This window comes from Isoptericola sp. NPDC056573 (assembly GCF_042793335.1).
Classification (GTDB): Bacteria; Actinomycetota; Actinomycetes; order Actinomycetales; family Cellulomonadaceae; genus Isoptericola.
The window spans coordinates 186,172-242,238 of record NZ_JBHTUY010000007.1; the positions used below are offsets into that span (position 1 = coordinate 186,172).

Consider the following 56,067-nt stretch of genomic DNA (forward strand, 5'->3'; position numbering starts at 1 on the left):
GGCCCCCCCCACCGATTGTTCTACTTCGGGGGTCTGCACACGCCCGCCGACGGCGGGTGGTCGAAGTCCCGGTTCTGCGGGACCCCGGGGGGCGACGACGAGGCGGCCCTCGTCGTCGCCCGCGGGGCGGAGTGCTACGCGGTGCTGAACCTGTACCCGTACAACTCGGGGCACCTCATGGTGCTGCCCTACCGGCACGTGTCCGGATACGTCGACCTCACGGCGTCCGAGACCGCCGAGCTGGCCACGATGACCCAGACGGCGATCCGCACCCTCGGCGCGGTCTACGGACCGGCCGGCTACAACATCGGGATGAACCAGGGCGAGGTCGCGGGCGCCGGCATCGCGGCGCACCTGCACCAGCACGTGGTGCCGCGCTGGCTCGGCGACGCGAACTTCCTGCCCGTCGTCGGGCAGACCAAGGCGCTGCCGGAGCTGCTGGCCGACACACGGGCCCGGCTCGCCGCGGCCTGGCCCGGCGCGGGCACCGCCACCGAGCCCGACGGGGCGCGCTGATGCTCGGCGGCCTGCGGGCGACGATGCAGCGGCTGTTCACCCCGCCCGCGCGGCTGCTCCTGAGGCTCGGGGTGTCGCCGGACGCCGTGACGATCGCGGGCACGGTCGTCGTCGTCGTCCTCGCCCTCACGCTGCTGCCCACCGGGCACGTCCTGCTCGGCGGCGTCCTCATCGGCCTGTTCGCCCTCGCGGACTCGATGGACGGGGTCATGGCGCGCCTGTCGGGCCGCACCGGGCCGTGGGGCGCGTTCCTCGACTCGACCCTCGACCGGATCTCCGACGGCGCCGTGTTCGCAGGCATCACGCTGTGGTTCGTGCTCCACCCGGACCTGCCGCACGCCACGTGGGGGATCGTCGCCTCGCTCGCGTGCCTCGTGCTCGGCTCGGTCGTGCCGTACGCCCGCGCCCGCGCCGAGAGCGTCGGCGCCACCGCCGCCGTCGGGATCGCCGAGCGCACCGACCGGCTCGTGGTCGCCCTTGCGGCCGTCGCGTTCACGCAGGTGGGGCTGCCGGTCCTCGTGACCGAGATCGCGCTGACGCTGCTCGCCTTCGCCAGCCTCGTCACCGTGGTGCAGCGGGTGGCGACCGTGCGGCGTCAGCTCGCCCCGGCGGGGCCCGTCCCGCACGCACCCACCGACCGTCCCGACCCGGAGGCCTGATGCGGATCGACGTCGCCCGCCTGTACACGTTCGCCTGGCGCCACGCGCCGAAGATCCCGGAGCCGGTGCTGCGCGCGGCGTTCACCGCCGTCGCCGACCTCACCTGGCTGCGCCGCACCGAGGGGGTGCGGCGGCTCGAGGCGAACTACGCGCGCGTGCGGCCCGACCTCGACGGGCCCGAGCTGCGCCGCCTCACCCGGGCCGGCATGCGCTCGTACATGCGGTACTTCCGCGAGGCGTTCACCCTGCAGGGGGCCACCGCCGAGCAGATCACCGCCCGCGTGCGCGTGGACGGCTACGAGAACCTCGCCGGGCCGGTCGCCGACGGGCAGGGCGTCTCGCTCGCGCTGGCCCACCTGGGCAACTGGGACCTCGCCGGCGCGTACGCGACCCCGCACATCGCCCCCGTGCTCACCGTGGCAGAACGGCTCAAGCCCGAGGAGCTGTTCGTCGAGTTCGTCGAGTTCCGCCGCTCGATCGGCATCGACGTGCTGCCGCTCGGCGACCACGACGTCTTCCGCAACCTCGTCCGCGGGGCCGTGAAGGGCGGGTGCATCGTGCCGCTGCTCGCCGACCGAGACCTCACGTCGTCGGGCGTCGAGGTGGACCTCTGCGGGCACCGCGCCCGCGTCGCCGCGGGGCCGGCAGCGCTGGCGCTCGCGGCCAAGGTCCCGCTCGTGCCGGTGGGGATCACCTACGAGCGGCTCACCGGCGAGCGCCGGCGGGCCGCCGGCACGGCCTGGGGCATCGTGATCCGGTTCTACCCGCCCGTCCCGGTCCCCGACGACTCCGGGCTGCACCGCAAGGAGCGCGTGGCACGCATGACGCAGGGCTGGGTGGACGCGGTCGCCGTCACCCTCCAGGAGTCCACGCAGGACTGGCACATGCTGCAGCGCGTCTTCGTCGACGACCTCGACGCCGAGCGGTACGCGCGCACCAGGGCCGAGGCGGGCGAGGCATGAGCGCCGTCCCCGGCGGCGCCACCGTCGCCGCCCCGGCGCGCCCGCTGCGCGTCGGGATCGTGTGCCCGTACTCGTTCGACGCGCCGGGCGGGGTGCAGTTCCACGTGCGCGACCTCGCGCAGGCGCTGCAGCGTGCCGGGCACGAGGTGTCCGTGCTCGCCCCGGCGGACGACGACACTCCCGTCCCGGAGGTCGTCACCGCGGCGGGCCGGGCGATCCCCGTGCGCTACAACGGCTCGGTCGCCCGACTGACGTTCGGCCCGCGGGCCGCCGCCCGGGTCCGACGGTGGGTCGAGGCGGGCCGGTTCGACGTCGTGCACGTGCACGAGCCGATGGTGCCCAGCCTGTCCATGCTCGCGCTGTGGCAGGCCGACGGGCCCGTCGTGGCCACGTTCCACACGTCGCAGGCGCGCTCGCGGGCGCTGCAGGTCGCGTACCCCCTGCTGCGGCAGTCGCTGGAGAAGATCGCGGCGCGGATCGCCGTCTCCGAGGACGCGCGCCGCACCCTCGTCGACCACATGGGCGGCGACGCCGTCGTCATCCCGAACGGCGTCTACGTCGACACCTTCGCCGCGGCCGAGCCGGACGACCGGTGGCGCGGCACCCCCGAGGCGCCGACGATCGCGTTCCTCGGCCGGCTGGACGAGCCGCGCAAGGGCCTCCAGGTGCTCGCCGCGGCCGCCCCGCAGGTGCTCGAGCGCATCCCCGGGGCACGCTTCCTCGTCGCAGGCAAGGGCGACGACGGCCGGGACGACGCCCTCGGGGCGCTCGGCCCGCACGCCGGCTCGTTCGAGTTCCTGGGGGGCGTGAGCGACGAGGACAAGGCGTCGCTGCTCGCGTCGGCGGACCTGTACGTCGCGCCGCAGACGGGCGGCGAGAGCTTCGGCATCGTGCTCGTCGAGGCGATGAGCGCCGGCGCCGGCGTCGTGGCCAGCGACCTGGGGGCGTTCCGCCGGGTGCTCGACGAGGGCGCCGCGGGGCGGCTGTTCCGCACCGGCGAGCCCGACGACCTGGCCCGGACGGTCCTCGAGGCCCTGGGCGACGCCGCCGGCACCCAGGAACGGCGGGACCGGGCCGCGGCGTTCGTGCGCCGGTTCGACTGGTCCGCGGTGACCCAGCAGGTGCTCGCGGTCTACGAGATGGCCGTCGCCGCGGGGGAGGCGCTGGGCTCCCCGGTGGCCCCGTCGCGGACGGAGAGCGCCGTCGGCTGGCTGCGCACCCGGCGCGCCGCAGGAGGTGAGGGAGCATGACCTGGTCCGAGCTCGCGCTCGTCGTCCTCGTGGTCGCGGCGGTCGCGGTCTGGCTCGCCTGGATCTCGGCGTCGCGCCTCGACCGACAGCACCGCAAGGTGGTCGCGTCACGCATCGCCCTGCAGGCCCAGCTCGCGCGCCGCGCGGGGACCGCCGTGGACCTGGCCTCCTCGGGGCTGCTCGACCCGGCGGGGGCCGTGCTCGTCGCCGACGCCGCGTTCGCCGCCCTGGAGGACGCGGGCCCGGCGCCGACGCCCGGCGCGGAGCTCGCGCTGGACGGGCTCGGCCTCGACCGCGAGCGGGCCGAGAGCGAGCTCTCCGCGACGCTGCGCTCCGCGCTCGGCGACGACGAGGCGCTGGCGGAGCTGCGCGGGGCGCCCGGCGGCGACGAGCTCGTCGGGCAGCTCGCGGCCGCCTGGTACCGCGCCCAGCTGGCCCGGCGGTTCCACAACGAGGCCGTGGCCCAGGCGCGGCGCGTGCGGCGCACCTGGTACGTGCGCCTGCTGCGGCTGTCGGGGCACGCGGCGCTGCCGCGCACGGTCGAGCTGGACGACCAGATGCCGGAGGGGCTCTCCGCAGCCTGACGCGCGGAACTAGGATGGAAGGCGCGTGACAGCGGTCACGCGTCCTACTGCGACACGAGCGAGGTTGCGTTGAGCGAGACCATCGGCAGCGACGGCCGGATCCCCGCGGGAGAGGTGGGCACCGCCCGCGTCAAGCGCGGCATGGCCGAGATGCTCAAGGGCGGCGTCATCATGGACGTCGTCACGCCCGAGCAGGCGAAGATCGCCGAGGACGCCGGCGCCGTGGCCGTCATGGCCCTCGAGCGGGTGCCCGCCGACATCCGTTCCCAGGGCGGCGTCGCCCGCATGAGCGACCCCGACATGATCGACGGCATCATCGACGCCGTCTCGATCCCCGTGATGGCGAAGGCGCGCATCGGGCACTTCGTCGAGGCGCAGGTGCTGCAGTCCCTGGGCGTCGACTACATCGACGAGTCGGAGGTGCTCACCCCCGCCGACTACGCCAACCACATCGACAAGTGGCAGTTCACCGTGCCGTTCGTGTGCGGTGCCACCAACCTCGGCGAGGCGCTGCGCCGCATCACCGAGGGCGCGGCGATGATCCGCTCCAAGGGCGAGGCCGGCACGGGCGACGTCTCCAACGCGACGACGCACATGCGCCAGATCCGCGCGCAGATCCGCCGCCTGACCTCGCTGCCCGAGGACGAGCTGTTCGTCGCGGCCAAGGAGCTGCAGGCGCCGTACGAGCTCGTGGCCGAGGTCGCGCGCGCCGGGAAGCTCCCGGTCGTGCTGTTCACCGCGGGCGGCATCGCCACCCCGGCGGACGCCGCGATGATGATGCAGCTCGGCGCCGAGGGCGTGTTCGTCGGTTCCGGCATCTTCAAGTCGGGCGACCCCGTCGCGCGGGCGAAGGCGATCGTGCAGGCCACCACGTTCCACGACGACCCGGACGTCCTCGCGAAGGTCTCCCGCGGCCTGGGCGAGGCGATGGTCGGCATCAACGTCGACGAGATCCCCGAGCCGCACCGGCTCGCCGAGCGCGGCTGGTAGGTCCAGCGAGGCGTGCTGCTGCCCGAACCGTCCGTGCCGGGTGCGGACCTGCCTGTCCGGGCGGTCCTGCCCGCCACGGTCGAGGCGGTGCGGTCGCGCGGCACCGCGGTGCTGGTCGCACCGCCCGGGTCGGGGAAGACGTCGCTGCTGCCGCTGGCGCTGGGCGACGCGCTCGGCGGCACGATCGTCGTCGCCGAGCCGCGACGGATGGCGACCCGCGCGGCTGCCGCGCGGCTGGCGACGCTGGTCGGCGAGCCGCTCGGGCAGCGGATCGGCTACGCGATGCGCGGGGAACGCAGCGGCGGCCGAGGTGTCCGCGTCGAGGTGGTGACCACCGGGCTCCTCGTCCGGCGCCTGCAGCAGGACCCGGAGCTCCCGGGGGTCGCCGCGATCGTGATCGACGAGTGTCACGAGCGGCACCTGGACGCCGATCTGCTGCTCGCGCTCTGCGTCGACGTCCGCGCGAACCTTCGGGACGACCTGGCGATCGTCGCGACGTCGGCCACCGCGGACACGGTCCGGCTGAGCCGCGCGCTGGGCACCGACGTCCCGGCGCCCGTGATCACCGCGTCCGCGGCGCAGTTCGACGTGGCGACCGAGTGGGTCCCACCACCGGTCCCCGCGCCGCTGCTGCCCGGTGGGCGGGTCGACCCGCGCCTGCTGGACCACGTCGCGACCGTCGTCCGGCGCGCGCTGACCGAGAACGACGGCGACGTCCTCGTGTTCGTCCCGGGCGAGGGCGAGATCGCCGCGATGACCCGCCGGCTGGCCGGCCAGAAAGTCCTGCCGTTGTTCGGCCGCCAGTCCCGGGCCGAGCAGGACCGCGCGCTGGCGCCGTCCGCCACGCGCCGGATCGTGGTCACGACGTCGGTCGCGGAGAGCTCGCTCACCGTGCCCGGAGTCAGGGTCGTGGTCGACGCGGGCCTGGCCCGGGAGCCGCGGACCGACCAGTCCCGTGGCCTCGGTGCGCTGGTCACGTGCCGGGTCTCGAGGTCGTCGGCCGACCAACGAGCGGGTCGCGCCGGGCGCGAGGCGCCCGGCCGCGTCTACCGGTGCTGGTCCGCCACCGACCACGCCCGGCTCGACGATCATGCGGCGCCGGAGATCGCGACCGCCGACCTGGCGTCCTTCGCGCTCGACCTCGCGGCGTGGGGTGCGCCCGGCGGCGCTGGCCTGACCCTGCTCGAGGCGCCGCCGGTGGCGGCGATGTCCGCGGCCACCGAGCTGCTGCGCCGCGTCGAGGCCGTGGACGACGCAGGACGGATCACCGAGCGCGGCCGGCGGATGGCGGCGGTCGGGGCGCATCCCCGGCTGGCCCGGGCGTTGCTGGACGGGGCGCCGCGGGTCGGCGCCGACCGGGCGCGCGAGGTCGTCGCGATGCTCTCGGACGACTCCGGCCGCGGCTCCGGCGACGACCTGCCGGCGCGCTGGCGAGCCCTGCGCCGTGGTGAGGACCGCGCGGCCACGGCCCGCTGGCGCGAAGAGACGAAGCGCCTCGGCCGGGGCGCGACGACGGGCGACCCCCCAGGTGGGCGGGCTGGTCGGGAGACCCGCGAGGTACCGGACGACCTCGCCGCGGGGATCGTGGTGGGGCTGGCGTACCCCGACCGCATCGCCCGGGCCCGCGGGACGGACTCGACGACCTACCAGATGTCCGGTGGCACGGGAGCTGCCCTGGACCCGCAGTCGCCGTGGCGGACCACGACCTGGCTGGCGATCGCGGTCGCCGACCGGGCGCCCGGTCGCGCCGACGCCAGGATCCGTTCCGCGGCACCGATCGACGAGCAGACCGCCCGCGACGTCGCCGGCGACCTGGTCACGACCACCGACCGGATCCGGTGGGACGACGGCCGAGTCGTGACGCGACGCGTCGAGGCGCTCGGCGCGATCGTGCTGAACGACGTCCCGCTGGCGAACCCCGACCCGCTGCTCGTGCAGGCGGCCGTCCGTGACGGCATCCGGCGCAGCGGCCTGTCCGTGCTGCGCTGGTCGGAGGCGGCGCTCGCTCTGCGCGAGCGGCTCGCGTTCTGCCACGCCCACCTCGGCGCCCCGTGGCCCGCGGTCGACGACGAAGCGCTGCTGGGCGGGCTCGACGGCTGGCTGGGCGCCGAGCTCGCCTCGGTGCGAGGCGCGCGCGATCTGGCCCGCATCGACGTGGCCTCGGCGCTCCGGCGGCTGCTGCCCTGGCCCGCCGCAGGCCGGTTCGGCGAGCTCGCACCGGAGCGGCTCCAGGTCCCGTCGGGCACGCAGGTCCGGCTCGCGTACGACGGTGTCGAGCCACCGGTCCTCGCGGTGAAGCTGCAGGAGGTGTTCGGCTGGGCCGCTGCTCCGGCGGTCGCGGACGGTCGTGTCCCGGTCGTGCTGCACCTGCTGTCGCCCGCACGACGTCCGGTCGCGATCACCAGCGATCTCGCCTCCTTCTGGAAGCAGGGCTATCCCCGGGTCCGGGCCGACCTGCGAGCCCGCTACCCCCGCCATCCGTGGCCGGAGGATCCCCTCACCGCCGTCCCGACCGCACGGGTCAAGCCTCGCCGGTGAGTCGGGGTGCGACCTGATCACGTCGGTCGCGGTGACCGGCGACAGCGTGCCGGGAGCGGCCGTGCCGGTGGCTGGTTCGTGGGGTGCTCGTGGCTAGCATGGGCCTCATGGATGCACGTTCCCCGTCACTCGTGAACCACGGCATCGACGTCGAGGCCGAGCCGGCGCCCGTGCGCCTGGTGGAGCGGGGCTGGTGACGCCGGCCCTCGGGGACGACTGGGCGGTCGGGCCGGACGGGCTGCGGCAGCGGCGCGCCGCGCGAGTGATCGTGCTGGACGACGCGGACCGGGTGCTGCTGGTGCGCGGGCACGACTCCGACCAGCCGGAGCGCTCGTGGTGGTTCACCGTCGGCGGCGGCATCGACGACGGCGAGAGCGAGGTCGACGCCGCCCTGCGCGAGCTGCGCGAGGAGGCGGGGCTGGCTCTCGCCCCCGGCGACCTCGTGGGCCCGGTGCTGACCCGCGACGCGTTCTTCCACTTCTTCGCGGAGACGTGCCGCCAGCAGGAGGTCTTCTTCCTGGCACGCGTGGACGGCGGCCACCGGCCCACCGACGACGGGTGGACGGCGGAGGAGCGGGACGTGCTCGACGAGATGCGCTGGCTGACCACGGCCGAGCTGCGCGCCGAGACGCGCGAGATCTTCCCGACCACCTTGCCGGACGTCGTCGACGCCCTGGCCCGCGGGTGGGACGGCACCGTGCGCCACCTCGGGGTCCAGCACGACGACGAGCCGTCCGACCCGGAGGAGCTCGGCACCCCCGCGCCGTGACCACCGGACGCACGACGCGCGCCCCGGGCATCCGTTGGTTACCGTCGATGTGAGGCGCGTCACGCACGACGGGTGCGGTCGCGCGTGACCGGCACCGACAGGGGGCGTCGACGTGAACCGACTGACGAAGGCTGCGATCGCCGTGGGAGGTGCCGCGGTCCTGCTGGTCGGCGGCGCCCAGACGATCGCGTACTGGACCGCCGAGGGCACCTCCACGGGCACCGACGTGTCCGCGGGCACCCTCACGATGACCGACGGAGCCTGCGGGGAGTGGACCCTCGACGGGGGCGGGGCGGTGACGGACGGCATCGTGCCGGGTGACACCGTGACCACCACCTGCGCACTGACCGTCGGCGGCACCGGCGACCACCTCGCGCTGGGCGAGATCACCGTCTCGTCGCCGACGTGGGGCGAGGACAACGCCCTGACGGCGGCGCTCGACCTCAGCCTGACCGAGGCGACCCTGGGTGGTGAGACGCTGACCCTCCCGCTGACGGACCCCGTCCCGGTCGGGGCGTCGGACGAGCTCGTGGTCAACCTCGAGGCGGCGTTCGACACCGCGGCCGGGAACGACACGCAGGCGCTGACCGCCGCGCTCGAGGACGTCACGGTCCAGGTCACGCAGGCGCACGTCGTCCCGACGCCCTGAGCGCCGTGGCGCCGGCACGCCCGCGCCCGGGCACCGTGCGGCGCGCGCTCGGGCGCGCGCTCGCCGGTGTCGTGCTGCTGGTCGCCGGTGGGGCGCTGCTGCTCGTGGTCGTCGTCCCCCGCGTCGGGGGCGCGACGCCGTACGGCGTGGCGACCGGGTCGATGCGGCCCGCCCTCGACGTCGGCACGCTCGTGGTGGCGCGTCCCGCCGACATCGAGAGCATCACCACCGGACAGGTGGTCACCTACCAGCTGCGCTCCGGTGAACCGACGGTCGTGACCCATCGCGTCGTCGGGCTGGGCACGACGGCCGGCGGTGAACGGACCCTGCTCACGCAGGGGGACGCGAACGACGTCGCCGACGCGCAGCCAGTACGTGACGTGCAGGTGCGGGGCGTGCTCTGGTACGCCGTGCCGCAGCTCGGCCGCGTCATGGGCGTGGGGTCGCCGCAGCAGCGGCAGGTGATCACGACCGCCGCGGCCGTCGGCCTGCTCGGGTACGCCGGCTGGCTCGTCGCGGGGGAGGCCCGGGAGCGGCGCTCCCGGAGGGGCGAGGAGCCGTCGCCGGGCCTGGAGACCTGGTGGCCGGAGCAGGGGCCGCCGCCCGGCGCGTCACGTGCCGTCGAGCCCTCCGCGGAGCCTTCCTCGGGGGAGCCTCTCTCGGGCCGGGAGCCGGTGCGGTGAGCGGAGCCCGCGAGGTCCCGTCCCCGCCTCGACCCCGTCGCCGCGGATGGGCGGCGACTCCGGCGCGCCCGCTGGCGGCCGTCCTGGCCTCGGGCGCGTTCCTCCTCCCGGTCGCCCCGCCCGCGGCCGGCGTCGTCCCCGTCGCGGGAGGGGGCGCGGGAGGAAACGCGGGAGGGGACCCCGACGGGGGCGTCGCGCTCAGCGTGGACGGCCGCGGGTGGTCGGACGACCTGAAGGTGCCGCTGTTCGAGGCCTCGCCGTGGGTGCCGGGGGAGACGCGGCGCTCGGTGCTGCTGGTGCGCAACGACGGTCGCGGCACGGCCGACGGTCAGGTGGCCGTGGCCCTGGGGGCGGGGACGGGCGACGGGGCCGGGGCGCTCGCCGACGCCCTGCGCGTCCGGGTGCGCCCCGCGGGCGACCCGTGGACCGCCACCGGGCGGCCGGTGCCCGTGCGGCTCACGGAGTCCGAGGTGCTCCCGGTGTCGCTCGAGGTGACCCTCGCTGCGTCGGCGGGCGACGACACCCAGGGCGCGACCGTGCCTCTCGACGTCGTGGTGACCCTCGTGGGCGACGCGCCGACGAGCGACCGCCCACGCGACGAGCCGGCGCCGGACGACGACGCGCGTGCCGCAGCCCTCCCTCGCACCGGCGGGTCCCCGGCGCTGGCGCTGCTGGCCGCGGCCGGCGCGGTCCTGCTGGGCGCGCTGCTGCGGTGGGCGGCCGCGGCGAGGGAGGGGCGTCGTGGTTGAACGGTCCGGCCGGCGCCCGGCGGGGATGCGCCGGGTCGCGGTCCTGGCGGTGGTGGCGCTCGTCGGCGTGCTCGCGGGCGGCGGGGTCGCGTGGGCCTGGTGGCAGGGGGAGGCCACGGCGACGGCCCCGACGTCAGCCCTCCGGGCCGGCGTCGTCGACGTCCAGGTCGTCGGGCTCGGCAACGAGCTCGTCGGTCGTGGCGGCAGCGTCACGGCGACCGCGCTGGGGCTCACCGGGGCCGTGCCGGGGTCCGGCGACTCCGAGATCATCACGGTGCGCAACGGCGGCTCGCGGCCGACGACGGTGACCGCCACGCCGACGCGGACCGGGACCCTGGGCACGTCGTTCACCACCAGCGCGTCGTTCGGCGCCGCCGACACCGGGACGGGGTGCGGCACGGGCAACGGCACCTCCACGACCATCCCCGCGGGAGGGACGGCCGCGCTGTGCGTGACCGTCGCGCTCTCCGCGTCGGCGCCGTCGACGGTGCAGGGGCAGGCAGGCGGGGTGTCCGTCGCGCTCGCGGCCTCGCTCGGGGGCACGGCGTGGACCGACACAGGCACGGTCGTCAGCGGCGCCGTGGGCGCGGCGACCGTCCCCGCTCCCACCCTCTCGTGCGGCGCGCTCGGTCTGGTGTCCGTCACGTTCAACTGGACGGCGGTCGCCAACGCGACCCGGTACCAGTTCACCTTCGGCCCTGCCGCCACGCCGACCACCGTGCAGGTCCCCGCCGGCACCACCGCCTACCAGGTGACCGGCGTCGCGACGAACGCCACGGCACGGGTGCGCGCCGAGCGGGTCTTCACGGGCAACGTCGTGTGGACGTCCGTGTCGTCGAACACCCGCACCTACAGCATCGCCCTCGGCCTGATCGGGACGTGCGCCTGAGCGGGACGTGCGCCTGAGCGGCCGTCGGCCGGGCGGATCCGTGGCCCCTACACTTCCCCGGTGACCACGACGATCGGAGTCCTCGCCCTGCAGGGCGACGTGCGCGAGCACGCCGCGGCGCTCGAGCAGGCGGGGGCGCGCGCGGTGAGCGTGCGGCGCCCGTCCGAGCTGGACGCCGTTGACGGGCTCGTCCTGCCCGGCGGGGAGTCGACGACGATCGACAAGCTGCTGCGGCTCTTCGAGCTCGCCGACCCGCTGCGGCGGCTGATCGGCGAGGGTCTGCCGGTGTTCGGCTCGTGCGCGGGCATGATCCTGCTCGCCGACCGCATCGAGGGCGGTACCGCCGACCAGCGCACGCTGGGCGGGATGGACGTCGTCGTGCGGCGCAACGCGTTCGGCCGCCAGGTGGACTCGTTCGAGGCGGACCTGCAGGTCGCGGGCGTCTCGGACGCACCGGGCGGCCGCCCGGTGCGCACCGCGTTCATCCGCGCGCCGTGGGTCGAGGAGGCGGGGCCGGACGTCGAGGTGCTCGCCCGCATCCCCGACCGCTGGGCGGACGGCTCCGCGGTGGGGCCCGCCGCCGGTAAGATCGTCGCAGCACGTCAGGGACGGCTGCTCGCCACCGCGTTCCACCCGGAGATCACGGGGGACGCGCGGGTGCACGGGCTGTTCGTCCGGATCGTCCAAGCATCGCGAAGGAGTTAGGGAGCGCATGTCAGGTCACTCCAAGTGGGCCACGACCAAGCACAAGAAGGCGGCGATCGACGCCAAGCGCGGCAAGCTTTTCGCGAAGCTGATCAAGAACATCGAGGTCGCCGCGCGCACGGGTGGCGGCGACCCTGCCGGCAACCCCACGCTGTTCGACGCCATCCAGAAGGCCAAGAAGTCGTCCGTCCCGAACGACAACATCGACCGCGCCCTCAAGCGCGGGTCCGGCGAGGGCGCCGACGCCGTCGACTACCAGACGATCATGTACGAGGGCTACGGCGCGAACGGCATCGCCGTCCTCGTCGAGTGCCTCACGGACAACAAGAACCGCGCCGCCTCCGAGGTGCGCCTCGCGTTCTCCCGCAACGGCGGCAACCTGGCCGACCCGGGCTCCGTGTCGTACCTGTTCTCCCGCAAGGGCCTCGTCGTCGTGCCCAAGGCCGACGGCGTCACCGAGGACGACGTGATGCTCGCCGCCCTCGACGCCGGTGCCGAGGACGTGAGCGACGAGGGCGAGGCCTTCGAGGTGCTCTGCGAGGCCACCGACCTCGTCGCGGTCCGCTCCGCCATCCAGGAGGCGGGCCTCGAGTACGACTCCGCCGACTCCATCTGGCACCCGTCCATGGAGGTCGAGGTCGACGTCGAGGGCGCACGCAAGATCCTGCGGCTCATCGACGCCCTCGAGGACAGCGACGACGTGCAGAACGTCTACGCGAACTTCGACGCCTCCGACGAGGTCATGGCGGCCCTCGACGAGGACTGAGCCCCCTGGGCGGTCCCCGAGCCACCGAGGTCGTTCCCGATCCCGCGAGGTAGGACCTGCCTCGGCGTATCTCGGACCCCCTCGGCCCGTCGCGTGAGAGGGTGACGACGTGCGCGTGCTGGGGGTGGATCCGGGGCTGACCCGGTGCGGTGTCGGCGTCGTCGACTCGCTGCCGGGGCGGCGGGCGCGGCTCGTCGACGTGGGTGTGGTGGGCAGCGACCCCGCCACGAGCATCGACCTGCGGCTGCTGCACGTCGCCGCCGGGCTGGACGAGTGGCTCGACCGGCACGTGCCCGACGTCGTGGCCGTCGAGCGGGTGTTCGCCCAGCACAACCTGGGCACCGTCATGGGCACGGCCCAGGTGGCCGGCCTGGCGATGGTCGCGGCCGCGCGCCGCGGCATCCCCGTGGCGATGCACACGCCGAGCGAGGTGAAGGCCGCCGTGACGGGCTCCGGCCGCGCGGGCAAGGAGCAGGTGCAGCGCATGATCGCGCGCATCCTCGGGCTCGACGACCTGCCGCGACCCGCCGACGCGGCCGACGCGCTCGCCCTCGCCGTGACGCACCTCTGGCGCCCGGCGGGCGCGCTCCAGGGCGGCGAGCGGCACGAGCTCACCCCCGCGCAGCGCGCCTGGGCCGCGGCCGAGCAGTCGGCCCGCAAGGGCAAGCACCGCGGGGCGCCGTCCCGCACCTCGCGCTGACGGGCGGCCGCTCCCGGTCGATGCTCGTTCCGCTCGTGTCGCGGCGGACGGCGTCGGCGCCCGTTGTTACAGTGACGCCTCGTACGGGTGTTCGACACCAGACCGGCTCGACGGAAGGACCACGGTGATCGCCTCCCTGACCGGCACGGTCACGCACGTGACGCTGGAGCGGGCCGTGCTCGACGTCGGCGGGGTCGGGTACCTCGTGCACGCCACCCCGGGAACCCTGGCCGGCCTCCGGGTGGGGGAGCGGGCGCAGCTGCACACCACGCTCGTCGTCCGAGAGGACTCGATGACCGTGTTCGGCTTCGCCGAGGCGGACGAGCGCGAGGTGTTCGAGACGGCGCAGTCGGTCTCGGGCGTCGGCCCGCGCATCGCGCTCGCCATGCTCGCCGTGCTGACCCCCGACGCGCTGCGGCGCGCCGTCGCGTCCGAGGACCTCGCGGCGCTGCGGCGCATCCCCGGCGTCGGCCCCAAGAGCGCCCAGCGCCTCGTGCTCGAGCTGTCCGGCAAGCTGGGCGCACCCACCTCCGCCGCCACCGGCGCCGCCGTCCCCGACGCGCCGCCGGTCGCGGCGGGAGACCCGGCGCGCGACCAGGTGGTCGAGGCGCTCGTGGGCCTGGGCTGGGCCGCCAAGGTCGCCCAGGACACCGTCGACCGCGTCCTCGCGGACGCCGGTGACGGGGCAGCCGACGGCCCGGTCGACGTCGCCGCCACGCTGCGGGCGGCGCTGCGCTCCCTGGGCGGCCGGCGTGGCTGAGCCGCTGGAGCCGGAGTACGGCGGCGAGCGGCTCGTCACCTCCTCGGCCGACGACGTCGAGCGCGCGGCCGAGGCGGCGCTGCGGCCCAAGAAGCTGGACGAGTTCGTCGGGCAGCGGGTGGTCCGTGACCAGCTCTCCCTGGTGCTCCAGGCGGCGCTCGCGCGGGACGCGTCTCCCGACCACGTGCTGCTGTCGGGGCCTCCCGGGCTCGGCAAGACGACGCTGGCGATGATCATCGCCGCGGAGCTCGGCACGTCGTTGCGGGTCACGAGCGGCCCGGCGATCCAGCACGCGGGCGACCTGGCGGCGGTGCTCTCCTCGCTCGAGGAGGGCGAGGTCCTCTTCATCGACGAGATCCATCGGCTGGCCCGTCCTGCGGAGGAGCTGCTGTACGTCGCGATGGAGGACTTCCGCGTCGACGTCGTCGTCGGCAAGGGGGCGGGGGCGAGCGCGATCCCGCTGGCGCTGCCTCCGTTCACCGTCGTCGGCGCGACGACGCGGTCCGGCCTGCTGCCGGCCCCGCTGCGCGACCGTTTCGGGTTCACGGGGCACCTCGACTTCTACGACGCCGCCGAGCTGGAGCGCGTCATCATCCGGTCCGCCGGGCTGCTGGGCGTGGACATCCAGCACGCGGCCGCGCACGAGATCGCCGGCCGCTCGCGCGGCACGCCCCGCATCGCGAACCGGCTGCTGCGCCGCGTGCGCGACTGGGCGCAGGTGCGCGGGGACGGCAGCCTCGACCTGCGGGCGGCCCGGGCCGCGCTGGAGGTCTACGAGGTCGACCCGATCGGCCTGGACCGCCTGGACCGCGCCGTCCTCGACGCCGTCTGCCGCCGGTTCGGCGGCGGGCCCGTGGGCCTGGGCACCCTCGCGATGACCGTGGGGGAGGAGCCGGACACCGTGGAGACGGTCGCGGAGCCCTACCTCGTCCGCGAGGGGCTCCTGGGCCGCACGCCGCGCGGCCGGGTCGCGACGCAGGCCGCGTGGGAGCACCTCGGGCTCGAGCCGCCGCCCGGGGCGTGGGGAGCCCCGCTCGGGGGGACGCTGTTCGACGGGTCCGGCGCCGCCGACGGGGACGCCGGGACGCCCCAGTAGACTGGGAGAGCCCCCTGCCGCCGACGGCCCGGGGCCGGAACTCGACGGGTGCCGTGCTCGTTGGGGGCCGTGTGCGCAGGATCCTGCGCCGGCGCGCCGACCGGTGCGCCCCGACGCCCGGCAGTCGGTCGACGACCGTCGGGCAGCGACAGACAAGGACGCTCCGTGGAACTCATCATCCTCTTCGTGGTCCTCGCCGGCCTCATGTTCTTCATGAGCCAGCGGACGCGCAAGCAGCAGAAGCAGCAGGCCGAGTTCCGGTCGCAGCTCGCGCCGGGCCAGGAGGTCATGACCGGTTCGGGACTGTTCGGCACGGTCGTGGAGATCGACGAGGCGGCCGACACGGTCACCATCGAGACGGTCCCCGGCGGCGCGCAGACCCGCTGGCTGCGCGCGGCCATCGCCAAGCGCGTCGACACGCCGGTCGAGGAGCCCGTGGACGAGGCCGACGAGACCGAGGTCACAACCGACTCCTCCGCGACCGGTACGATCACCTCCGGCGACGGTCACATCGACGTCCCCGACGACCTGTCGAGCCTGGACACCGCGCAGCGGGAGTACCGGGAGCAGCAGCGTCGCGACGAGGGCGAGACCGGCACCACGAAGTGACAGCACCAGCGACATGGGACGGCGGGCGCTCGCGCCCGTCGGCCTGACGACGCGCCGGTCGGGGTGATCCCGGCCGGCGCCATCACGCGTCGGCCCCGCGGCGGCGCGCAGACGGGAAGAGACAGAAGTTGGCGAACTCACGCACGAAGCGGTCGCGTCCGGTACGCACCCTCGTGGTCTTCACGATCCTGACGATCGTCCTGCCGTTCCTCGCCCTCGGCGCCGGCGTCTTCTGGGACGCCAAGTCCGACGCCAACCCGGACGGCGCGAGCTGGGCCCCGGGGCTGGCGCTCGACCTGCAGGGCGGCACGCAGCTGATCCTGAAGGCGGACACCACCGACGGGTCGCAGGTCACGTCGGAGACGATCGACGAGTCGATCAACGTCATCCGCCAGCGCATCGACTCCTCGGGCGTCTCCGAGGCGGAGATCACCGCCCAGGGGCAGAACAACATCGTCGTGGGCATCCCTGGCGAGGTGTCGCAGGAGACCATCGACCTCATCTCGCAGCCGGCGCAGATGCGCTTCCGCCCCGTCCTGACGTACGCCGCGGGCACGCCGACCCCCGAGCCGTCCGCGTCCCCCAGCGCCGACGCCGGTGACGCGGCCGACGACGCCACCGACGAGAGCGCCACCGACGAGAGCGCGACGGACGAGGACGCTTCCGGGGACAGCCCGAGCGGCAAGGGCGCCGGCGCCCCGCTGTCCGTCCCGGCGGACGTCGACCCGTCGGCCACGCCGGCCGCCACCGCGACCTCCGGCGACGACGCCGACCCGTCCCCGACGGCGACCGACGGGACCGAGGCGGGCGAGGACGCCGCCGCGGCGTCCGACCCGAGCGACCTGGCGCAGATCACGCCGGAGATCCAGAAGCAGTTCGAGGAGCTCGACTGCACCGACCCCGCGAACCTCAAGGGTGGCGGCGGGGACGACCCGGACAAGCCGCTGGTGACCTGCGGCGAGCAGGACGGGATGAAGTACATCCTCGGCCCGATGGAGGTCGACGGCGTGCACATCGCGTCGGCGAGCTCCGGCCTGGTCCCGGGCGCGAACGGCACCACCACCAACGAGTGGGGCGTCTTCCTCAACTTCGACTCCGTGGGGACCGACGAGTTCCGCGAGACCACGACCCGCCTGCAGGGCCTCGAGGCGCCGCGCAACCAGTTCGCCATCGTCCTCGACGGGCTCGTCGTCTCGGCGCCGTCCCTGTCCCCGGGCACGATCATCTCGAACGGCCAGGCGACCATCTCCGGCTCGTTCACCCGGGACACCGCCGCGACGCTCGCCAACCAGCTGAGCTTCGGCGCGCTGCCCGTGCAGTACACGGTCGAGAGCCAGGAGGTCATCTCCGCGACCCTCGGCTCCGAGCAGCTGCGCAACGGTCTGATCGCCGGCCTCATCGGTCTCGCGCTGGTCGTCGTGTACTCGCTGCTGCAGTACCGCACGCTCGGCCTGCTGACGGTCGCCTCGCTGGTGGTCGCCGGCGTCATCACGTACGTGTCGATCGCCCTGCTCTCCTGGGGGATGGGCTACCGGCTGTCGCTCGCGGGCGTCGCCGGCCTCATCGTCGCCATCGGCTTCACGGCGGACTCGTTCATCGTGTACTTCGAACGCATCCGTGACGAGCTGCGCGACGGGCGCACGCTGGCCTACGCCGTCGAGCGCGGCTGGGCCCGTGCCCGGCGTACGGTCCTCGCCGCCAAGGCCGTCAACCTGATCTCCGCGATCATCCTGTACTTCCTCGCCGTCGGCGGCGTGCAGGGCTTCGCGTTCACCCTGGGTCTGACGACCATCATCGACGTCGCGGTCGTCTTCTGGTTCACGCACCCGATGATGGAGGTCATCACCAAGGTCCCGTTCTTCCGCGACGGCCACCTCTGGTCCGGTCTGTCGCCGGAGCGGCTGCGCGCGGGCTCCGGCCCGCGGTACGCCGGCGCCGGGCGCGTGCGGATGCCGCAGCCCGCCGTGGCGGGCACCACGGGCGCGGCCGAGGTCCCGGACGACGCCGAGGCGTCGAGCGAGCGCGTGACGCCGGAGCCCGTGCACAGCGGTGCGCGTCAGGCGCCCGCGGCCCCCGTGACGGACGCCTCCGGGCGCCGGCTGACGATCGCCGAGCGCCGCGCGGCGGAGCGTCGGGCGGCGGCCGAGGAGGCGGACCCGGGGCCCGGCGCAGGACCGGACGACGGATCGCCCTCGGCGACCGGTGAGAACCCCTCTGGCACGAACGAGGAGAGCCGCTGATGGCCGGCATGAACTTCGCCCAGTGGGGCAACGACCTGTACACCGGCCGTCGGTCCTACCCGATCGTGCAGCGCCGCCGGCGCTGGTTCACGGTGGCGGGCGTCCTCGCGGTCGCGTCGATCGCGGTGATCCTCATCAAGGGCCTCACGCTCGGCATCGACTTCCGCGGCGGCACGGAGTTCACGGTCAACGACGTGACCTCCACCGAGCAGCAGGTGGCGATCGACACCGTGCACGAGGTGCTCCCGAACGAGGAGCCCCGCGTCGCGATCGTCGGCGGCTCGGCGGTGCGCGTCCAGACCGAGGAGGTCACGCCGGAGCAGGAGGCCGCCCTGGTCACGGGGCTCGCCACCGCCTACGGCGTCGACGAGTCCGCCGTGACGACGTCCTTCGTCGGCCCCACCTGGGGCGCCGGCGTCTCGATGCGCGCGCTGTGGGGCACCGTGGTGTTCGTCGTCGCCGCCGCGCTCTTCATGGCCGTGTACTTCCGTGCCTGGCGGATGTCCGTGGCGGCGATCGTCGCGATGCTCGCGGACCTGCTCATCTCCGCCGGCGTCTACGCGGCGATCGGCTGGGAGGTCACGCCGTCGACCATCATCGGCTTCCTGACGATCCTCGGCTTCTCGCTGTACGACAAGATGGTCGTGTTCGACAAGGTCCGCGAGAACACGGCGGACGTGCTCACGCAGACCCGCAGCACGTACGCCGAGCGGGCCAACCTCGCCGTGAACCAGACGCTGGTGCGGTCGATCAACACCTCCGTCGTGGCGCTCCTGCCGGTGGCGAGCATCCTGTTCGTCGGTGCGTTCCTGCTGGGCGCGGGCACCCTGCGCGACCTGTCGCTGTCGCTGTTCGTGGGCATCGCCGTCGGTGCGGCGTCGTCGCTCTTCCTCGCGACGCCGCTCGACGTCTCCCTGCGCGAGCGCGAGCCGAAGATCGCCGCGCACACGAAGGGCGTCCTCGAGGAGCGGGCCGGCCTGGTCGCCGAGGGCGGCCACGACGCCGAGGTCGCGGCGTACACGACCGGGTCCGCGCAGCTGATCCCGGGCCAGCACCAGGGCAACCGTGCCCAGCCGCGCCGCAAGCGCGGCCACTGAGCCGGGGGCGAGCATGGTCGACGAGACGACCGGCCCGACCGGCGGCGCCGTGGACGACATCGTCGTCGACGGGCTGGGAGGGCTCGGCCCCGAGCGGGCCGCCGAGGTCCGGGCGCTGATCCGCGACGTCCCGGACTACCCGCACCCGCCCGTCGTGTTCCGCGACATCACCCCGCTGCTCGCGGACGGCCCGGCGCTGGCGGACGTCGTGGAGGCGTTCGCCCGCCTCGTGGACGCGGACGGCGGCGTGGACGTCGTCGCGGGCATGGAGGCACGGGGCTTCCTCCTGGGCGCGCCGCTCGCCACCCGCCTCGGGGTCGGGTTCCTGCCGCTGCGCAAGGCGGGCAAGCTGCCGCCGCCGGTGGAGCGGGTGGACTACGACCTCGAGTACGGCTCGGCCGCGATCGAGCTGCGCACGGGAACACTCGAGGCGGGTGCGCGTGTTCTGCTGGTCGACGACGTGCTCGCCACCGGCGGCACGGCGTACGCGGCGGCCGAGCTCGTGGAGCGTTCGGGCGGTCAGGTGGTCGCGCTGGCGTTCCTGCTCGAGCTCTCCGGCCTGGGCGGACGCGACAGGCTGACCGGGCGGACGGTCGAGGCTCTGCTGCGCGTGGAGTCGTAGACTTGCCGTCCCGGCCGACGGCGACCCCGCGGTGGTTGCGGAAGGAGGCGCAGATGAGCGACGAGACGAAGGTCGCGCGCGCCGCCGCGCCCCAGGGATCGACCGGGCAGGGCTCGGCGTCGGGCCGCGGCGCGGGCTCCGGGCGCAGCGTGCGCAACCGGCTCGTGCGGCTCGGCGTGCGGGGCGCGCCCCCCACGACCCCCGCGCTGGAGCCCGTCCTGCAGGCCGTGCGCACCAACCACCCGAAGTCCGACCTCTCGGTGCTCGAGCGTGCCTACGCGACGGCCGAGCGATGTCACCGGGGCCAGGAGCGCAAGTCCGGCGACCCGTACATCACGCACCCGGTCGCCGTGGCGACGATCCTCGCCGAGCTCGGCTTCGACGGCGCGACCCTGGCGGCCGCGCTGCTGCACGACACGGTCGAGGACACGGACTACGGGCTCGACGAGCTGACCCGCGAGTACGGCGAGGAGATCGCCATGCTCGTCGACGGTGTCACCAAGCTGGACAAGGTGAAGTACGGCGACGCCGCGCAGGCGGAGACCGTGCGCAAGATGGTCGTCGCGATGGCCAAGGACATCCGCGTGCTGGTCATCAAGCTCGCGGACCGGCTCCACAACGCCCGCACCTGGAAGTACGTCTCCGGCACGTCGGCGCAGCGCAAGGCGCGCGAGACGCTCGAGATCTACGCCCCGCTGGCCCACCGGCTCGGCATGAACACGATCAAGTGGGAGCTGGAGGACCTGTCCTTCCAGACCCTGTACCCCAAGGTGTACGACGAGATCGTGCACCTGGTGGCGGAGCGCGCGCCTGCCCGCGAGGAGTACCTGTCGGTGGTGCGCGAGCAGATCTCCGCCGACCTGCGCAGCGCCAAGATCAAGGCGACGGTCACCGGCCGGCCCAAGCACTACTACTCGATCTACCAGAAGATGATCGTGCGCGGGCACGACTTCGCGGAGATCTACGACCTGGTCGGCACGCGGGTCCTCGTGGACACGGTGCGGGACTGCTACGCGGTGCTCGGCGCGCTCCACGCGCGCTGGAACCCGGTCCCGGGCCGGTTCAAGGACTACATCGCGATGCCGAAGTTCAACATGTACCAGTCGCTGCACACGACGGTCGTGGGACCGGGCGGCAAGCCGGTCGAGATCCAGATCCGCACGCACGACATGCACCGCCGGGCGGAGTACGGCGTCGCCGCGCACTGGAAGTACAAGCAGATGGCGCCGGCGGGCAAGGCGGCGTCGGACGACCCGCGGGCCAACGACATGGCGTGGCTGCGCCAGCTCGTGGACTGGCAGCGCGAGACCGCCGACCCGAGCGAGTTCCTCGACTCGCTGCGCTACGAGATCGGCGGCGCGGAGGTGTACGTCTTCACGCCCAAGGGCGAGGTGATGGCGCTGCCCGCCGGGGCGACGCCGGTCGACTTCGCGTACTCGGTGCACACCGAGGTGGGGCACCGCACCATGGGCGCCCGCGTCAACGGGCGGCTCGTCCCGCTGGACTCGACGCTGCAGAACGGCGACACGGTCGACATCCTCACCTCCAAGGCGGAGTCCGCAGGCCCGTCCCGCGACTGGCTCGCCTTCGTGAAGTCGGCGCGCGCCCGCAACAAGATCCGCCAGTGGTTCACCAAGGAGCGGCGCGAGGAGGCGATCGAGCAGGGCAAGGACGCCATCACCAAGGCGATGCGCAAGCAGAACCTGCCGATCCAGCGCCTGCTCAGCCACGAGGCGCTCGTCGGGCTGGCGAACGACATGCGCTATGCCGACGTCTCCGCGCTGTACGCGGCGGTGGGCGAGGGGCACGCGTCGGCGCCGCACGTCGTCGACCTGCTGGTGAAGTCGTTGGGCGGCGAGGAGGGCACGGAGGAGGACGCCGCGGAGGCCGCGGCCCCCGGTCGCCCGTCGCGCCGGGGCCGCACCGGCGACCCGGGCGTCGTCGTCAAGGGCGTGGACGACATCTGGGTGAAGCTCGCCAAGTGCTGCACCCCGGTGCCCGGCGACTCCATCGTCGGCTTCGTGACCCGCGGCGCGGGCGTCAGCGTCCACCGGGCGGACTGCGCCAACGCCGAGCAGCTGGCCAAGGCCCAGCCCGAGCGCATGGTGGACGTGTCCTGGACCACGGGTGCCAACACGATGTTCCTGGTGCAGATCCAGGTCGAGGCGCTCGACCGGTCGCGGTTGCTCTCCGACGTCACGAAGGTGCTGTCGGACTACCACGTCAACATCCTGTCGGCATCGGTCTCGACGTCGTCGGACCGGATCGCGCTGTCGAAGTTCGTCTTCGAGATGGCGGAGCCCGGACACCTGCAGCAGGTGCTCACCGCGGTCCGCAAGGTGGACGGCGTCTTCGACGTCTACCGCATCACCGGGACGAAGGCCGCCGACGTCCACCAGGAGTCGGCGGGGGTCTGAGCGCATCGAGCCCGGCCTCGACCGGTCGGCGGCGGCCCGCTGCCTGCGCCCGTGCCACGACGTCGCGACGACCGTCCGGGAGGACCTCCGCATGCCGAGCCTGAGCTCGCCCCGCACCCGCCGCTTCGTCACCCGGTTCAACGCCGGCGTGCTCGCCTGGCGCGGCTCGCCCCGCTGGGGCGGACCGCTGCGCCGTGCCCTCACGATCGTCCGGTACACCGGGCGCCGGTCGGGGCGCCACGTCACGATCCCCGTCGGGTTCCGCCGCCGGGGGGACGAGGTCGTCATCGGCGTGGGCGTGCCGGACGCCAAGAGCTGGTGGCGCAACTTCCTGGGCGAGGGCGCCCCGCTGACGGTCGAGCTCGACGGCGCCGAGCGCCGGGGGCACGCCGTCGCGCACCGGGACGACGCCGGGAGGGTGACCGTCCGGGTGCGGCTCGAGGGCGCGCGGCCCCGGCGAGCGGAGGTGCCCGGCCCCCTCCCGGAGTAGGTTCGCCAGCATGACGCTGCCGCTCGAACCGCCGGTGCTGCCCATGCTCGCGAAGTCGGTGCCGGACGTGCCGGACCAGCCCGACGGCGAGGCGGTGTGGGTGTACGAGCCGAAGTGGGACGGGTTCCGCGCCCTGGTGTTCCGCGACGGCGACGACGTGCGGATCGACTCGCGCAACGGGCGGCCGATGCAGCGCTACTTCCCGGACGTGGTGGACGCGGCGCTCGACGCGCTGCCGGAGCGCTGCGTCGTCGACGGCGAGATCGTGGTCGCCCGCCCCGGGGACGGCGCGGCTCGGGCGGCGCACCTCGACTTCGACGCGCTCGGGCAGCGGATCCACCCCGCCGACTCCCGGGTGCGGCTCCTCGCGTCCGAGACCCCGGCCAGTCTCGTCGTCTTCGACGTCCTGGCCCTCGGCGAGGACGACCTGTCCGGGCGGCCCCTGCGGGACCGGCTCGCGGCGCTCGACGGCCTCGGCCTCGACGGGCCGCAGGTGCACGCCACGCCCCGCACGCAGGACGCCGCCGTCGCGCGCGACTGGTTCCAGGCGTTCGAGGGCGCGGGCCTCGACGGCGTCGTCGCCAAGCGTCTCGACGACGCGTACCAGCCGAACAAGCGCGTGCTGCTGAAGATCAAGCACGCGCGGACGGCCGACGTCGTGCTGGCCGGCTACCGGCTGCACAAGACCTCGACGCCCGAGAAGCCGCTCATCGGCTCGCTGCTGCTCGGCCTGTACGCGGAGGCCGACGATCCCGGCAGCCTGCAGTTCGTGGGCGTCTCGGCGTCGTTCCCGGCCGCGCGGCGGGCGACCCTGCACGCGGAGCTCGCGCCCCTCGTCGTGGAACCGGGTACCGAGGACGCCGCCGCGCACCCGTGGGCCGACTGGCAGGACCCGGCGGTCGCCGACGGCAGCGCCGGGGAGCGGCGCCCGGGTGCGCAGTCGCGCTGGAGCGCGGGCAAGGACCTGTCGTTCACGCCGCTGCGCGTCGAGCGGGTGCTGGAGGTGGGGTACGACCACATGGAGGGCTCGCGCTTCCGGCACACCGCGCAGTTCAAGCGCTGGCGGCCCGACCGTGAGCCGGCGTCGTGCACGTACGCCCAGCTCGAGGAGCCGGTCGGCTACGACCTGGCCGGCCTCCTGCCCGGGGCGCCGGGCACCGCCTGAGCCCGGACGTGCGGCGGACCACCGATGAGTCGAGGACTCCTGGGAGGTCTGGGGGGCATGGGAACCCTCAGGTACGGACTGATGAGCTGTTCGCTCGACGGCTACGTGGCCGACGCGTCGGGCGACTTCGACTGGGGCGCGCCGGACGACGCCGTGCACGCCTTCATCAACGACCAGGTCCGGGATGTGCGGACCTTCGTCGTGGGGAGGCGCATGTTCGAGACGATGCGCGTGTGGGACACGTGGGAGCGCGGGCAGAGCGACGCCGCGGACGAGTTCGCCGAGATCTGGACGGGGATCGACAAGATCGTCTGCTCGGACTCCCTCGTCGCCGCCCGGGAAACCCTCGACGCGCCGCGCACCACGCTCGAGCCACGGCTCACCCCCGGGCGGCTGGCCGAGATCGCGGCCGGGACCGACGGCGTCGTGGAGGTCTCCGGCCCGACGACCGCCGCGGGGGCGCTCCTGGCCGGGGTGGTCGACGAGCTGACCGTGCGCGTGGTGCCGCACGTCGCGGGCGGCGGCCTGCGCCACCTGCCCGACGGCATGCAGGTCGATCTCGACCGCGCCGAGTGCGTCCCGCTCCGCGACGGGTCGGTCTTCCTGCGCTACACCCGTCCCTGACGGAGGAGGGGCCGGTCAGCTGCGCTTGCGGTCGGTGTCCCGGCTGGGCTGCACGCGCTTCGGCTCGCCCGGCATCTTCGGGTACTCCGGCGGGTAGGGCAGGTCGCCGAGACCGTGCTCCTCCTCGTCGCGCCGCGCGAGCTCCAGCGCCGCGTCGAGGGAGCAGTCGAGTGCCGGGTCGCGGTCGGCGCGCAACGCGGCGAACAGGTCGCCGCGCTCGGCGAACCGGGCGGGCGCGGTCGTGACGTCGAAGTCGTCGGGGTGCACCTCGCCGACCTCGTCCCACTCCAGCGGGGTGGAGACGGTGGCGCGCTTGTTCGCCCGGACGGAGTACGCGGACGCGATGGTGCGGTCGCGCGCCATCTGGTTGTAGTCGACGAAGATCTTCTCGCCCCGCTCCTCCTTCCACCACTTCGTGGTGACCTGGTCGGGCAGGCGTCGCTCCAGCTCGCGGCCGATCGCGATCGTGGCGCGGCGGGCCTGCTGGAACGACCATCGCGGCGCGAGCGGCACGAAGACGTGCAGGCCGCGCCCGCCCGACGTCTTCGGGTAGCCGGCGAGCCCGAGCTCCGTGAGCAGCTCGCGCAGGTGCGGCGCGACGGCCGCGGCGTCGTCGAAGGAGGTGCCGGGCTGCGGGTCGAGGTCGATGCGCAGCTGGTCGACCGCCTCGACGTCGTCGCGGCGCACCGGCCACGGGTGGAAGGTCAGGGTGCCGAGGTTCGCGGCCCAGGCGACGACGGCGAGCTCGGTCGGCGCGACCTCGTCGGCGGTGCGCCCGCTGGGGAAGGCGATGGTCGCGGTCTCGACCCAGTCGGGCGCACCCTTCGGGAGGCGCTTCTGGTAGAACGCGTCGCCGCGGTTGTCGGCCCGCGTCGCCATCACCGCCTCCGGCCACCAGCCCTTCGGCCAGCGCTCGAGCGTCGTGGGCCGGTGCAGGAGCGCGCCGAGGATCCCGTCACCCACCGACAGGAAGTACTCGACGATCTCCCGCTTCGTGAGGCCCGGGCGGTCGGGCAGCTCGGGGAAGACGACGCGGTCGGGGCTGGAGACGCGCACGGCGCGGCCAGCGGCGTCGAGCTCGACGGCGGGTGCGGCGGAGGCCATGCGGCTCAACCTAGGGCAGGGCGGCGGGCGCCGCACGGAGGGCGCCGGCCCGGGCCAGCACGCGGCGGGCACGCGGCCGCCCGACGACGCGGGCCCGGCGCTCCAGCAGCGCGGCCGCGTCCGCGAGGGCGAGGCCGCAGGCGTCCGCGACGGTCCGGGCGAGCCGTGCCGCGTCGTCCTCGACCGGGACGTGCACGGCCACGTCGACGACGGTCCGCAGTGGCGCGGTCACGCGGGCCCCGGCCAGCTCGACGACGTCGCCGCGCAGCAGCGGTGCCTGCCACACGAGGCCGGCACCCCAGAGCTCTGGCCGGTGCCCGCCGGCCGCGTAGGCGACGTCGAGATGTTCGGTGGCACGCGGGCCCGCCGCCCGGCCGACATGCACCCACGCCGCCGTGCGCCCGGCGGCCACGGCTCCCGCCGGCAGCGACCCGGCCAGCAGCGCGGCCCGCAGCAGGGGAGTCACGGGCGTGCCGGCGACGACCGCCGCGTCGTCCCGCACCGTCTCGAGGGCGCCGTCGCGCACGAGGACGTCCCACGCCGCCCGGCCGCCGACGTCCGCCGGTCGCACGAGGAGCCCGCGCGACCGTCGCGGGGGCGCGAGCAGGTCGCCGAGGCGTGGCGGCGGGGAGGAGGGCCCGTGGCGTGCGCCAGGGGGAGGAGCGGGTGGCGCGGGGGGTACGGCGAGGAAGACGAAGGGGCTCACGACGCGGAAACTATCCGGTCGTGAGCCCCTTCGGGTCAGCGCCTGTGGATCGTCGCGGACGTGCGACGACCCCGTCGGCGGCCCGCACGGTCAGCCGCGGGTGTCCTCCGCGGCGCGGACCACCTGCTCGAGCCAGGCGCGCCGCGCGGCGAGCGCCGTCTCGGCCTCCTCGACGCGCCGCGCGTCACCCGACTCGCGCGCCTCGGCGAGGTCACGCTCGAGGCCCTCGATGGCCGCCTCCAGCTGTGCCGCGGCGCCCTCGGCCCGCGCGCGGGTCTCGGGGTTGGTGCGGTCCCAGCGGGCCTGCTCGGCGCCCCGGACCGCGGTCTCGACGGCGCGCATGCGCCCCTCGACACGCTGGATGTCGGCGCGCGGCACCTTGCCGGCCTCCTCCCAGCGGTCCTGGAGGTCGCGCAGCTTCTCCTTCGCGGCCGCGAGGTCCTTGACGGGCAGAAGAGCCTCGGCCTCGGCGAGGAGCGCCTCCTTGACCTCGAGGTTCTGCCCGTACTCGGCGTCGATCGCCGCGTTCTCGGCGTCCCGGGCGCCGAAGAACGCGTCCTGCGCCGCCCGGAACCGGGACCAGAGCGCGTCGTCGTCCTTGCGGCTGGCGCGCCCCGCGGCCTTCCACTGCGTCATGAGGTCGCGGTAGGCGGCAGCGGTGGCCCCCCAGTCGGTGCTGGTCTGGAGGGACTCCGCCTCGGCGACCAGCTTCTCCTTGGCCGACTTGGCGGCGGAGTTGCGCTGCTCGAGATCGGCGAAGAAGTGGCGCCGCTCGCGGTCGAACGCGGTGCGTGCGTGGCTGAACCGCTTCCAGAGCGCCTCCTCGGAGGGGCGGTCGATGCGCGGCCCGGTGCGCTGCGACTCCTTCCACCGGTCCAGGAGGGCACGCAGCTCCTCGCCGGCCGGGCGCCACTGCATCTTGCTGGGGTCGGTGGCGGCGATCTTCTCCGCGGCCTCGACGATGGTGGTCCGGGCGGCGACGGCCTCGGCCTTGGCGGCCGCGCGCTCCTGCTCGAGGGCGGCACGACGCTCCGCCGCTCGTGCCCTGAGGCCCTCGACGCGGGTCCGCAGGGCGTCCAGGTCGCCGACGGCGGCCGGCTCGCCGGTCTCCTCCGCGAGCTTCGCGAGGGTCTGGTCGATCTCGCGGACGGACAGGTCCGCGCTGTCGAGACGGGTCTCGAACAGCGCGACCTTGGCGTCGAGGTCGAGGTAGCGGCGCACGTAGAGGCTCATCGCCTCCGAGGCGTCCACGCCCGGGAACTGGCCCACCTGGCGCTCGCCGGCGGCCTCCCGCACGAACACCGTGCCGTCCTCGTCCACGCGACCGAACGCCTCTGCGGCGGCCGCCGCGGCGGCGTCGAGGGCCGGCGGCACGACAGGGGCCACGGGGGTGGTGGGCTCGGCGGGCGGCACGTCCGCCGGCGTGGGCGCGGCGGGGCGGCGCAGCGCCGACGGCTTGGGCGCGCCCGGGCGGGGCGGCTTCGGCACGCCGGACGGCTTCGCCGGGGCCGGGGCCGGGGCAGGAGCAGGCGCGGGGGCCGGAGCAGGCGCCGGGGTCGGCTCGGCCGGAGCCGCGTCGACGGACTCGGGCCCGGCAACCGTCTCGGCGGTGTCGGCCGTCCCGGCGGCCGGGCTCTGCGGCTCGGCCGCCGGCGCGGGCGCGGTCTCGGGCTCCGGGGTCGTCTCCGTGGGTCCGGCCTCGGGGGTCGTCTCCGTGGGTCCGGCCTCGGGGGTCGTCTCCGTGGGTCCGGCCTCGGGGGTCGTCTCCGTTAGTTCGGCCGGCGGAGCCGTCTCTGCGGTCTCGCCCGCGGCGGGCTGCGGGTTCGCCGCGGGGGCGGGCGGGGTCGCCTCGTCCGGGGTCGTCTGCGATGGAGTCTCGGCCGTCTCCTCGGTGCCGGCCGGGGTCTCCTCGGGGCCGGTCGAGCCGGGGGTGCTCTCGCTCACTGGGTCTCCACTCCTTCGATGATGACGGGGCTCGTGGGGGAGCCGTCGCCGGCCCCTCCCTCGACGCCCGCGTCAGCGACTGCCTGGACGGCGTCCAGGCCGGACGTGACGGTGCCGAGCACCGTGTACCCGCCCGCGGTGTCGGACGGGATGGTCGAATCCTGGTACACGACGAAGAACTGCGAGCCGATCGACTCGCCGTCGCCACCACGGCGGGCCATCGCGATGGTCCCGGCGGGGTAGACGTCGTCCTCCGGGGCGTTCTCGATCGGGCCGTACGAGTAGCCGGGATCACCGGTCCCGGTCCCCGTGGGGTCGCCGCACTGCAGCACGTAGATGCCGGAGGTGGTGAGGCGGTGGCAGGCCGTGCCGTTGAAGTACCCCTGCTTCGCGAGCGACACGAAGCTCGCGACGGCCTGCGGGGCGGCCGCCCCGTCGAGATCGACGACGACCTGCGAGTCGCCCGCCCCCGTGCACAGGTCGAGCGTCGCGGTCCACGTGCGGCCCTCGGCGGCCGAGGGGTCGGGCCGGTCGCCGCCGGAGCGTGCGCCGTACTCCGCGGGCGGGCAGTCTCCGGCGGCCTGCGGCGTCGAGGAGGCCGCAGGGCCCGCGACGCCGCCGAGGTTCGCGACGACGAACCCGCCGCCCACCAGCGCGAGGATCGCCACGATCGCCACGATCGCCACGATCGCGAACGTCCGCTGCCGCCGGGCGCGCGCCTGCGCCTGCCGCTGCTCCCACTTCTCCTGCCGCTTGCGGGCGTACTCCCGCTCGCGCTTGGTGGCCGCCAACTCGCGGACCTCCTCGACTCGTCCCCGTCGCCGCACGGGAAGTTCCGCGCGCGGGGGACAGTCTAGGGCGCGGGACGCAGGTCACATCCGCAGGGCGGTCGTGGCCGTGGTCCGTGCCGTGGTCCGTGCCGTGGCCCATGACGTGACCCTGACGCCGCCGCCGGCCGCTAGCGTGGCGCCGTGCAGATCCTCGTCGTCGTCGCCCCCGTCTTCGCCACCAACTGCTGCGTCGTGGTCGCCGGCGCCGACGGCCGGGACGCCGACTGCGTGGTCGTCGACGCCGGGGCGGGCGTGGCGCCCGAGGTCGAGCGCCTGGTCGCCGAGCGTGGCCTGGTCCCGCGCGCCGTCGTCGCGACCCACGGGCACGTGGACCACACCTGGGACGCGGCGGCGCTCTGCGAGAGGTACGACGTGCCGCTGCGCATCCACCCGGCCGACGCCTACCGGCTGGCCGACCCGTTCGGCACGCTGGGCCTCGCCGCGGTGCGCGACGGCGGCGACCCGGGGGTGAGCGGCGCCCTCGCGCAGGCGCTCGCGGCCACGGGTCGGCGGCCCGAGGACTACCGTGCGCCCGTCGCGGTCGAGCCGCTCGACGTCGGCCCGGGCGGCGAGGGCGCGCTCGTCGCGGGCGCGGTGCGGCTGCGGACGCTGCACGCGCCGGGGCACACCGAGGGCTCGACGCTCCTCGTCGCCGAGGAGGCCGGCGTGGTCCTCGCGGGGGACGTCCTGTTCGCGGGCGGGGTGGGCCGCACCGACCTGCCGGGCGGCGACGCCGCGACGATGGCGCGCACGCTGCGCGACGTCGTGGGTCGGCTCGACCCGGGTCTCGGCGTCGTGCCCGGGCACGGCCCGACCACCACCGTCGACCGGGAGCTGGCGACCAACCCCTACCTTCGCTGACCCCGTGCTGGTCCCGTGCCGGTCCCGTCCCGCCCGTGCTGGGACAGGGTCCCGCGACGGCTCCGGCGTCTGGGAAGATGAGGCCCATGGCACGCCCCACCCCGCTCTCCGGCTTCCCCGAATGGCTCCCCGACGGCCGCGTCGTCGAGCAGCACGTCCTCGACACGCTGCGGCGCACGTTCGAGCTGCACGGGTTCGCCGGCATCGAGACGCGGGCGGTGGAGCCGCTCGACCAGCTGCTGCGCAAGGGCGAGACCTCCAAGGAGGTCTACGTGCTGCGCAGGCTGCAGGAGGAGGGCGACGCCCCGGGCGACCGCGCGGAAAAGCAGCTCGGCCTGCACTTCGACCTCACCGTCCCGTTCGCGCGCTACGTGCTCGAGAACGCCGGCCGGCTCGCCTTCCCGTTCAAGCGCTACCAGATCCAGAAGGTGTGGCGGGGCGAGCGTCCCCAGGACGGCCGCTTCCGCGAGTTCGTCCAGGCCGACATCGACGTCGTCGGCGCGGGCGAGCTGCCCTATCACTACGAGGTCGAGCTCCCGCTGGTGATGGCCGCGGCGCTCGGCGCCCTGCGCGACGTCGGGGTGCCCGAGGTCCGCATCCTCGTGAACAACCGCAAGGTGGCCGAGGGGTTCTACCGCGGGCTGGGCCTCGACGACGTCGAGGGCGTGCTGCGCCAGGTCGACAAGCTCGACAAGATCGGTCCCGACGCCGTCGCGGAGCTGCTGCAGGCGGAGCAGGACGCCACGCCCGAGCAGGCCAAGGCATGCCTCGAGCTCGCCGCGATCTCGGGCACGGACACGACCGTGGTGGACCGGGTCCGGGCCCTGGCCGCGTCCTACGACGCGGTCACGGAGCTGCTCGAGACGGGCCTGGGGGAGCTCGCCGCGCTGATCGAGGCGGCCGCGCGCCGCGCGCCCGGCGTCGTCGTCGCCGACCTGAAGATCGCACGCGGCCTCGACTACTACACCGGGTCCGTCTACGAGACCGTGCTGGTGGGGCACGAGCAGCTCGGCTCGATCTGCTCGGGCGGGCGCTACGACACCCTCGCCTCCGACGGCAAGAACACCTACCCGGGCGTCGGTCTGTCGATCGGTGTCTCCCGCCTGGTCTCCCGGCTCCTGTCCGCGGGGCTGGTCGGCGCGACGCGCGGCGTGCCCACGGCCGTGCTGGTCGCGGTCACGGACGAGGCGCACCGCGACCGGTCCGACGCCGTCGCCGCGGCCCTGCGCGCGCGCGGCGTCCCGGCGGACGTCGCACCGACGGCGGCGAAGTTCGGCAAGCAGATCAAGGTCGCCGACCGGCGCGGCATCCCGTTCGTGTGGTTCCCGGCGCAGCCCGGCGAGGACGGCACGGAGCCGGACGCGCTGGCCGGCGAGGTCAAGGACATCCGCTCGGGCGAGCAGGTGGACGCCGACGCCGCGTCGTGGGAGCCGCCCGCGGAGGACCTGTTCCCGCGCGTGGTCCCGGGCGCGGCGGGGTGAGGCTCAGGCCTCGATGAGCGCGACGACGTTGCGCGCCGGGTCCCGGAACCAGCCGATGGTCGGGCCCTGGCGCGGGTCGGCGCTGCGCACGACGCCGTCGGCGTCCTGCGCGAACCCCGGGTAGCGCACCAGGTCGACGCCGGCGGCGTGCAGGTCCGCCGCCGCGGCGACGACGTCGGGCACGACGAGGTTGAGCACGGTGTGGCTCGCCGGCTCGTGGGCCTCGCCCTTCGGGTACACGAAGACCGCCGTGCCGCCGGTGACGTCCAGCTCGAGCCCCATGGACGTACGCGTCACGCGCAGCCCCACGACGTCCCGGTAGAACGACTCGACGGCGTCGAGGTCGTCGACGGAGAAGCTGCTGAAGCCGCGCTGCACGGTGATCACGGGTACTCCTCGGGTCGGGAAGCGGCCGGCGGCGACCGGCCTGAGGGGTGGACCCCGCGCCCGGGCGGAACTGATCGGGGGACCTCCCGCGGGGGTTGTCCCCCGAACACCCTGAGGCGCCCCTGAGATTCACCCTGATCTCGCTGCTGACCTGGCCGGACGGCGCCCGGGGAACGGTACGGTGACCGCCGTGAGCATCTACGTGGTCCTGTCCCGCAGCAGCACCGTCCTGTCGCGGACGATCCGCCTCGCGACGCGGGACGAGTACACGCACGCGGCGCTGGCGCTCGACGCCGACCTCGAGCTCATGTTCAGCTTCGGGCGCCGCCGCGCGTCCAACCCGTTCGTCGGCTGCTTCAAGCGCGAGCGGCTCGACGACGACCTGTACCGGGGGATGGACCGGCTGCCGGGCGTCGTCCTCGAGGTCCCCGTGACACCCCGCCAGCGGGACGCCGTGGGCGCGCGCGTCGCGGAGTTCCTCCTCGACAGCCACACGTACGCGTACAACGCCCCGGGCCTCGTGACCGGGCTGCTCGGCCGGGGGTCCGAGGACGACCGGCGGTTCTTCTGCTCCGAGTTCGTCTATCACGTGCTACGCGACGCCGGGGTGTGCGACCTGGGCGTCCCGCGCTGGAAGGTGCGACCGCAGACGCTGCTGGCGGTGCCGGGCACCGTCGTCTACCGCGGGGACCTCAAGCGCTACCGGCCGTCGGACCTCGCCGCGGCGCCGGTCCCGGCGCTCACGCTCCAGGGGGCGGACGGGCTGTTCGCCACGTCGCGGTCGGGGGTCTCGCTGGCGCTGTGACCGGGCCGCGCGCCCGGGACCTGTCCAGGGCGTGCCCAGGGCGTCGTGCGACGCTGGGGCCCATGCCGAGCCGAGTCTTCCTGCACGTGGGTGCGCCCAAGTCCGGCACCACCTACCTGCAGTCGCGTCTCCACGCGAACCGCCGTGACCTGCGACGGCACGGGGTGCTGTACCCGAGCGGTCCGCTGGGGGATCCGCGGCTGCACTACTTCGCCGCGCTGGACGTCACGGGGGCGCGCCACGGCATCGACCCGCGGCGCATTGACGGGGCGTGGGACCGCCTGGTGCGCCAGGTGCGGCGGGCGCGGGGCGACGTCGTCGTCAGCCACGAGCTGCTGGCGAGAGCGGACCCGGACCAGGCGGCCCGGGCGCTCGCGGACCTGGCCGCGACCGGCGCGGAGGTCCACGTGGTCCTCACCGCCCGAGACCTCGCGCGCGAGCTCGCGAGCGGATGGCAGGAGACGCTGAAGTTCGGCTCGAGGACGACGCTGCGCGCCTACCTCGACCGTGCCAGGGCGGGTCGGTCCGCGTTCCTGAGGTCCTTGGACCCGACCCACGTGCTGCCCGTGTGCGCCGCGGGCCTCCCGGCGCCGCGCGTCCACGTCGTGACGGCCCCGCCGGCGGGCGGCGCCAGGGACGCGCTCTGGCTCCGGTTCCTGGACGCGATCGACGTCGACCCCGGGTGGGCGCCGCGGGACGCCGAGCGGTCGAACGCCTCGGTCGGGGCGCCCGAGGCCCAGGTGCTGCGCGGGCTCAACCGTCGGCTCGGCGACGAGGTGCGGCGCGGCGGCGCCCTCTCGCCGATCGTGGACGGCATCGTCGCCGGCGACGCGCTCGCCCCGCGGCGGTCCACCCCCGTCGCCCTGGGGCCCGACGACCATCCGTGGGTGGCGGACCTCAGCGAGACCTGGGTCGCCTGGCTGCGCGACCAGGACGTCACCGTGCACGGCGACCTGGACGACCTGCTGCCGGTGGCGCCGGGGGACGACTGGGCCGACCCCGACAGACCCGGGCCGCGCGAGGTGACCGCGGCCGCCCTGGACACGGTCGTCGTGCTGCTCGCCGAGCTGGCCGGCCGCCCGCTGCCGTGGGGCGAGCGGGGCCGCCGGGCGCTCGCGCGGCTCCGCCGGTGACAGGGGCCGGCCGGGCCTGGACAATCGATCGAACATCTGTTCGAATGATTGCGTGAGATGGGAAGGTCAGACTGTCGGCGCGGACGACGGTGCCCTGCCGGGGCTCGAACGGTCCGCCCTGGGGCGGCTCGGCCTCGTGCGCACGGTGCGGACGCCGGAGTTCGCCGACGTGACCTTCCACGAGGTGCTCGCCAAGAGCGCGCTGTCCAAGGTGCCCGCCGCTTCGAAGATGCCGTTCGGGTGGACCGTCAACCCGTACCGGGGATGCAGTCATGCGTGCAGATACTGCTTCGCCCGCCCCACCCACGAGTACCTCGACCTGGACGCCGGCCGTGACTTCGACTCCCAGGTCGTGGTGAAGACGAACGTGGCCGAGGTGCTGCGCGCCGAGCTGGCGCGGCCGTCGTGGACGCGGGAGCCGGTGGCGATGGGCACCAACACCGACCCGTACCAGCGGGCCGAGGGCCGGTACCGCCTCATGCCCGGCATCGTCGGGGCGCTCGCTGACTCGGGCACGCCGTTCTCGATCCTCACCAAGGGCACGCTGCTGCGTCGCGACCTGCCCCTGATCGCCGACGCGGCGCAGCGCGTGGAGGTCGGGCTCGGCGTCTCCCTCGGCTTCGCCGACTCGCCCGCCGACGAGGAGCTGCAGCAGTCGGTCGAGCCGGGGACGCCGACACCACGCGCGCGCCTCGACCTGATCCGCGCGGTGCGGGCGGCGGGCCTGCCCTGCGGCGTCATGGTGGCCCCGGTGCTGCCGTGGCTGACCGACTCCCGCGACCACCTGCGCCGCCTGCTGGACGCCGTCGCGGACGCCGGCGCCACGGGAGTCACCGTGGTGCCTCTGCACCTCAAGCCCGGAACCCGCGAGTGGTACCTGCAGTGGCTGGAGCGCGAGCACCCGCGTGCCGTCGCCGGCTACGGGCGCGTCTACGCCCGCGGCACCTACGCGCTCGAGGCCTACCGGCAGTGGCTCTGGGACCGGGTGGAGCCCCTCCTCACCGAGCGCGGCTTCCGCTCGTCCGGGCACCGCTCGCGCTCGGGCGCGACGGGGCGGTTCCCGGACGACCTGAAGCCGCACGACGAGGGCGACTACCCGGCCGGGGCGCTCGCGGGGATGCCGCGCGACGGCGGCGGGCTCCAGGTGGCCGGCACGGGCGTCGAGCAGGTGCTCTTCTGAGGGCTGGTGCTCTTCCGGGGCACAGGCGGGCTCAGCGCAGGAACGAGAACCACAGCACGAACAGGCACAGCAGGAACATGCCCGTGGCGTTGACGAAGAAGTTGCGGCCGAAGTCCCGCGCCCGGACGTGGAACGTCAGGGCGAGCACGAAGTACACGACCAGGCAGACGGCGGTGACGAGCCCGAGGTAGGGGATCCAGATCCCCGCGACGAGCCCGGCCGCGGCGGCGGCCTTGATCCACGGCATCACCCACCACCAGCGCTCCGGGAAGTTCACGTCCCGGAAGCACTGCGCGATGAACGCCACCGGCTTCACGCACAGGAGCGCGTCGCCCGCGGAGACGAACGCGAGCACGAGCACGGGCCAGACGGGGTCGGGCAACGTCGCCATGGGGTCGACGCTACGGCCCGCCGGGCGGGCGCGCGGTGGGTGTGACCAGGCTCTCAGGCGCCCTCGACCAGCCGGGCGGGGAACCCGCCGGTCGCGACGGGGCCCCACCGCTCCACCGTGATGCGCACGACGCTCTTGCCCTGACGCAGCATCGCCTCCCGGTATTCGTCCCAGTCCGGGTGCTCTGTCCCGGCGGCGGCCCGGTAGTACTCGACCAGCGGCTCCACCGAGTCCGGCACGTCGATCACCTCGGCCCTGCCGTCCACCTGCACCCAGGCGTCGTCGAAGTCGTCGCCGAGGGCCAGGAACGACGCCCGCGGGTCGCGCCGCAGGTTCACGGCCTTCGCGCGGTCCGGGTACGTCGAGACCACGACCCGGCCGGCGGCGTCCACGCCGAACGTCACCGGGCTCAGCTGCGGCGAGCCGTCCCGCCGGGTGGTGACGAGGACGCCGTGGTGGCGCGCCCGCAGCACCTCCAGCAGCTCGTCGCGGTCGACGGTGGTCGTGGTGGCGATCCGTGGCGCCATGGGAATCTCCTCGCGGAAGGGGTTCGGCCACCGACTAGACTCGCACGGGCGCCTCGCGCGTCCGCGCGTCGCCACCGGCGACGCCGTCCCCACCCCGTTCGAAAGGAACACTCCGTGCTCCGCACCCACACGGCCGGCTCACTGCGGGCCGAGCACATCGGTCAGACCGTCACCCTCACGGGGTGGGTCGATCGGCGCCGGGATCACGGGGGAGTGGCCTTCATCGACCTGCGCGACGCGTCCGGCATCGCGCAGGTCGTCATCCGCGACGAGGCGGTGGCGCACCCGCTCCGCTCCGAGTTCGTGCTCCAGGTGACGGGCGTGGTCGGTCGCCGGCCCGAGGGCAACGCCAACCCGAACCTCGCCACCGGGGAGATCGAGGTCGTGGCGAAGGACGTCGTGGTGCTCAACGAGTCCGCGCCGCTGCCCTTCCAGGTCTCGACGGCGCTCGCGGACACCGAGGTGATCGGCGAGGAGGCGCGCCTCAAGCACCGCTACCTCGACATCCGCCGCCCCGCGCCGGCGCACGCCCTGCGGCTGCGCGCCAAGGCGAACCAGGCTGCCCGCCGCGTGCTCGACGAGCACGACTTCGTCGAGGTCGAGACGCCCACGCTGACCCGCTCGACGCCCGAGGGTGCGCGCGACTTCCTCGTGCCCGCGCGCCTGGCGCCCGGTTCCTGGTACGCGCTGCCGCAGAGCCCCCAGCTGTTCAAGCAGCTGCTCATGGTCGGCGGGCTGGAGCGCTACTACCAGATCGCCCGCTGCTACCGCGACGAGGACTTCCGCGCCGACCGCCAGCCGGAGTTCACGCAGCTGGACGTCGAGCTGAGCTTCGTCGACCAGGACGACGTCATCGCGCTCGCCGAGCAGGTCCTCGTCGCCCTGTGGAAGCTCGTCGACGTCGAGATCCCCACGCCGATCGCCCGCATGACCTACGCGGAGGCCATGCGCCTGTACGGCACGGACAAGCCCGACCTGCGCTTCGGCAACCCCCTCGTCGAGCTCACGGACTACTTCGCCGAGACGCCGTTCCGCGTCTTCCAGGCCGAGTACGTGGGCGCCGTCGTGATGGCCGGGGGCGCGTCGCAGCCGCGCCGGCAGTTCGACGCCTGGCAGGACTGGGCCAAGCAGCGCGGCGCCAAGGGCCTCGCGTACGTCACCTACGGCGAGGACGGCACGCTGGGCGGCCCGGTCGCCAAGAACCTGTCGGACGCCGAGCGCGAGGGCCTCGCGGCCGCCACCGGCGCGCAGCCGGGCGACGCCGTGTTCTTCGCGGCCGGCAGGACCGCCGAGGCGCGTGCGCTGCTCGGCGCGGCCCGCCTGGAGATCGCGCACCGCACCGGCCAGGTCGACGAGGACGCCTGGGCATTCGTCTGGGTGGTGGACGCACCGCTGTTCAAGCCCACGGGCGAGGACGACGACGTGGACCTGGGCCACTCGGCCTGGACGGCCGTGCACCACGCGTTCACGTCGCCCAAGCCGGAGTGGATCGACAGCTTCGAGTCCGACCCGGGCAACGCGCTCGCCTATGCCTACGACATCGTCTGCAACGGCAACGAGATCGGCGGCGGCTCCATCCGTATCCACCGCCGCGACGTGCAGGAGCGCGTGTTCGACGTCATGGGCATCGGCCCCGAGGAGGCGCAGGAGAAGTTCGGTTTCCTCCTCGACGCGTTCAAGTTCGGCGCCCCGCCGCACGGCGGCATCGCGTTCGGCTGGGACCGCATCGTCGCGCTGCTGACGAAGTCGGCGTCGATCCGCGACGTCATCGCGTTCCCGAAGTCGGGCGGCGGTTACGACCCGCTCACCGAGGCCCCGGCCCCGATCACGCCGGAGCAGCGCAAGGAGGCGGGCGTCGACGCCGTCCCGCAGGACGAGGCTGCCCCGGCCGCGGGGGCGTGACGCTCGCTCTCGACGGGCACGGCCTCGCCCCGGTCACCGACGTGGCCGGGGCGAGGCTGCCCGACCGCTGGGCCCTGCACCCGGTGGTCGTCGCCGAGCACGCCTTCCACGGGTGGGACGCCAGCCACGTCTGGTGGGACGACGACGCCCTGCTCGTGCGCCTGCGGTGGCGCGAGCGCACGGACGGCGAGCGGCCCTTCGCGGTCGAGGCGGACGCCGCGGGCACGAGCCTCCTCGGCGTCGGGACGGCCGACGGCGCGGCGCGGCTCCTCCTGCGGGCCCGCACGGAGCTGCGGTCGCAGGGCGACGCGCTACGCGTGCGGCGCGCGTCGCTGCCGCGCGGGACCCACGCCGCCCTGGCCGTCCAGGCTCCCCGTGCCGGCGCCGCACCGGAGCCCTTCGACCGGCAGCCCGCCGGCGCGTGGGACTGGTTCGGCACCACCGCGGCGCCCGGCGCCCAGCCCGGCGAGGAGCGGGTCGCCGAGCTCGACGGCCCCCACGCCCGCGACGAGCTCGCCCGTGCGCTCGCCGTCGCGAACCCCCACGGCGAGCTGCCGCCGGACGAGCCACGGTCGCGCTGGTGGGGCTGGCGCGACGACGCCGGCGTGCTGCGGGGCGTCGCGGGCGCGTCCCGGCGGGTCCCCGGCCAGCCGTGGGTGCTCGGCTCGATCGGGACCGACCCCGCGTGGCGCGGTCGCGGGATCGCGGCCGCGGTGACCGCCGCCGCCACCCGAGCCGGTCTCCACGAGGTCGCCCTGGTGACCCTCGGCATGTACGCGGACAACGACGCGGCGCGCCGCGTCTACCTCCGCCTGGGCTACGTCGTCGCGCAGCGGTTCGAGAGCTGGCGGCCCTGACCGGGCGCACCCCGCGGGTTCGCTCCCGACCTGGCCGACGGCCGGCGCCGTGCGCTGCTCACGCCGTGCCCGACGCCGGTGAACCCGGCCGCCGCGCGTCGGCGAGGTAGCCGTCCGGCCGCACCAGCAGGGTCGCGTCGCGACCGTCGGCGCGTCGCACGTGGACCCGCCCGCCGGCGTCGAGCTCTCCGGGCGCCCTGGGCACGTCCTCCGGCGGGCCCGCCTCGGGGCCGACGAGGACGAACCGCCCCGCGCGCAGCGCCTCCGCGAGGCGCGGCCCCGCGGGTCCGGGCACCAGCGGCAGGTCCGGCACGCGGCTCCCGGCGGCCGGGTGCGCGCCGGGCGGGGCGGGGTACCGCACGCCGAGGGCGGAGACCGACGCGGCGGCGCGTCGGCGGGCTGCCGCGACCCGCGACAGCAGGGTGGCACCGATGGCGCGCAGGACGGCGGCCGTGGGCCCCGGACGCGTGGCGAGCCGCAGCATCGTGCCGCTGGTGCGCAGCACCTGGGTCCCGACGGGGTGGCGCTCGGCCGCGTACCCGTCCACCAGGTCGTCGTCGGCGCCGCGGACGACGGCGGCGAGGCGCCAGGACAGGTTCGCGGCGTCCTGCAGGCCGGTGTTCATGCCGAGCCCGCCCGCCGGGCTGTGCACGTGCGCGGCATCGCCCGCGAGCAGCACGCGCCCGGCCCGGTAGCGGGTCGCCTGGCGCTCGTCGGCCGCGAAGCGGGTGCCGAACCGCAGCTCGGCCATCCCGTGGTCGTCGCCGAGCGTCGCCCGTGCGAGGGTGCGCACCTCGTCGAGGTCCACGGGCCCGTCTCCGCCGTGGTCGAGGGCCTCGTCCCAGCCGATGAACCGGTACCAGTCGTCCCCGAACGGGGCGAGGAACCCCAATGCACCGCCGGCCGACGCGACGGTGAGCGCGTCCTCGGGCGGACGGGCCAGGCGGACGTCCGCGAGCACCATGGCGCGGATGACGGTCGCGCCGGGAAAGGCGATGCCCGTGGCCCGCCGCACGGTCGACCGGACGCCGTCGGTGCCGACCACCCACGGTGCGCGAAGTCGCACGGGTGCCTCCGGCGCGCCGCCGCCCTCCTCGACCGCCACCACCGTGGCGCCGTCGTCGTCCTGGGTGACGTCGGTGACGCGCAGCCCGTGCCGGAACTCCGCGCCGGCGTCCTCCGCCCGGCGGCGCAGCAGGCGCTCCACCTCGTACTGCGGGGTCACGAGCACGAACGGGAACCGGCCCGGCAGCGCGTCGAGGCGAACGTCGACGCGACCGAACACGCGGATCCGGCGCACCCGGCGTCCGGTCTCCAGGAGCTCGTCGGCCAGCCCGCGTGCGTCGAGCACCTCGAGGCTGCGGGCGTGCACGGCGAACGCGCGGGTGAGGTTGCTGAGTCCGGCCGGGCGCCTCTCGACCACCACGACCCGCGCGCCCGCGCGGGCCAGGTCCCCGGCCAGGAGCAGTCCCGTGGGCCCGGCCCCGACGACCACGACGTCGGCGTCCATGCGGCCCACCCTAGGGCGGGTCACGTCACAGCCGCAGGGTGGCCCCGCGCGCCCGGTCCGTGGGTGGGGCTCCGTAGGCTGAGGCGCATGGACCTGTTCGACGCCGCGCTCACCGGCACCCGCGGCACGCCGGCGACCGGCCGCACCGGCCCGAGCGCCCCTCTCGCCGTGCGCATGCGCCCGGCCGCCCTCGACGAGGTCGCGGGCCAGGCGCACCTGCTCGTGCCGGGCTCGCCGCTGCGCCGGCTCGTGGAGCCGGACGACGAGTCGGCCCGCCGGGCCGCCCCGGGATCCGTGATCCTGTGGGGGCCTCCCGGCGTGGGGAAGACGACCCTCGCGTACCTGGTCGCGACGGTCTCCGGCCGGCGCTTCGTCGAGCTCTCCGCGGTCACCGCCGGTGTGAAGGAGGTGCGCCAGGTCGTCGAGGACGCCCGCCGGCGCCTCGCCACGGGCGGCGAGGAGACCGTGCTCTTCATCGACGAGGTGCACCGCTTCTCCAAGACGCAGCAGGACGCGCTGCTGCCGAGCGTCGAGAACCGGTGGGTGACGCTGGTGGCGGCCACCACGGAGAACCCGTCGTTCTCGGTCAACTCCCCGCTGCTGAGCCGATCCCTGCTGCTCACGCTCAAGCCGCTCACCGCCGACGACGTCCGCGCCCTCGTGCGCCGCGCCGTCGCGGACGAGCGCGGTCTGGACGGCGCCGTCGAGCTGGCGGACGACGCGGAGGACCAGCTCGTGCGCATGGCGGGCGGGGACGCGCGCAAGGCCCTGACCATCCTGGAGGCGGCCGCCGGAGCGGCCCTGGCCGACGCCACCCCCGGGCGTGACCCCGGGGACCCGGTCGCCGTGGACCTCGACACGGTCGAGCGGGCCGTCGACGTCGCCGCCGTGCGGTACGACCGTGACGGCGACCAGCACTACGACGTCGTCTCCGCGTTCATCAAGTCGATCCGGGGCTCGGACGTGGACGCCTCCCTGCACTACCTGGCGCGCATGGTGGCCGCGGGCGAGGACCCGCGGTTCATCGCCCGACGCCTGGTGATCTCCGCGGCGGAGGACGTCGGCATGGCCGACCCGTCCGCCCTGCAGACCGCCGTCGCGGCCGCGCAGGCCGTCCAGCTCATCGGGATGCCCGAGGGACGGATCGTCCTCGCGGAGGCGGTCGTGCACCTGGCCACCGCGCCGAAGTCGAACCGGGCGTACCAGGGGATCGACGCCGCGCTGGCGGACGTCCGCGCGGGCAAGGTGGGCGTCGTGCCGCCGCACCTGCGCGACGCGCACTACGCGGGCGCCGAGGGCCTCGGCCACGGCAAGGGCTACCGGTACGCGCACGACGCGCCGCACGCCATCGCGGCCCAGCAGTACCTCCCCGACGAGCTCGCCGGTCGGCGCTACTACGACCCGAGCGACCGGGGCTTCGAGAAGCAGGTCACCGACCGGGTGGCACGGATCCGGCAGATCCTCGACGACGCCTGACGCGCCCCGCCGGTCGGTGACCGGTCGTCACGCCGCCTCGAGCTCGACGAGGGTGCTCGCCATCGTCCGGTAGACCTCGTCCCAGGCGGCCGCCACCTCGGGCGTCACCGCGTCGCCCAGCACGGCGATGATGGCCGCGAACAGGTGCTCGTGCACCACCTCGTACTGCGCGGGCTCGACGCCGACCGCACGGTGCCGGCGGGCGACGGGCGCGAGCACGTCGCGGGGGTCGGCGTCCTCGTCGGCGACGAGCAGCGCCGCGCAGGACGTGATCGCGGCCGCGAGCGCCCTCTGCTGCGAGCCGTCGGCGATCCGCTCGGGGGAGAACATCGAACCGAGCAGGCCGGGGTGCTCGTCCAGGAGGGTCCGGTAGAAGATCGTGGTGATGTCGTCGATCGAGTCCTCGACCACGGGGAGGGTGGAGCGGACCACCTCGGCGGAGCGGGGCGAGAGCGTGACGGGGGAGGGCATCCTGGCGACTCCTTCGGGCGACGTGCCGGCGCCGTGCCGGCGGTGCACAGTCAAGCGCCCGGTCGGCGCCGGCGACAAGGCCTTGCGAGGGCAGGGCGGGTGGAGTCTCGGCAGGCCGGGGCGCCCCGCGGGATGCGGTAAGATACTGCGGTTGCCGTTTCCGGCGACCACCTGGGACCTCGGCCCCGTGAGCACCCGCCCCGTGCAGGAGCTCCATCGGCTGGTCCCGCACCCGGACCTCCCCTCGCGGGGCGGACGTCGGGTGTGACCTCATCCATCACCACAGGACAGGAAGCAACCAGTGACCGCTGTCACCAAGTCGCGCCGCCAGGTCCGCCTGAGCCGCAAGCTCGGCCTCGCGCTGACCCCGAAGGCCGTCCGCCACTTCGAGAAGCGCCCGTACCCCCCGGGTGAGCACGGCCGTGCGCGCCGCCGCACCGAGTCGGACTACGCGGTCCGCCTCCGTGAGAAGCAGCGTCTGCGCGCCCAGTACGCCCTGCGCGAGAAGCAGCTCCTCAAGGTCTACGAGAACGCCCGCAAGCACCCGGGCCTGACCGGTGAGGTCATGGTCGAGGACCTCGAGACGCGCCTCGACGCGCTCGTCCTGCGCGCCGGCTTCGGCCGCACCATCCTGCAGGCCCGCCAGGCCGTGACGCACCGTCACATCCTGGTGGACGGCAAGATCGTCGACCGTCCGTCGTTCCGTGTGAAGCCGGGCCAGACCATCCAGGTCAAGCCCAAGTCGCAGACCACCACGCCGTTCCAGGTCGCCGCCGCCGGTGCGCACCGCGACGTCCTGCCGGCCGTCCCGGGCTACCTCGAGGTGAACCTCGAGAAGCTGTCGGCCACGCTGACCCGCAAGCCGAAGCGCGCCGAGGTCCCCGTGACCTGCGAGGTGCAGCTCGTGGTCGAGTTCTACGCGCGCTGATCCCGAGCATCTCCGCGGAGGACTCCGCACCCAGGACGCCCCGTCACCCGCCGTCGCGGGGGGGGGGGCGTCCGCCGTCTGGGTCCGCCGTCTGCAGGGAGTCACCCGGGATAGGGTGACGACCGACCGTCTGACACCTGTGCGAGGAGAGATCTGATGTCGATGGGTGACGTGGCCGGGCTCATCGCGGCCGTCGCGTTCGTGCTGCTCGTGGGCCTGCTCGCGATCCCGCTCGTGAAGCTGGGCCGCGTGCTCGACGAGGCGACGCGCTCCATCCGCGAGGTGACGGAGCACTCGGTGCCGATCCTCGACGAGGCGGCCACCACGGTGGCCTCCACCAACGACCAGCTGGTCAAGGTGGACACGATCACGACGTCGGCGGCCCAGGTCAGCGAGAACGTGTCGGCGCTGGCCGGCCTGTACGCCTCGACGCTCGGCCGCCCCCTGGTCAAGGTCGCGGCGTTCTCCTACGGGGTGCGCCAGGCGTTCGCGCGGGCCTCGCGCTCGAGCCGCGGCGACGACGCGAAGGCCGGCCGCTGATGCGCCGCCTGTTCTGGGTCGGCGTGGGCGTGGTGGTGACGGTCGTCGTCGTCCAGCGGGGCCGCAAGATCGTGGCGCAGTACGCGCCCGAGGCGGTGGTCGACCGCGCGGAGCGTGCGGCGCAGGACGCCGGACGGCGGGCGGAGACGTTCGTCGCGACGTTCCGGCGCGAGTTCTCGCAGGCGCGCAGCGCCCGCGAGGCCGAGCTCACCGCGGCGCTGCTGGCCGAGGGGCAGCCGGACCCGGACGACGTCCGCGCGAGCGGGCTGCGTCCCGCCGACCTGCGCGGGGGCCCCGGGCGGGCCCGGCACGCGGCCTCGACGCCCGACGGACAGCCCGGCCGGTATCCCGACGCCGAGGCGGAGATCGCCGCCGACGAGGCGGACCTCGGCTACTCGTTCTGAGAATTCCCGTTCCGACCATCTCCCGGTGGGCGCGAGAATGGGGGACGGCCGCCGCCGGAGCGGGCGGCCACCCGCACCCGACCCCGCACCCGCGGTACCAGCTCGACAACCGGCTCGACGTCAGCCCCGACATCGGCCTCGACCTCAGCCTCGACCTCATTGAAGGACACCATGCGCACCGCCGAGATCCGCAAGCGTTGGCTCGACTACTTCGAGTCGAAGGACCACGCGATCGTCCCGAGCGCCCCCCTGGTCTCGCCCGACCCGTCGATCCTGTTCACGATCGCCGGCATGGTGCCCTTCATCCCGTACATCCTCGGCACGGAGCCCGCGCCGTGGCCGCGGGTCGCGAGCGTGCAGAAGTGCATCCGCACCAACGACATCGAGAACGTGGGCCGCACCACGCGGCACGGCACGTTCTTCCAGATGAACGGCAACTTCTCGTTCGGGGACTACTTCAAGCGCGAGGCGATCGACTTCGCGTGGGAGCTCCTCACGACCGACCAGGGCCAGGGCGGCTACGGCCTCGACGGCGACCGCCTCTGGGTGACGATCTGGGAGGAGGACGCCGAGGCCTTCGACGCGCTCACGAAGGGCGTCGGGCTCGACCCGAAGCACGTGGTGCGCCTGCCCCGCGAGGAGAACTTCTGGGACACGGGCCAGCCCGGCCCGGCAGGCCCCTGCGCCGAGTGGCACTACGACCGCGGACCCGCGTACGGCCCCGAGGCCGTCGGCGGCACGGTCGACCCGGGCGGCGACCGCTACCTGGAGATCTGGAACCTCGTCTTCGACCAGTTCGTGCGCGGCGAGGGCCAGGGCAAGAACTACCCGCTGCTGGGCGAGCTCGAGCACAAGAGCATCGACACGGGGGCGGGCCTGGAGCGCATCGCGTACCTGCTGCAGGGCAAGGAGAACCTCTACGAGATCGACGAGGTGTTCCCCGTCATCGCGCGCGTGGAGGAGCTGACCGGCAAGCGCTACGGCGCGGACCCCGAGGACGACGTGCGGATGCGCGTGATCGCGGACCACGTCCGCTCGTCGCTCATGGTGATCGGGGACGGCGTGCGCCCGTCGAACGAGGGCCGCGGCTATGTGCTGCGGCGCCTCGTGCGCCGCGCCGTGCGCGCGGTGCGCCTGCTCGGCGTCGACGAGGTCGCGCTGCCGTCGCTGCTGCCCGTGTCGAAGGACGCGATGAAGGCGTCGTACCCGGAGCTGGAGGCCGACTTCGGCCGCATCAGCGACGTCGCGTACGCCGAGGAGGACGCGTTCCGCCGCACGCTCGCGCAGGGCACCACGATCCTGGACACCGCCGTGGGCCGCGCCAAGTCGCGCGCCTCGGACGGTGCCGACGGCGGCACCCCGGTGCTCGGCGGCGCGGAGGCGTTCCAGCTGCACGACACCTACGGCTTCCCGATCGACCTCACGCTCGAGATGGCGGCCGAGCAGGGCGTCCAGGTGGACGAGAAGGCGTTCCGCGACCTCATGGCGGAGCAGAAGCAGCGTGCCCGCGCCGACGCGCTCGCGAAGAAGACGGGCCACGCCGACCTGCGCTCGTACGAGCACCTGAACAAGGAGCTCTCCGCGCCGGTCGAGTTCCTCGGGTACACGGACACGGAGTCCGCGGTGACGGTGGCCGGTCTGCTGGTCGACGGTGTGCCCGCCCCCGCGGCGACCGCGCCCGCCGACGTCGAGGTCGTGCTGGACCGCACGCCGTTCTACGCGGAGGCCGGCGGCCAGCTCGCCGACCAGGGCACGATCGTGCTCGACGGCGGGGCGACCATCGAGGTCGACGACGTGCAGCGCCCGGTCAAGGGCCTGTCGGTGCACCGCGGCCGCCTGGTCGAGGGCACGGTGGCGCTGGGCGACCCCGGCACCGCGACGATCGACGTCGCGCGTCGTGTCGCGATCAGCCGCGCCCACTCGGCGACGCACATGATCCACAAGGCGCTGCACGAGATGGTCGGGCCGGACCGTACCCAGGCCGGGTCGGAGAACGCGCCGAGCCGCGTGCGCTTCGACTTCCGGTCCCCGACCCCGGTCGCCGCGGACGCCCTCGGCGAGATCGAGGAGCGCGTCAACGCGCGGCTCACCGAGAACCTCGAGGTGACCGACGCGACCATGCCGATCGCCCGCGCCCGCGAGCTGGGCGCCATGGCGCTCTTCGGCGAGAAGTACGGCGACACCGTGCGTGTCGTGTCCATCGGCGGTGACTGGTCGCGCGAGCTGTGCGGCGGCACGCACGTCAAGGCCACCGGCGAGGTGGGTCGCGTCGCGCTGCTCGGCGAGGCCTCGATCGGTTCCGGCGTGCGTCGCGTGGACGCCCTCGTGGGCGACGGCGCGTACGGCTTCCAGGCCAAGGAGCACGCCCTCGTGGGTCAGCTCACGGGCCTGCTGGGCGCCCGCCCGGACGAGCTCGCCGACCGCGTGGGCTCCCTGCTCACGCGCCTCAAGGACACCGAGAAGGAGCTCGCGGGCCTGCGCCAGGACCGCATCCTCGCCGCGGCGGGCACCCTTACCGCGCAGGCGGAGCGCGTGGGTGAGGTGCGGGTCGTCGCGCACGACGCCGGCGAGGTGGCCTCGGCCGACGACCTGCGTGCGCTGGCGCTGGACGTCCGCGGCCGCCTGGGCGACGCCGAGCCGGTGCTCGTCGCCGTCGGCGGCGTCGCGGGCGGGCGGCCCCTGGTGGTCGTGGCCACGAACGCGGGCGCCCGCGACGCGGGCCTGCGGGCCGGCGACTTCGTCAAGGCCGCGGCGAAGACCCTCGGCGGCGGGGGCGGCGGCAAGCCGGACCTGGCCCAGGGCGGCGGCACCGACGCGTCGGCGCTGCCGGCCGCGTTGGCCGGCGTCGCCGAGGGCGTGCGCGCCGCGCAGGCGGGCGCGTGACGGGACCGTCGCCGGAGCAGGACGCGCCCCGCGGGCTGCCGCGGGGCGCGCGCCTCGGGGTGGACGTCGGCAAGGCGCGCATCGGGCTCGCGGGCAGCGATCCCGACGGCCTCGTCGCGACGCCGGTCGAGACCGTGCCACGCGTGCTGGAGGTGCCCGCGGGCGCCGACGGCGCGCCCACGGTGACGCCCGACGTCGCCCGGATCGCGACGGAGGTCGAGGAGCGGTTCGCCGCGGTCGTGTACGTCGGTCTGCCGCGCCACCTGTCCGGGGCGGAGGGCGCGGCCACCGCGGACGCGCGCGACTTCGCCTCCCGCCTGGCGGCCGCCGTCGCCCCCGTCGAGGTGCGTCTCGTGGACGAGCGGATGACGACCGTGACGGCGCACGCGCAGCTGCGGTCGGCGGGGCGACGCACCAAGACACACCGGTCTGTCGTCGACCAGGCCGCAGCCGTTATCATTCTGCAATCTGCACTCGACGTGGAGCGGTCGGCGGGGGAGCGCGCCGGTGAGCTCGTCGAGCAGCAGCGACCGGGCGCCTGACCAGCCCGGACAGCAGCAGCCGACCCATCGTGCCCACCCCAGGCCCTGTCAGAAGGAAGAACCCGGCGTGACGGACCTCTTCGAGCATCCCGCCCTCCAGGAGGCGCCCGCGGCACCCACGCGGCGCCGCTCGGCCGCCGGACGGAGGGCCGCCGCCAAGCGCAAGCGCCGCCGCAGGCAGCGCACGGCCGTGGTGCTGGTGGTGGTCCTCGGATTCGTGGGCGCGGGGGCCTACCTGCTCTGGGACCGCATGGACTCGCTCGTCGGCGACCTGCCGTTCATCGGGTCGCAGAACGACGACTACCCGGGACCGGGCGGGGACCCTGTCGACGTCGTCATCCCCGAGGGCGCCACCGGCGGCCAGATGGGCACGGTGCTGCAGGAGGCCGGGGTCGTGGCCAGTGTCGGAGCGTTCACGGACGCGTTCGGCCAGAACCCGGCCGCCGCCGGCATCCAGCCCGGCACCTACCAGCTGCAGGCCGAGATGAAGGCGTCGGACGCAGTCGCCGCGCTGGTGAAGAACGAGAAGCTGCAGACGAACGTGACCATCCCCGAGGGGTACACGGTCGCGCAGATCGTCGACAAGGTCGGCTCGGTCACGGAGATCACGCCGAAGCAGCTCGAGAAGGCGCTGAAGGACACGGAGTCCTTCGGACTGCCGAAGCAGGCCGACGGCAACGCCGAGGGCTGGCTGTTCCCGAAGACCTACACCGTCCAGCCGGGCGACGACGCCACGACGCTGCTCACGGCGATGGTGGACCAGACGAAGAAGGAGCTGGAGTCGCTCGGCGTCGACAAGTCCGACTGGCAGGACGTCCTGAACAAGGCGTCGCTGGTCGAGAAGGAGGCGCCGGACGGGTACCGGGGCGAGGTCGCCCGCGTGATCGAGAACCGCCTGGACCGCGACGAGGCGCTGTACCTGGACGCCATCAACTCCTACGGGCTCGGTAAGCCGGCGGACGAGATCACGAAGTCGGAGTTCGCGGACGCGAGCGACCCGTACAACTCCCGCAAGAACACCGGGCTTCCGCCCACACCGATCGCCAACCCCGGTCAGGCGTCGGTCGAGGCCGTCCTCGACCCGCCCGAGGGCGACTGGAACTGGTACGTGACGGTGAACCTGGACACCGGCGAGACCAAGTTCACGGACAACTACCAGGAGTTCCTCGAGTACCGCGCCGAGTATCAGAAGTGGGCCTCGGAGAACGCCGGCTGACATGACCGTCACTCGACGAGCGGCGGTGCTGGGCCACCCCGTCGCGCACTCCCTCTCGCCCATCCTGCACACCGCCGCCTACGACGCGCTCGGACTCGAGGGCTGGGAGTACACCGCGATCGACACCACGGTCGAGGACCTGCCGGCGCTCGTCCGGAGCCTCGATCTCGGCTGGGCCGGCCTGAGCGTGACCATGCCCCTCAAGCACGCGGTCATGGACCTCGTGGACCACGTCGACCCGCTCGCCGTGGCCGTGGGCGCCGTCAACACGGTGCTCGTCGGCCCCGCGCAGTGCGGCGTGACGCTCACGGGCACCAACACGGACGTGTACGGCCTCGTCACCGCGCTCCGCGAGGGGTTCGCGGCCCAGGGGCGTGGTGCCGGCGCGGGCGCGGAGAGCGCCGTCGTCCTCGGCGGCGGCGCCACCGCCGCGTCCACGCTCGCGGCGCTGGGCGAGCTCGGCTGCACGACGCCGCGCGTGCTGGTCCGCTCCCTCGGCCGCACGGCGGGGCTGCAGGAGGCGGCCGCGCGGATGGGCGTCAGCCCGCGCTTCGAGGTCCTCGACCCGTCGGCCTCGCTGGGCGCGCTGCGGGACGCCGACGTCGTGGTCTCCACGATGCCGGCCTACGCCGCCGACCCGGTCGCGGCCGCGATCGCCGCCCACGGCGCCGAGCCGTCGGGCGTGCTGCTCGACGTCGTCTACGACCCGCGCCCCACCGCGCTGGCGACCGCCTGGTCGGACGCGGGCGGCACCGTCGTCGGCGGGGAGCGGATGCTGCTGCACCAGGCGGTGGAGCAGGTGCGCCTCATGACGGGGCGCACGGCCCCGGTCGCGGCCATGGACGCTGCGCTCGGCCGTGCCCTGGCGACCCCGGCGTCCGCCCGCTGACCACCGGACGGACCCGCGGCGCGAGCGTGGAAGAATCGCAGGCATGCTGCGCTGGATGACGTCGGGGGAGTCGCACGGTCCGTCACTCGTGGGGGTGCTGGAGGGCCTGCCCGCCGGCGTCGAGGTGGTGACCGCGGACATCCAGGCGGCGCTCGCCCGCCGGCGGCTCGGGTACGGCCGCGGCGCCCGCATGAAGTTCGAGCAGGACGCGGTGCGCGTGCTCGGCGGCCTGCGCCACGGGATCACGCAGGGCGGCCCGCTGGCCTTCGAGATCGGCAACACCGAGTGGCCCAAGTGGACCGACGTCATGTCGCCGGACCCCGTCGACCGCGACGCGCTGCTCGTCGACGCCGGCACCGGTGACGAGCGCGAGATCGCGCGCAACCGGCCGCTCACCCGTCCCCGCCCGGGCCACGCCGACCTCGTCGGGATGCGTAAGTACGGCTTCGACGACGCCCGGCCGGTGCTCGAGCGCGCGTCGGCCCGCGAGACCGCGACGCGTGTCGCGCTGGGCCTGGTCGCGGCGAAGTTCCTCGAGCAGGCGGTCGGCGTCCGGCTCGTCTCGCACGTCGTGGCGATCGGCCCGGTGGAGGTCCCCGAGGGCACCGAGCTGCCCACGCCCGACGACGTCGCCGCCCTGGACACCGACCCGGTGCGCTGCTTCGATGCCACGACGAGCGCGGCGATGGTCGCGGAGATCGACGAGTGCCGCAAGGACGGCGACACCCTCGGCGGCGTCGTCGAGGTGCTCGCCTACGACGTGCCGACCGGCCTCGGCAGCTACGTGCAGGGCGACCGGCGCCTCGACGCCCGCCTGGCGGGCGCGCTCATGGGCATCCAGGCGATCAAGGGTGTCGAGGTCGGCGACGGCTTCCGCACCGCGCGCCGCCGGGGCTCGGCCGCGCACGACGAGATCGAGCGCGGGGACGACGGCCACATCCACCGCCGCTCCAACCGCGCGGGCGGCATCGAGGGCGGCATGTCGAACGGCGAGGTGCTGCGCGTGCGCGCCGCGATGAAGCCGATCTCCACCGTGCCGCGGGCCCTCGCGACGGTCGACGTCGCCACGGGGGAGGCCGTCACGGCGCACCACCAGCGCTCGGACGTGTGCGCGGTGCCGCCCGCCGCCGTCGTCGCGGAGGCGATGGTGGCGCTCGAGCTGGCCCAGGCCGTCGTGGAGAAGTTCGGCGGCGACTCGGTGGCCGAGGTGCGGCGCAACGCGGAGGCGTACCTCGCCTCGATCCCCGAGCTGCTCCGATGAGCGCGGGCGTGCCCCGCGCGGTCCTCATCGGTCCGCCCGGCAGCGGCAAGACGACCGTCGGCCGCCTGCTCGCGCAGCGGCTCGGCGTCGCGTTCCGGGACACGGACGCGGACGTCGAGGAGACCGCGGGCAAGCCGGTCGCCGAGATCTTCGTGGAGGACGGCGAGCCGCACTTCCGCGAGCTCGAGCGGGAGGCCGTCACCACGGCTCTGGCCTGCCACCCCGGCGTCCTCGCCCTCGGCGGTGGCGCGGTGATGGACGAGCACACCCAGCGGGCGCTCGAGGGCTACGTCGCGGGCGGCGGCACCGTCGTCTTCCTCGACGTCTCCCTCGCGCACGCCGCGCCCCGCGTCGGATTCAACCAGTCCCGCCCGCTGCTCGTGGGCAACCCGAGAGCGCGATGGGTCGAGCTGATGCAGGCGCGCCGCCCCACCTACGAGCGGCTCGCCACGGTGCACGTCGTCTCCGACGAGCGGCCCCCGCAGGAGGTCGCCGCACAGGTGCACGCCGGTGTCAGGGGTGCACCGGCCCAGGAGGGCACGGCTCAGGAAGGCGCGGCGCAGCACGACGCGGCCGCGGGCACATCGGCACAGGAGGTCCAGTCATGACGGTCCGCGTGACCGTGCAGGGCAGCACGAACGAAGCACCGTCCTACGACGTCGTCGTCGGGCGGCACCTGCTCGGCGAGCTGCCGGGCCTGCTCGGGGAGGGCGTGCGGCGGGTGCTGGTCATGCACCCGGCGTCGCTGCAGGCCACCGGGGAGGCGGTCCGCGAGGACCTCGTGGGCCAGGGCTACGAGGCGTTCGCGGTCGAGCTGCCCGACGCCGAGGAGCAGAAGACCGCCCAGGTCGCCGCGTTCTGCTGGCAGGTGCTGGGCCAGGCCGACTTCACGCGGTCGGACGCGATCGTCTCCGTCGGCGGCGGGGCGACGACCGACCTGGCCGGCTTCGTCGCGGCCACCTGGCTGCGGGGCATCAAGGTCGTGCACGTGCCGACCACGCTGCTCGCGATGGTCGACGCCGCGGTGGGCGGCAAGACGGGCATCAACACGGCCGAGGGCAAGAACCTCGTGGGCGCCTTCCACCCGCCCGCGGGGGTGCTGTGCGACCTGGCGGCCCTGGAGACCCTCGACCGCTGGGACCTCGTCGCCGGCATGGCGGAGGTCGTCAAGACCGGCTTCATCGCCGACCCGCGCATCCTCGAGCTCGTGGAGGAGCACGCCGACGAGCTGCGGGAGTGGAAGGGCTCGGACGCCTCGCCGGAGACCTGGGCCGTGCTGACGGAGCTCATCGAGCGGTCGGTGCGGGTCAAGGCCCGCGTCGTGGGGGAGGACCTCACGGAGCAGGGCCTGCGGGAGATCCTCAACTACGGGCACACCCTGGGGCACGCGATCGAGCTCACCGAGCGCTACCAGCTGCGGCACGGCGCCGCCGTCGCGATGGGGATGGTCTTCGCGGCCGAGCTCGCCCGCCTCGGGGGCAAGCTCGACGACGCCGTCGTGGACCGGCACCGCGCGATCCTGGACTCCCTCGGCCTGCCCACCACCTACCGCGGCGACCGCTGGGACAAGCTCCTCGCGGCCATGCAGCGCGACAAGAAGACGCGCGGCAACCTGCTGCGCTTCGTCGTGCTGGACGACGTCGCGAAGCCGACGCGCCTCGAGGGGCCGGACCCGACGCTGCTCGCCGCCGCGTACGCGGAGATCTCGAAGGAGCCGCCGGCCGGCCGCCCCGGCGTGACGGTCCAGCTCGGGCTCTAGCCCGCGCTCCCGCCGGCCGGGCGCGCGGACTCGCGCTCGGCGTCCCACCCGCGCACGACGTCCCGGCACGCCGGGATGTCGTCGTCCGCGACGAGCAGCACGAGGTTGCCGTCGTGGTCGCTGTACAGGTGCTCCACGACGATGCCTGCGTCCGCGAGGTGGCGCGCGAACGCGCCCATCTGCCCGGGGACGTCCTGGGCGAGGCGGGTCGTGACGACGTCGCGGGCGACCGCGGGTCCGAGACCCGCCGCCGCCAGCGCGTCGACCGCGCGGGGTCCGTCGTCGACGAGGAAGTGGGCGACGCGGCCGCCGTCGAGGCTGGTCACGCCGCCGCCCTCCAGACTGACGCCGGCGCGCCCGAGCGTCTCGCCCAGGTCGGCCAGTGCGCCGGGCGTGCCGGGCAGACGGACCTCGAGGTCCTGCGGGGCGGGGGCAGCAGAGGCGGTCATGCGCCGACCGTAGACGCGGGACGTCTCGGCGTCCGCCGAAGCGTCGCCACCGTATCGTCGGGGCCATGGCTGCTGACGGGCGGGACCGGGACTTCACCGCCGTCGGGCGTGCGCTCGCCGCGCCGGCCCGGTCGGTGTTCCTGGGGCTGCTCATGGACGGCACGGCCCGCCCGGCGGGGGAGCTGGCCCGCGCGGCCGGCGTGCGGGCGTCCACCGCGTCGGAGCACCTCGCGGTGCTCCTCGAGGCCGGCCTGGTGACCTCACGCGCGCAGGGGCGTCACCGGTTCTACGAGCTCGCGGGCCCGGAGGTGGCGGATGCGCTGGAGGCGCTCGGCGGCCTGACGGGGCCGGCGCCCGTGACGGGGTACCGCCGCAGCCGCGAGGCCGCCCGTCTGGCGGAGGCGAGGTTCTGCTACGACCACCTGGCGGGGCGGCTCGGTGTGGGGCTGACCGGCGCGTGGGTGGCGTCCGGGTGGCTGGTCGGGGGGTCGCTCGCGCTCACGGACGCCGGGGCCCACGGGCTGCGCGACCTCGGCGTGGAGGTCGACGCGGCCGTCCGCGCCCGCCGTCCCACGGTGCGGGCCTGCGTCGACTGGACCGAGCGGCGCGTGCACCTGGCCGGCGCGCTCGGCGCCGCCGTCGGCGCCCGCTTCCTCGGCGCGGGGTGGGTGGCGCGGACGACCGGGCGGGGGCTGCGGCTCACCCCGAGTGGGCAGGCCGTGGTGCGCGAGGCTTGGGGCGTCGAGCTCGCCCCGGCCGGCGGGGGCGCCGGACCCGGCCGGGCCTGACGGTCGGGACGCTCAGGCCCACAGGCCGCGCGCGACGAGCACGTCGCGCAGCAGGTCGGCGCGGTCGGTGACGATCCCGTCGACGCCCAGGTCGAGGAGACGACCCATCTCCCCAGGGGTGTTGATCGTCCACACGTGCACCTGCCGCCCGGCGCGGTGGGCGGCGGCGACCGTCCTCGCGTCGACCACCGGCACGCGGCCCTCGGAGACGGGGACCTGCAGGGCGTCCACGTCGCGCAGCGCGCGGCGGGTGATCGCGTCGACCCGGAGGCGGGCCCCGGCGAGGAAGCGCGCCACCTCGCGGCGCCCGGCCGACGTCGCGACCGGGCGGGACAGGCGGGCGAGGGTCGCGCGGCGGCGCCCGACGTCGAACGACGTGACGCAGACCCGGTCGTGCGCGCCGGTGCGCTCGATCGCCTCGGCGGTCGGCGCCACCCCGGAGTCCTCCTTGACGTCGATGTTGACCCGCAGGTCGGGCCAGGTGCCGAGCACGTCGTCGAGGCGCGGCACCGGCTCGCTGCCGCCGATGCGTGCGTGCCGCACGACCGACCACGGCAGGTCGGCCACGCGCCCGGTCGCGTCGGTGGTGCGGTCGAGGGAGGCGTCGTGCAGGGCGACGGCGACGCCGTCGGCGGTGCCGTGCGCGTCGGTCTCGACGTAGCGGAAGCCCAGGTCGACCGCGGCGGCGAACGCCGCCAGGGAGTTCTCCAGGTTCTCCCGGCCGTGCGAGAAGCCGCGGTGGGCCAGCGCGACGACGGCCAGCGGCGCGCCGTCGGCGTCGCGGGGGTCGAGGTACGGGTGCGCGGGGACAGGTCTCACGGCTGCGCCTCTTTCTCGCGCACGGTGTCGCGGGTGTCGCGGGTGTCGCGGGTGTCGTCGGTGTCGCGGAGGTCGTCGGCGCCGGCGGTCAGGGTCCCGGGGACGGGCGGGCGGGCCTGCGGCAGGCGGGCGGCGAGCCATGCCAGGACGCCGTCGAGATAGGCGTGCCGCGGCGTGTCGGCGGACAGGGCGAGGTCGTGCACGCCGCCGGGCACGACGAGCGGGATCGTGTCGGGCCCGACCCGGGGGGTCAGGGCCGCGATCCGGCCGACGTCGAGCACGGTGTCCTGCGCGTCGAGAAGCGGGTTGTCGGGCCGGTCGGGGCCGGAGGTGTCGCTGCGAGCGACCAGGACCGGCCCGGGGACGGCGAGACCGCGGGCCAGGCGGGCCTGCGCGCGCGTGACCGTGCGGAGCCAGCCGGCGCGCGCCGGGAGCCCCTCGGGGCGCTTGAGCGTCGTGTCGAAGTCCCACCGGCCGCCGTGGGAGGCGTGCTGGGCCGTGGCGTACTCGGAGGGGTGCGCGCTGACGACGGCGAGCGGGCGACGTCGGCCCAGGACCTCGAGCACCGCGGAGCGGCCCGCGTCCGCGAGCCGGGAACCGCTGAGGGAGAAGAACGGCGAGTTCAGCACCAGGAGGTCGGGCCCGTGCGCCGGGTCGTGACGGACGGCGTGCGCCCACAGCGCCGCGCCCAGGCCGCCCGTCGAGTGCGCGTGCACCACGAGCGGTAGGCCCGGCTCGAGCTCCCGGACGGCGTGCGCCGCGGCGGACAGGTCGGCGCCCGCCTCGCGCAGGCTCGCGACGTAGTGCGGGGGCAGCGGGTCGTCGGCCCCCGGGCCGGCGTCGAGCAGGGAGCGCCCCGCGCGGCGCAGGTCGACGGCGTGGAACGCCAGGCCGGCGTCGACGAACGCCCGGGCGAGGTGCGCCTGGAAGAAGTAGTCGTTGTACCCGTGCACGTGCAGCACGACGGCGCGCGGCCGCGCCGGCCGGTCGACGGCCCGCACCAGGGTCGCGGGGCCGAGCGGCCGCTCCTCGAAGGCCGGGCCGAGGAGCCGGTCGGGCCGCCACCGCCCGGCGGGACCGGGGCGTCGGGGCGGGCGCGGGGCGGGGGCGTGCACGGCGCGATCGTATCCGCGGGCGTCGGTCGCGGCGCGCCGTCGACCGCGGTGCGACGCGCCCCTCCCGCCGGGCGCCCGCGTCGGGCAGACTGCGCCTCATGAGCGACCGACCGGCGGTGCCGGAACCCGTACCCGACGCCGCGCCCACCGCCTCGCCCGGGTCGCCGCACGGCTCACCTCACGGCCCGCGGCACGACGGCGCGGCGAGGCCGGGCGTCGCGGAGGCGCCGGTGCCGCGCCGCCAGGTCGTCTCCTGGGCGATGTGGGACTGGGCCACCCAGCCGTTCAACACCGTGATCGTGACGTTCGTCTTCACGGCCCTGTACCTCACGAGCGACGCGTTCCTGACGCCCGAGGTGGCCGCGCTGCCCGCGACGGAC

57 protein-coding genes (1 of these 57 only partly in view) are annotated in these 56,067 nt (G+C 74.9%); 45 read left to right on the top strand and 12 right to left on the bottom strand.

The window, feature by feature from the left end:
• From ACFQ8E_RS14170 to ACFQ8E_RS14290, 25 genes are all read left to right on the top strand, one after another.
• A partial coding sequence (locus ACFQ8E_RS14170; RefSeq protein ID WP_430551194.1) for an HIT family protein occupies positions 1-516 on the top strand: 516 nt, incomplete at its 5' end.
• A complete protein-coding gene (gene pgsA / locus ACFQ8E_RS14175) occupies positions 516-1,175 on the top strand; it encodes a phosphatidylinositol phosphate synthase (RefSeq protein ID WP_430551195.1) in 660 nt (219 codons plus the stop codon). The genes ACFQ8E_RS14170 and pgsA, both read left to right, overlap by 1 nt.
• Positions 1,175-2,137 (top strand): phosphatidylinositol mannoside acyltransferase, encoded by a 963-nt coding sequence (locus tag ACFQ8E_RS14180; RefSeq protein ID WP_430551196.1) that lies wholly within the window; start codon positions 1,175-1,177, stop codon positions 2,135-2,137. The genes pgsA and ACFQ8E_RS14180 overlap by 1 nt, the downstream gene beginning before the upstream one ends.
• Positions 2,134-3,387: a glycosyltransferase family 4 protein gene (locus ACFQ8E_RS14185; protein ID WP_430551197.1), complete on the top strand. Its 1,254-nt coding sequence runs from the start codon at positions 2,134-2,136 to the stop codon at positions 3,385-3,387. The genes ACFQ8E_RS14180 and ACFQ8E_RS14185 overlap by 4 nt, the downstream gene beginning before the upstream one ends.
• The gene (locus ACFQ8E_RS14190; protein ID WP_430551198.1) at positions 3,384-3,971 is read left to right on the top strand and encodes a hypothetical protein; all 588 of its coding nucleotides are present in this window, start codon (positions 3,384-3,386) and stop codon (positions 3,969-3,971) included. Before ACFQ8E_RS14185 ends, ACFQ8E_RS14190 begins: the two co-directional genes overlap by 4 nt.
• Positions 3,972-4,040: 69 nt before the next feature.
• On the top strand, positions 4,041-4,961 hold the full coding sequence (pdxS, locus tag ACFQ8E_RS14195) for a pyridoxal 5'-phosphate synthase lyase subunit PdxS (RefSeq protein WP_430551199.1): 921 nt from the start codon (positions 4,041-4,043) through the stop codon (positions 4,959-4,961).
• A 12-nt stretch (positions 4,962-4,973) separates the two neighbouring features.
• Entirely contained in the window at positions 4,974-7,499 is a 2,526-nt protein-coding gene (hrpB, locus tag ACFQ8E_RS14200; protein ID WP_430551200.1) for an ATP-dependent helicase HrpB, read from the top strand.
• A gap of 193 nt (positions 7,500-7,692) precedes the next feature.
• Positions 7,693-8,268, top strand: coding sequence for an NUDIX hydrolase (locus ACFQ8E_RS14205; RefSeq protein WP_430551201.1), 576 nt, complete (start codon positions 7,693-7,695; stop codon positions 8,266-8,268).
• A gap of 112 nt (positions 8,269-8,380) precedes the next feature.
• Entirely contained in the window at positions 8,381-8,917 is a 537-nt protein-coding gene (locus ACFQ8E_RS14210; RefSeq protein WP_430551202.1) for an alternate-type signal peptide domain-containing protein, read from the top strand.
• A 5-nt stretch (positions 8,918-8,922) separates the two neighbouring features.
• Entirely contained in the window at positions 8,923-9,600 is a 678-nt protein-coding gene (locus tag ACFQ8E_RS14215; RefSeq protein ID WP_430551203.1) for a signal peptidase I, read from the top strand.
• Positions 9,597-10,349: a hypothetical protein gene (locus ACFQ8E_RS14220; RefSeq protein WP_430551204.1), complete on the top strand. Its 753-nt coding sequence runs from the start codon at positions 9,597-9,599 to the stop codon at positions 10,347-10,349. Before ACFQ8E_RS14215 ends, ACFQ8E_RS14220 begins: the two co-directional genes overlap by 4 nt.
• Positions 10,342-11,238, top strand: coding sequence for a hypothetical protein (locus ACFQ8E_RS14225; protein WP_430551205.1), 897 nt, complete (start codon positions 10,342-10,344; stop codon positions 11,236-11,238). Before ACFQ8E_RS14220 ends, ACFQ8E_RS14225 begins: the two co-directional genes overlap by 8 nt.
• Before the next feature lie 60 nt (positions 11,239-11,298).
• The gene (gene pdxT, locus ACFQ8E_RS14230) at positions 11,299-11,943 is read left to right on the top strand and encodes a pyridoxal 5'-phosphate synthase glutaminase subunit PdxT (RefSeq protein WP_430551206.1); all 645 of its coding nucleotides are present in this window, start codon (positions 11,299-11,301) and stop codon (positions 11,941-11,943) included.
• A 7-nt stretch (positions 11,944-11,950) separates the two neighbouring features.
• Entirely contained in the window at positions 11,951-12,709 is a 759-nt protein-coding gene (locus tag ACFQ8E_RS14235; RefSeq protein WP_430551207.1) for a YebC/PmpR family DNA-binding transcriptional regulator, read from the top strand.
• A gap of 109 nt (positions 12,710-12,818) precedes the next feature.
• Positions 12,819-13,409, top strand: a complete 591-nt coding sequence (gene ruvC / locus ACFQ8E_RS14240) for a crossover junction endodeoxyribonuclease RuvC (protein WP_430551208.1) — start codon at positions 12,819-12,821, stop codon at positions 13,407-13,409.
• A 124-nt stretch (positions 13,410-13,533) separates the two neighbouring features.
• Positions 13,534-14,169 carry a Holliday junction branch migration protein RuvA gene (gene ruvA, locus ACFQ8E_RS14245; protein ID WP_430551209.1) on the top strand — a complete coding sequence of 212 codons (636 nt, stop codon included), beginning with the start codon at positions 13,534-13,536 and terminating at the stop codon, positions 14,167-14,169.
• Positions 14,162-15,265 (top strand): Holliday junction branch migration DNA helicase RuvB, encoded by a 1,104-nt coding sequence (ruvB, locus tag ACFQ8E_RS14250; protein ID WP_430551210.1) that lies wholly within the window; start codon positions 14,162-14,164, stop codon positions 15,263-15,265. The genes ruvA and ruvB overlap by 8 nt, the downstream gene beginning before the upstream one ends.
• Positions 15,266-15,430: 165 nt before the next feature.
• Entirely contained in the window at positions 15,431-15,874 is a 444-nt protein-coding gene (gene yajC, locus ACFQ8E_RS14255) for a preprotein translocase subunit YajC (RefSeq protein ID WP_430551211.1), read from the top strand.
• A 128-nt stretch (positions 15,875-16,002) separates the two neighbouring features.
• Positions 16,003-18,114, top strand: coding sequence for a protein translocase subunit SecD (gene secD, locus ACFQ8E_RS14260; protein ID WP_430551212.1), 2,112 nt, complete (start codon positions 16,003-16,005; stop codon positions 18,112-18,114).
• A complete protein-coding gene (gene secF / locus ACFQ8E_RS14265) occupies positions 18,114-19,211 on the top strand; it encodes a protein translocase subunit SecF (protein ID WP_430551213.1) in 1,098 nt (365 codons plus the stop codon). The genes secD and secF overlap by 1 nt, the downstream gene beginning before the upstream one ends.
• Before the next feature lie 13 nt (positions 19,212-19,224).
• A complete protein-coding gene (locus tag ACFQ8E_RS14270) occupies positions 19,225-19,833 on the top strand; it encodes an adenine phosphoribosyltransferase (RefSeq protein WP_430551214.1) in 609 nt (202 codons plus the stop codon).
• 53 nt (positions 19,834-19,886) lie between these two features.
• Positions 19,887-22,250, top strand: coding sequence for a RelA/SpoT family protein (locus ACFQ8E_RS14275; RefSeq protein WP_430551215.1), 2,364 nt, complete (start codon positions 19,887-19,889; stop codon positions 22,248-22,250).
• Positions 22,251-22,341: 91 nt separating this feature from the next.
• Positions 22,342-22,740, top strand: a complete 399-nt coding sequence (locus tag ACFQ8E_RS14280) for a hypothetical protein (RefSeq protein WP_430551216.1) — start codon at positions 22,342-22,344, stop codon at positions 22,738-22,740.
• A gap of 10 nt (positions 22,741-22,750) precedes the next feature.
• The gene (locus tag ACFQ8E_RS14285; RefSeq protein WP_430551217.1) at positions 22,751-23,905 is read left to right on the top strand and encodes an ATP-dependent DNA ligase; all 1,155 of its coding nucleotides are present in this window, start codon (positions 22,751-22,753) and stop codon (positions 23,903-23,905) included.
• 81 nt (positions 23,906-23,986) lie between these two features.
• On the top strand, positions 23,987-24,529 hold the full coding sequence (locus ACFQ8E_RS14290) for a dihydrofolate reductase family protein (RefSeq protein ID WP_430551218.1): 543 nt from the start codon (positions 23,987-23,989) through the stop codon (positions 24,527-24,529).
• A gap of 15 nt (positions 24,530-24,544) precedes the next feature.
• On the opposite strand, the gene ligD is transcribed toward ACFQ8E_RS14290, so the two are convergent.
• The 4 genes from ligD to ACFQ8E_RS14310 all read right to left on the bottom strand — a co-directional run bounded on the left by ligD (position 24,545) and on the right by ACFQ8E_RS14310 (position 29,074).
• Entirely contained in the window at positions 24,545-25,633 is a 1,089-nt protein-coding gene (gene ligD, locus ACFQ8E_RS14295; protein WP_430551219.1) for a non-homologous end-joining DNA ligase, read from the bottom strand.
• A gap of 10 nt (positions 25,634-25,643) precedes the next feature.
• A complete protein-coding gene (locus ACFQ8E_RS14300) occupies positions 25,644-26,339 on the bottom strand; it encodes a hypothetical protein (protein WP_430551220.1) in 696 nt (231 codons plus the stop codon).
• A gap of 90 nt (positions 26,340-26,429) precedes the next feature.
• Positions 26,430-28,283, bottom strand: a complete 1,854-nt coding sequence (locus ACFQ8E_RS14305; RefSeq protein WP_430551221.1) for a DUF349 domain-containing protein — start codon at positions 28,281-28,283, stop codon at positions 26,430-26,432.
• A complete protein-coding gene (locus ACFQ8E_RS14310; RefSeq protein WP_430551222.1) occupies positions 28,280-29,074 on the bottom strand; it encodes a peptidylprolyl isomerase in 795 nt (264 codons plus the stop codon). The genes ACFQ8E_RS14305 and ACFQ8E_RS14310 overlap by 4 nt, the downstream gene beginning before the upstream one ends.
• Positions 29,075-29,254: 180 nt before the next feature.
• On the opposite strand from ACFQ8E_RS14310, the gene ACFQ8E_RS14315 reads away from it, so the two are divergent.
• Together ACFQ8E_RS14315 and hisS are read left to right on the top strand one after the other, a co-directional pair.
• The gene (locus tag ACFQ8E_RS14315) at positions 29,255-29,974 is read left to right on the top strand and encodes an MBL fold metallo-hydrolase (protein WP_430551223.1); all 720 of its coding nucleotides are present in this window, start codon (positions 29,255-29,257) and stop codon (positions 29,972-29,974) included.
• An 86-nt stretch (positions 29,975-30,060) separates the two neighbouring features.
• Entirely contained in the window at positions 30,061-31,455 is a 1,395-nt protein-coding gene (hisS, locus tag ACFQ8E_RS14320) for a histidine--tRNA ligase (protein ID WP_430551224.1), read from the top strand.
• Positions 31,456-31,458: 3 nt separating this feature from the next.
• Here the strand turns inward: hisS and ACFQ8E_RS14325 are convergent, their stop codons facing one another.
• A complete protein-coding gene (locus tag ACFQ8E_RS14325) occupies positions 31,459-31,842 on the bottom strand; it encodes a VOC family protein (RefSeq protein WP_430551225.1) in 384 nt (127 codons plus the stop codon).
• Between the two features lie 190 nt (positions 31,843-32,032).
• On the opposite strand from ACFQ8E_RS14325, the gene ACFQ8E_RS14330 reads away from it, so the two are divergent.
• The 3 genes from ACFQ8E_RS14330 to ACFQ8E_RS14340 all read left to right on the top strand — a co-directional run bounded on the left by ACFQ8E_RS14330 (position 32,033) and on the right by ACFQ8E_RS14340 (position 34,960).
• Entirely contained in the window at positions 32,033-32,647 is a 615-nt protein-coding gene (locus tag ACFQ8E_RS14330; RefSeq protein WP_430551226.1) for a hypothetical protein, read from the top strand.
• Between the two features lie 62 nt (positions 32,648-32,709).
• Positions 32,710-33,780, top strand: a complete 1,071-nt coding sequence (locus tag ACFQ8E_RS14335; RefSeq protein WP_430551227.1) for a hypothetical protein — start codon at positions 32,710-32,712, stop codon at positions 33,778-33,780.
• Positions 33,781-33,832: 52 nt separating this feature from the next.
• Positions 33,833-34,960 (top strand): Rv2578c family radical SAM protein, encoded by a 1,128-nt coding sequence (locus ACFQ8E_RS14340; protein WP_430551228.1) that lies wholly within the window; start codon positions 33,833-33,835, stop codon positions 34,958-34,960.
• 31 nt (positions 34,961-34,991) lie between these two features.
• Here ACFQ8E_RS14340 and ACFQ8E_RS14345 read toward each other — a convergent pair whose 3' ends face one another.
• A complete protein-coding gene (locus ACFQ8E_RS14345; RefSeq protein WP_430551229.1) occupies positions 34,992-35,351 on the bottom strand; it encodes a DoxX family protein in 360 nt (119 codons plus the stop codon).
• Between the two features lie 53 nt (positions 35,352-35,404).
• Positions 35,405-35,878, bottom strand: coding sequence for a PPOX class F420-dependent oxidoreductase (locus ACFQ8E_RS14350; RefSeq protein WP_430551230.1), 474 nt, complete (start codon positions 35,876-35,878; stop codon positions 35,405-35,407).
• Positions 35,879-35,992: 114 nt separating this feature from the next.
• Between ACFQ8E_RS14350 and aspS the strand changes: the two genes are divergently transcribed.
• On the top strand, positions 35,993-37,780 hold the full coding sequence (aspS, locus tag ACFQ8E_RS14355) for an aspartate--tRNA ligase (RefSeq protein ID WP_430551231.1): 1,788 nt from the start codon (positions 35,993-35,995) through the stop codon (positions 37,778-37,780).
• Positions 37,777-38,637 (top strand): GNAT family N-acetyltransferase, encoded by an 861-nt coding sequence (locus ACFQ8E_RS14360; RefSeq protein WP_430551232.1) that lies wholly within the window; start codon positions 37,777-37,779, stop codon positions 38,635-38,637. Before aspS ends, ACFQ8E_RS14360 begins: the two co-directional genes overlap by 4 nt.
• A 58-nt stretch (positions 38,638-38,695) precedes the next feature.
• Here the strand turns inward: ACFQ8E_RS14360 and ACFQ8E_RS14365 are convergent, their stop codons facing one another.
• On the bottom strand, positions 38,696-40,171 hold the full coding sequence (locus ACFQ8E_RS14365) for an FAD-dependent oxidoreductase (protein ID WP_430551233.1): 1,476 nt from the start codon (positions 40,169-40,171) through the stop codon (positions 38,696-38,698).
• A 63-nt stretch (positions 40,172-40,234) separates the two neighbouring features.
• Between ACFQ8E_RS14365 and ACFQ8E_RS14370 the strand changes: the two genes are divergently transcribed.
• The gene (locus tag ACFQ8E_RS14370; protein ID WP_430551234.1) at positions 40,235-41,623 is read left to right on the top strand and encodes a replication-associated recombination protein A; all 1,389 of its coding nucleotides are present in this window, start codon (positions 40,235-40,237) and stop codon (positions 41,621-41,623) included.
• 27 nt (positions 41,624-41,650) lie between these two features.
• On the opposite strand, the gene ACFQ8E_RS14375 is transcribed toward ACFQ8E_RS14370, so the two are convergent.
• The gene (locus tag ACFQ8E_RS14375) at positions 41,651-42,094 is read right to left on the bottom strand and encodes a globin domain-containing protein (protein ID WP_430551235.1); all 444 of its coding nucleotides are present in this window, start codon (positions 42,092-42,094) and stop codon (positions 41,651-41,653) included.
• 301 nt (positions 42,095-42,395) lie between these two features.
• Here ACFQ8E_RS14375 and rpsD point away from each other — a divergent pair, with 301 nt between their 5' ends.
• The 10 genes from rpsD to aroB all read left to right on the top strand — a co-directional run bounded on the left by rpsD (position 42,396) and on the right by aroB (position 52,516).
• Entirely contained in the window at positions 42,396-43,022 is a 627-nt protein-coding gene (rpsD, locus tag ACFQ8E_RS14380; protein WP_430551236.1) for a 30S ribosomal protein S4, read from the top strand.
• Positions 43,023-43,178: 156 nt separating this feature from the next.
• Positions 43,179-43,562 carry a DUF948 domain-containing protein gene (locus ACFQ8E_RS14385; RefSeq protein ID WP_430545449.1) on the top strand — a complete coding sequence of 128 codons (384 nt, stop codon included), beginning with the start codon at positions 43,179-43,181 and terminating at the stop codon, positions 43,560-43,562.
• Entirely contained in the window at positions 43,562-43,966 is a 405-nt protein-coding gene (locus ACFQ8E_RS14390; RefSeq protein ID WP_430551237.1) for a hypothetical protein, read from the top strand. The genes ACFQ8E_RS14385 and ACFQ8E_RS14390 overlap by 1 nt, the downstream gene beginning before the upstream one ends.
• A gap of 171 nt (positions 43,967-44,137) precedes the next feature.
• The gene (gene alaS, locus ACFQ8E_RS14395; RefSeq protein ID WP_430551238.1) at positions 44,138-46,849 is read left to right on the top strand and encodes an alanine--tRNA ligase; all 2,712 of its coding nucleotides are present in this window, start codon (positions 44,138-44,140) and stop codon (positions 46,847-46,849) included.
• On the top strand, positions 46,846-47,391 hold the full coding sequence (gene ruvX / locus ACFQ8E_RS14400; protein ID WP_430551239.1) for a Holliday junction resolvase RuvX: 546 nt from the start codon (positions 46,846-46,848) through the stop codon (positions 47,389-47,391). The genes alaS and ruvX overlap by 4 nt, the downstream gene beginning before the upstream one ends.
• Before the next feature lie 67 nt (positions 47,392-47,458).
• Complete coding sequence (gene mltG / locus ACFQ8E_RS14405; RefSeq protein ID WP_430551240.1) at positions 47,459-48,607, top strand: endolytic transglycosylase MltG; 1,149 nt, start codon at positions 47,459-47,461, stop codon at positions 48,605-48,607.
• Position 48,608: 1 nt separating this feature from the next.
• Positions 48,609-49,496: a shikimate dehydrogenase gene (locus ACFQ8E_RS14410; RefSeq protein WP_430551241.1), complete on the top strand. Its 888-nt coding sequence runs from the start codon at positions 48,609-48,611 to the stop codon at positions 49,494-49,496.
• Between the two features lie 43 nt (positions 49,497-49,539).
• Positions 49,540-50,757: a chorismate synthase gene (aroC, locus tag ACFQ8E_RS14415; RefSeq protein WP_430551242.1), complete on the top strand. Its 1,218-nt coding sequence runs from the start codon at positions 49,540-49,542 to the stop codon at positions 50,755-50,757.
• The gene (locus ACFQ8E_RS14420) at positions 50,754-51,365 is read left to right on the top strand and encodes a shikimate kinase (RefSeq protein WP_430551243.1); all 612 of its coding nucleotides are present in this window, start codon (positions 50,754-50,756) and stop codon (positions 51,363-51,365) included. The genes aroC and ACFQ8E_RS14420 overlap by 4 nt, the downstream gene beginning before the upstream one ends.
• Entirely contained in the window at positions 51,362-52,516 is a 1,155-nt protein-coding gene (gene aroB / locus ACFQ8E_RS14425; RefSeq protein WP_430551244.1) for a 3-dehydroquinate synthase, read from the top strand. The genes ACFQ8E_RS14420 and aroB overlap by 4 nt, the downstream gene beginning before the upstream one ends.
• Here the strand turns inward: aroB and ACFQ8E_RS14430 are convergent.
• Positions 52,513-52,965: a hypothetical protein gene (locus tag ACFQ8E_RS14430; protein WP_430551245.1), complete on the bottom strand. Its 453-nt coding sequence runs from the start codon at positions 52,963-52,965 to the stop codon at positions 52,513-52,515. The genes aroB and ACFQ8E_RS14430 overlap by 4 nt on opposite strands.
• A 65-nt stretch (positions 52,966-53,030) precedes the next feature.
• Between ACFQ8E_RS14430 and ACFQ8E_RS14435 the strand changes: the two genes are divergently transcribed.
• Complete coding sequence (locus ACFQ8E_RS14435) at positions 53,031-53,753, top strand: ArsR/SmtB family transcription factor (RefSeq protein ID WP_430551246.1); 723 nt, start codon at positions 53,031-53,033, stop codon at positions 53,751-53,753.
• A gap of 12 nt (positions 53,754-53,765) precedes the next feature.
• Here the strand turns inward: ACFQ8E_RS14435 and ACFQ8E_RS14440 are convergent, their stop codons facing one another.
• Both ACFQ8E_RS14440 and ACFQ8E_RS14445 read right to left on the bottom strand, forming a co-directional pair.
• The gene (locus ACFQ8E_RS14440; protein ID WP_430551247.1) at positions 53,766-54,572 is read right to left on the bottom strand and encodes a glycerophosphodiester phosphodiesterase; all 807 of its coding nucleotides are present in this window, start codon (positions 54,570-54,572) and stop codon (positions 53,766-53,768) included.
• Positions 54,569-55,687: an alpha/beta hydrolase gene (locus ACFQ8E_RS14445; protein WP_430551248.1), complete on the bottom strand. Its 1,119-nt coding sequence runs from the start codon at positions 55,685-55,687 to the stop codon at positions 54,569-54,571. The genes ACFQ8E_RS14440 and ACFQ8E_RS14445 overlap by 4 nt, the downstream gene beginning before the upstream one ends.
• A gap of 98 nt (positions 55,688-55,785) precedes the next feature.
• Between ACFQ8E_RS14445 and ACFQ8E_RS14450 the strand changes: the two genes are divergently transcribed.
• A protein-coding gene (locus tag ACFQ8E_RS14450; RefSeq protein ID WP_430551249.1) for an MFS transporter crosses the window boundary here: on the top strand, positions 55,786-56,067 show its 5' portion. It continues 1,188 nt past the right edge of the window; only the first 282 of its 1,470 coding nucleotides appear in the window; its start codon is at positions 55,786-55,788; the stop codon falls past the right edge of the window.

What these genes read in the sequence shown, in the direction of transcription:
- ACFQ8E_RS14180 (WP_430551196.1), top strand. Translation starts at nt 1,175, where the DNA reads ATGCGGATCGACGTCGCCCGCCTGTACACGTTCGCCTGGCGCCACGCG.
- ACFQ8E_RS14420 (WP_430551243.1), top strand. Translation starts at nt 50,754, where the DNA reads ATGAGCGCGGGCGTGCCCCGCGCGGTCCTCATCGGTCCGCCCGGCAGC.
- ACFQ8E_RS14275 (WP_430551215.1), top strand. Translation starts at nt 19,887, where the DNA reads ATGAGCGACGAGACGAAGGTCGCGCGCGCCGCCGCGCCCCAGGGATCG.
- ACFQ8E_RS14190 (WP_430551198.1), top strand. Translation starts at nt 3,384, where the DNA reads ATGACCTGGTCCGAGCTCGCGCTCGTCGTCCTCGTGGTCGCGGCGGTC.
- ACFQ8E_RS14290 (WP_430551218.1), top strand. Translation starts at nt 23,987, where the DNA reads ATGAGCTGTTCGCTCGACGGCTACGTGGCCGACGCGTCGGGCGACTTC.
- ACFQ8E_RS14375 (WP_430551235.1), bottom strand. Translation starts at nt 42,094, where the DNA reads ATGCCCTCCCCCGTCACGCTCTCGCCCCGCTCCGCCGAGGTGGTCCGC.
- ACFQ8E_RS14185 (WP_430551197.1), top strand. Translation starts at nt 2,134, where the DNA reads ATGAGCGCCGTCCCCGGCGGCGCCACCGTCGCCGCCCCGGCGCGCCCG.
- ACFQ8E_RS14280 (WP_430551216.1), top strand. Translation starts at nt 22,342, where the DNA reads ATGCCGAGCCTGAGCTCGCCCCGCACCCGCCGCTTCGTCACCCGGTTC.
- alaS (WP_430551238.1), top strand. Translation starts at nt 44,138, where the DNA reads ATGCGCACCGCCGAGATCCGCAAGCGTTGGCTCGACTACTTCGAGTCG.
- ACFQ8E_RS14285 (WP_430551217.1), top strand. Translation starts at nt 22,751, where the DNA reads ATGACGCTGCCGCTCGAACCGCCGGTGCTGCCCATGCTCGCGAAGTCG.
- ACFQ8E_RS14385 (WP_430545449.1), top strand. Translation starts at nt 43,179, where the DNA reads ATGTCGATGGGTGACGTGGCCGGGCTCATCGCGGCCGTCGCGTTCGTG.
- ACFQ8E_RS14350 (WP_430551230.1), bottom strand. Translation starts at nt 35,878, where the DNA reads ATGGCGCCACGGATCGCCACCACGACCACCGTCGACCGCGACGAGCTG.
- ligD (WP_430551219.1), bottom strand. Translation starts at nt 25,633, where the DNA reads ATGGCCTCCGCCGCACCCGCCGTCGAGCTCGACGCCGCTGGCCGCGCC.
- ACFQ8E_RS14430 (WP_430551245.1), bottom strand. Translation starts at nt 52,965, where the DNA reads ATGACCGCCTCTGCTGCCCCCGCCCCGCAGGACCTCGAGGTCCGTCTG.
- ACFQ8E_RS14335 (WP_430551227.1), top strand. Translation starts at nt 32,710, where the DNA reads ATGCCGAGCCGAGTCTTCCTGCACGTGGGTGCGCCCAAGTCCGGCACC.
- ACFQ8E_RS14435 (WP_430551246.1), top strand. Translation starts at nt 53,031, where the DNA reads ATGGCTGCTGACGGGCGGGACCGGGACTTCACCGCCGTCGGGCGTGCG.
- ACFQ8E_RS14410 (WP_430551241.1), top strand. Translation starts at nt 48,609, where the DNA reads ATGACCGTCACTCGACGAGCGGCGGTGCTGGGCCACCCCGTCGCGCAC.
- ACFQ8E_RS14270 (WP_430551214.1), top strand. Translation starts at nt 19,225, where the DNA reads ATGGTCGACGAGACGACCGGCCCGACCGGCGGCGCCGTGGACGACATC.
- ACFQ8E_RS14390 (WP_430551237.1), top strand. Translation starts at nt 43,562, where the DNA reads ATGCGCCGCCTGTTCTGGGTCGGCGTGGGCGTGGTGGTGACGGTCGTC.
- ACFQ8E_RS14370 (WP_430551234.1), top strand. Translation starts at nt 40,235, where the DNA reads ATGGACCTGTTCGACGCCGCGCTCACCGGCACCCGCGGCACGCCGGCG.
- aroC (WP_430551242.1), top strand. Translation starts at nt 49,540, where the DNA reads ATGCTGCGCTGGATGACGTCGGGGGAGTCGCACGGTCCGTCACTCGTG.
- ACFQ8E_RS14235 (WP_430551207.1), top strand. Translation starts at nt 11,951, where the DNA reads ATGTCAGGTCACTCCAAGTGGGCCACGACCAAGCACAAGAAGGCGGCG.
- pgsA (WP_430551195.1), top strand. Translation starts at nt 516, where the DNA reads ATGCTCGGCGGCCTGCGGGCGACGATGCAGCGGCTGTTCACCCCGCCC.
- hisS (WP_430551224.1), top strand. Translation starts at nt 30,061, where the DNA reads ATGGCACGCCCCACCCCGCTCTCCGGCTTCCCCGAATGGCTCCCCGAC.
- secF (WP_430551213.1), top strand. Translation starts at nt 18,114, where the DNA reads ATGGCCGGCATGAACTTCGCCCAGTGGGGCAACGACCTGTACACCGGC.
- ACFQ8E_RS14345 (WP_430551229.1), bottom strand. Translation starts at nt 35,351, where the DNA reads ATGGCGACGTTGCCCGACCCCGTCTGGCCCGTGCTCGTGCTCGCGTTC.
- aroB (WP_430551244.1), top strand. Translation starts at nt 51,362, where the DNA reads ATGACGGTCCGCGTGACCGTGCAGGGCAGCACGAACGAAGCACCGTCC.